This window comes from Kitasatospora sp. NPDC001261, assembly GCF_042896795.1.
GTDB lineage: Bacteria > Actinomycetota > Actinomycetes > Streptomycetales > Streptomycetaceae > Kitasatospora.
Genome location: NZ_JBIAXP010000016.1, coordinates 1 through 56,347, shown reverse-complemented (window position 1 = coordinate 56,347; position 56,347 = coordinate 1). Strand labels below are relative to the sequence as shown.

The 56,347-nt window shown below is 73.9% G+C and carries 49 protein-coding genes (1 of these 49 cut by a window edge); 23 read left to right on the top strand and 26 right to left on the bottom strand.

All coding sequences use genetic code 11. The features are described 5' to 3' along the window. The 5 genes in view from ACFY4B_RS22145 to ACFY4B_RS22125 are tightly spaced (at most 35 nt apart) and all read left to right on the top strand, a layout consistent with a single transcriptional unit that may run on beyond the window. Nucleotides 1–876, top strand: the 3' portion of a protein-coding gene (locus tag ACFY4B_RS22145) for an ABC transporter substrate-binding protein (protein WP_387970084.1). The gene continues 708 nt to the left of window position 1, outside the view; only the last 876 of its 1,584 coding nucleotides appear in the window; the start codon falls outside the window, past its left edge; the stop codon is at nucleotides 874–876. 11 nt (nucleotides 877–887) lie between these two features. Then, nucleotides 888–1,856 (top strand): ABC transporter permease, encoded by a 969-nt coding sequence (locus ACFY4B_RS22140; protein WP_380775360.1) that lies wholly within the window; start codon nucleotides 888–890, stop codon nucleotides 1,854–1,856. 35 nt (nucleotides 1,857–1,891) lie between these two features. Continuing rightward, nucleotides 1,892–3,724 (top strand): dipeptide/oligopeptide/nickel ABC transporter permease/ATP-binding protein, encoded by a 1,833-nt coding sequence (locus ACFY4B_RS22135; RefSeq protein ID WP_387970341.1) that lies wholly within the window; start codon nucleotides 1,892–1,894, stop codon nucleotides 3,722–3,724. Continuing rightward, nucleotides 3,721–4,512: an ABC transporter ATP-binding protein gene (locus tag ACFY4B_RS22130; RefSeq protein WP_049651163.1), complete on the top strand. Its 792-nt coding sequence runs from the start codon at nucleotides 3,721–3,723 to the stop codon at nucleotides 4,510–4,512. Before ACFY4B_RS22135 ends, ACFY4B_RS22130 begins: the two co-directional genes overlap by 4 nt. Beyond that, nucleotides 4,509–5,813, top strand: a complete 1,305-nt coding sequence (locus ACFY4B_RS22125) for an NAD(P)/FAD-dependent oxidoreductase (RefSeq protein ID WP_387970080.1) — start codon at nucleotides 4,509–4,511, stop codon at nucleotides 5,811–5,813. Before ACFY4B_RS22130 ends, ACFY4B_RS22125 begins: the two co-directional genes overlap by 4 nt. Here ACFY4B_RS22125 and ACFY4B_RS22120 read toward each other — a convergent pair. Then, entirely contained in the window at nucleotides 5,803–6,867 is a 1,065-nt protein-coding gene (locus ACFY4B_RS22120) for an alpha/beta fold hydrolase (RefSeq protein WP_387970077.1), read from the bottom strand. The genes ACFY4B_RS22125 and ACFY4B_RS22120 overlap by 11 nt on opposite strands. A gap of 236 nt (nucleotides 6,868–7,103) precedes the next feature. Here ACFY4B_RS22120 and ACFY4B_RS22115 point away from each other — a divergent pair, with 236 nt between their 5' ends. Then, nucleotides 7,104–8,387 (top strand): amidohydrolase family protein, encoded by a 1,284-nt coding sequence (locus ACFY4B_RS22115; RefSeq protein WP_387970074.1) that lies wholly within the window; start codon nucleotides 7,104–7,106, stop codon nucleotides 8,385–8,387. 18 nt (nucleotides 8,388–8,405) lie between these two features. Here ACFY4B_RS22115 and ACFY4B_RS22110 read toward each other — a convergent pair whose 3' ends face one another. Next, the gene (locus ACFY4B_RS22110; protein ID WP_387970071.1) at nucleotides 8,406–9,440 is read right to left on the bottom strand and encodes a 3-oxoacyl-ACP synthase III family protein; all 1,035 of its coding nucleotides are present in this window, start codon (nucleotides 9,438–9,440) and stop codon (nucleotides 8,406–8,408) included. 405 nt (nucleotides 9,441–9,845) lie between these two features. Here ACFY4B_RS22110 and ACFY4B_RS22105 point away from each other — a divergent pair, with 405 nt between their 5' ends. Further along, complete coding sequence (locus ACFY4B_RS22105) at nucleotides 9,846–11,066, top strand: macrolide family glycosyltransferase (RefSeq protein ID WP_387970068.1); 1,221 nt, start codon at nucleotides 9,846–9,848, stop codon at nucleotides 11,064–11,066. 168 nt (nucleotides 11,067–11,234) lie between these two features. Here ACFY4B_RS22105 and ACFY4B_RS22100 read toward each other — a convergent pair whose 3' ends face one another. From ACFY4B_RS22100 to ACFY4B_RS22080, 5 genes are all read right to left on the bottom strand, one after another. After that, nucleotides 11,235–12,386, bottom strand: coding sequence for a cytochrome P450 (locus ACFY4B_RS22100; RefSeq protein ID WP_387970065.1), 1,152 nt, complete (start codon nucleotides 12,384–12,386; stop codon nucleotides 11,235–11,237). Nucleotides 12,387–12,681: 295 nt separating this feature from the next. Next, nucleotides 12,682–15,282: an ABC transporter permease gene (locus ACFY4B_RS22095; RefSeq protein WP_387970062.1), complete on the bottom strand. Its 2,601-nt coding sequence runs from the start codon at nucleotides 15,280–15,282 to the stop codon at nucleotides 12,682–12,684. Further along, complete coding sequence (locus ACFY4B_RS22090; protein WP_387970059.1) at nucleotides 15,279–15,467, bottom strand: hypothetical protein; 189 nt, start codon at nucleotides 15,465–15,467, stop codon at nucleotides 15,279–15,281. The genes ACFY4B_RS22095 and ACFY4B_RS22090 overlap by 4 nt, the downstream gene beginning before the upstream one ends. A gap of 178 nt (nucleotides 15,468–15,645) precedes the next feature. Next, nucleotides 15,646–16,101, bottom strand: coding sequence for a hypothetical protein (locus ACFY4B_RS22085; protein WP_380775341.1), 456 nt, complete (start codon nucleotides 16,099–16,101; stop codon nucleotides 15,646–15,648). 241 nt (nucleotides 16,102–16,342) lie between these two features. Continuing rightward, a complete protein-coding gene (locus ACFY4B_RS22080; RefSeq protein WP_387970056.1) occupies nucleotides 16,343–16,798 on the bottom strand; it encodes a hypothetical protein in 456 nt (151 codons plus the stop codon). Nucleotides 16,799–17,059: 261 nt separating this feature from the next. Between ACFY4B_RS22080 and ACFY4B_RS22075 the strand changes: the two genes are divergently transcribed. Then, entirely contained in the window at nucleotides 17,060–18,928 is a 1,869-nt protein-coding gene (locus tag ACFY4B_RS22075) for an RICIN domain-containing protein (protein WP_387970053.1), read from the top strand. 331 nt (nucleotides 18,929–19,259) lie between these two features. On the opposite strand, the gene ACFY4B_RS22070 is transcribed toward ACFY4B_RS22075, so the two are convergent. The 3 genes from ACFY4B_RS22070 to ACFY4B_RS22060 all read right to left on the bottom strand — a co-directional run bounded on the left by ACFY4B_RS22070 (nucleotide 19,260) and on the right by ACFY4B_RS22060 (nucleotide 22,423). Beyond that, nucleotides 19,260–20,414 carry a pyridoxal phosphate-dependent aminotransferase gene (locus ACFY4B_RS22070; protein ID WP_074005840.1) on the bottom strand — a complete coding sequence of 385 codons (1,155 nt, stop codon included), beginning with the start codon at nucleotides 20,412–20,414 and terminating at the stop codon, nucleotides 19,260–19,262. A gap of 91 nt (nucleotides 20,415–20,505) precedes the next feature. Then, nucleotides 20,506–21,282: an SDR family NAD(P)-dependent oxidoreductase gene (locus ACFY4B_RS22065; RefSeq protein WP_049659034.1), complete on the bottom strand. Its 777-nt coding sequence runs from the start codon at nucleotides 21,280–21,282 to the stop codon at nucleotides 20,506–20,508. Nucleotides 21,283–21,322: 40 nt separating this feature from the next. After that, nucleotides 21,323–22,423: an SIS domain-containing protein gene (locus tag ACFY4B_RS22060; RefSeq protein ID WP_049659031.1), complete on the bottom strand. Its 1,101-nt coding sequence runs from the start codon at nucleotides 22,421–22,423 to the stop codon at nucleotides 21,323–21,325. A gap of 342 nt (nucleotides 22,424–22,765) precedes the next feature. On the opposite strand from ACFY4B_RS22060, the gene ACFY4B_RS22055 reads away from it, so the two are divergent. Further along, a complete protein-coding gene (locus ACFY4B_RS22055) occupies nucleotides 22,766–23,422 on the top strand; it encodes a LysE family translocator (RefSeq protein ID WP_387970049.1) in 657 nt (218 codons plus the stop codon). Here the strand turns inward: ACFY4B_RS22055 and ACFY4B_RS22050 are convergent. From ACFY4B_RS22050 to ACFY4B_RS21995, 12 genes are all read right to left on the bottom strand, one after another. Then, nucleotides 23,416–24,174, bottom strand: coding sequence for an alpha-ketoglutarate-dependent dioxygenase AlkB family protein (locus ACFY4B_RS22050; RefSeq protein WP_387970046.1), 759 nt, complete (start codon nucleotides 24,172–24,174; stop codon nucleotides 23,416–23,418). The two genes, ACFY4B_RS22055 and ACFY4B_RS22050, sit on opposite strands and share 7 nt — an antisense overlap. Continuing rightward, nucleotides 24,171–24,734, bottom strand: coding sequence for a hypothetical protein (locus ACFY4B_RS22045; RefSeq protein ID WP_387970043.1), 564 nt, complete (start codon nucleotides 24,732–24,734; stop codon nucleotides 24,171–24,173). The genes ACFY4B_RS22050 and ACFY4B_RS22045 overlap by 4 nt, the downstream gene beginning before the upstream one ends. Next, complete coding sequence (locus ACFY4B_RS22040) at nucleotides 24,731–25,072, bottom strand: metal-binding protein (RefSeq protein WP_387970041.1); 342 nt, start codon at nucleotides 25,070–25,072, stop codon at nucleotides 24,731–24,733. The genes ACFY4B_RS22045 and ACFY4B_RS22040 overlap by 4 nt, the downstream gene beginning before the upstream one ends. 12 nt (nucleotides 25,073–25,084) lie before the next feature. Continuing rightward, entirely contained in the window at nucleotides 25,085–25,747 is a 663-nt protein-coding gene (locus ACFY4B_RS22035; protein ID WP_380741071.1) for a 2OG-Fe(II) oxygenase, read from the bottom strand. 127 nt (nucleotides 25,748–25,874) lie between these two features. Further along, nucleotides 25,875–26,687 (bottom strand): 2OG-Fe(II) oxygenase, encoded by an 813-nt coding sequence (locus ACFY4B_RS22030; protein ID WP_387970038.1) that lies wholly within the window; start codon nucleotides 26,685–26,687, stop codon nucleotides 25,875–25,877. Nucleotides 26,688–26,858: 171 nt separating this feature from the next. After that, on the bottom strand, nucleotides 26,859–27,617 hold the full coding sequence (locus tag ACFY4B_RS22025) for a thioesterase II family protein (RefSeq protein ID WP_259316379.1): 759 nt from the start codon (nucleotides 27,615–27,617) through the stop codon (nucleotides 26,859–26,861). Nucleotides 27,618–27,675: 58 nt separating this feature from the next. Then, entirely contained in the window at nucleotides 27,676–28,911 is a 1,236-nt protein-coding gene (locus tag ACFY4B_RS22020; protein WP_387970035.1) for a cytochrome P450, read from the bottom strand. After that, complete coding sequence (locus ACFY4B_RS22015) at nucleotides 28,908–30,824, bottom strand: amino acid adenylation domain-containing protein (RefSeq protein ID WP_387970032.1); 1,917 nt, start codon at nucleotides 30,822–30,824, stop codon at nucleotides 28,908–28,910. The genes ACFY4B_RS22020 and ACFY4B_RS22015 overlap by 4 nt, the downstream gene beginning before the upstream one ends. Before the next feature lie 104 nt (nucleotides 30,825–30,928). Beyond that, nucleotides 30,929–31,354 (bottom strand): nuclear transport factor 2 family protein, encoded by a 426-nt coding sequence (locus tag ACFY4B_RS22010; protein WP_387970029.1) that lies wholly within the window; start codon nucleotides 31,352–31,354, stop codon nucleotides 30,929–30,931. 34 nt (nucleotides 31,355–31,388) lie between these two features. Beyond that, nucleotides 31,389–34,547 (bottom strand): amino acid adenylation domain-containing protein, encoded by a 3,159-nt coding sequence (locus tag ACFY4B_RS22005; protein WP_387970026.1) that lies wholly within the window; start codon nucleotides 34,545–34,547, stop codon nucleotides 31,389–31,391. Next, nucleotides 34,544–38,647: an amino acid adenylation domain-containing protein gene (locus tag ACFY4B_RS22000; RefSeq protein WP_387970023.1), complete on the bottom strand. Its 4,104-nt coding sequence runs from the start codon at nucleotides 38,645–38,647 to the stop codon at nucleotides 34,544–34,546. The genes ACFY4B_RS22005 and ACFY4B_RS22000 overlap by 4 nt, the downstream gene beginning before the upstream one ends. Next, on the bottom strand, nucleotides 38,644–40,347 hold the full coding sequence (locus ACFY4B_RS21995; RefSeq protein WP_387970020.1) for a condensation domain-containing protein: 1,704 nt from the start codon (nucleotides 40,345–40,347) through the stop codon (nucleotides 38,644–38,646). The genes ACFY4B_RS22000 and ACFY4B_RS21995 overlap by 4 nt, the downstream gene beginning before the upstream one ends. Nucleotides 40,348–40,783: 436 nt before the next feature. Here ACFY4B_RS21995 and ACFY4B_RS21990 point away from each other — a divergent pair, with 436 nt between their 5' ends. From ACFY4B_RS21990 to ACFY4B_RS21945, 10 genes are read left to right on the top strand one after another with little or no spacing between them, the layout of a single operon-like run. Beyond that, complete coding sequence (locus ACFY4B_RS21990) at nucleotides 40,784–42,289, top strand: AMP-binding protein (RefSeq protein WP_387970017.1); 1,506 nt, start codon at nucleotides 40,784–40,786, stop codon at nucleotides 42,287–42,289. Then, entirely contained in the window at nucleotides 42,286–42,549 is a 264-nt protein-coding gene (locus ACFY4B_RS21985) for a phosphopantetheine-binding protein (protein WP_074005830.1), read from the top strand. Before ACFY4B_RS21990 ends, ACFY4B_RS21985 begins: the two co-directional genes overlap by 4 nt. 2 nt (nucleotides 42,550–42,551) lie before the next feature. Continuing rightward, a complete protein-coding gene (locus tag ACFY4B_RS21980) occupies nucleotides 42,552–43,574 on the top strand; it encodes an anthranilate phosphoribosyltransferase (RefSeq protein ID WP_387970014.1) in 1,023 nt (340 codons plus the stop codon). After that, nucleotides 43,571–44,389, top strand: coding sequence for a tryptophan synthase subunit alpha (gene trpA / locus ACFY4B_RS21975; RefSeq protein WP_387970012.1), 819 nt, complete (start codon nucleotides 43,571–43,573; stop codon nucleotides 44,387–44,389). The genes ACFY4B_RS21980 and trpA overlap by 4 nt, the downstream gene beginning before the upstream one ends. After that, nucleotides 44,386–44,760, top strand: coding sequence for an ectoine synthase (locus ACFY4B_RS21970; protein WP_049650325.1), 375 nt, complete (start codon nucleotides 44,386–44,388; stop codon nucleotides 44,758–44,760). The genes trpA and ACFY4B_RS21970 overlap by 4 nt, the downstream gene beginning before the upstream one ends. A 13-nt stretch (nucleotides 44,761–44,773) precedes the next feature. Then, nucleotides 44,774–45,913 carry an acyl-CoA dehydrogenase family protein gene (locus ACFY4B_RS21965; RefSeq protein WP_049650324.1) on the top strand — a complete coding sequence of 380 codons (1,140 nt, stop codon included), beginning with the start codon at nucleotides 44,774–44,776 and terminating at the stop codon, nucleotides 45,911–45,913. 6 nt (nucleotides 45,914–45,919) lie between these two features. Next, on the top strand, nucleotides 45,920–46,612 hold the full coding sequence (locus ACFY4B_RS21960; protein WP_387970010.1) for an N-(5'-phosphoribosyl)anthranilate isomerase: 693 nt from the start codon (nucleotides 45,920–45,922) through the stop codon (nucleotides 46,610–46,612). Then, on the top strand, nucleotides 46,609–47,355 hold the full coding sequence (locus ACFY4B_RS21955) for an indole-3-glycerol-phosphate synthase (RefSeq protein ID WP_387970008.1): 747 nt from the start codon (nucleotides 46,609–46,611) through the stop codon (nucleotides 47,353–47,355). The genes ACFY4B_RS21960 and ACFY4B_RS21955 overlap by 4 nt, the downstream gene beginning before the upstream one ends. Before the next feature lie 4 nt (nucleotides 47,356–47,359). Then, nucleotides 47,360–47,578, top strand: coding sequence for an MbtH family NRPS accessory protein (locus ACFY4B_RS21950; RefSeq protein WP_049650321.1), 219 nt, complete (start codon nucleotides 47,360–47,362; stop codon nucleotides 47,576–47,578). Beyond that, nucleotides 47,575–48,753, top strand: a complete 1,179-nt coding sequence (locus ACFY4B_RS21945; protein ID WP_387970005.1) for a Glu/Leu/Phe/Val dehydrogenase dimerization domain-containing protein — start codon at nucleotides 47,575–47,577, stop codon at nucleotides 48,751–48,753. The genes ACFY4B_RS21950 and ACFY4B_RS21945 overlap by 4 nt, the downstream gene beginning before the upstream one ends. Before the next feature lie 64 nt (nucleotides 48,754–48,817). On the opposite strand, the gene ACFY4B_RS21940 is transcribed toward ACFY4B_RS21945, so the two are convergent. From ACFY4B_RS21940 to ACFY4B_RS21930, 3 genes are read right to left on the bottom strand one after another with little or no spacing between them, the layout of a single operon-like run. Further along, nucleotides 48,818–49,666, bottom strand: a complete 849-nt coding sequence (locus tag ACFY4B_RS21940) for a carbohydrate ABC transporter permease (RefSeq protein ID WP_387970003.1) — start codon at nucleotides 49,664–49,666, stop codon at nucleotides 48,818–48,820. After that, the gene (locus ACFY4B_RS21935; RefSeq protein ID WP_375874685.1) at nucleotides 49,663–50,643 is read right to left on the bottom strand and encodes a carbohydrate ABC transporter permease; all 981 of its coding nucleotides are present in this window, start codon (nucleotides 50,641–50,643) and stop codon (nucleotides 49,663–49,665) included. The genes ACFY4B_RS21940 and ACFY4B_RS21935 overlap by 4 nt, the downstream gene beginning before the upstream one ends. Nucleotides 50,644–50,674: 31 nt before the next feature. Further along, on the bottom strand, nucleotides 50,675–51,934 hold the full coding sequence (locus tag ACFY4B_RS21930; protein WP_380741048.1) for an extracellular solute-binding protein: 1,260 nt from the start codon (nucleotides 51,932–51,934) through the stop codon (nucleotides 50,675–50,677). 298 nt (nucleotides 51,935–52,232) lie between these two features. On the opposite strand from ACFY4B_RS21930, the gene ACFY4B_RS21925 reads away from it, so the two are divergent. Genes ACFY4B_RS21925 through ACFY4B_RS21910 form a run of 4 tightly spaced genes read left to right on the top strand, consistent with a single transcriptional unit; the run spans nucleotide 52,233 to nucleotide 55,793 of the window. After that, on the top strand, nucleotides 52,233–53,105 hold the full coding sequence (locus ACFY4B_RS21925) for an SIS domain-containing protein (protein WP_387969999.1): 873 nt from the start codon (nucleotides 52,233–52,235) through the stop codon (nucleotides 53,103–53,105). Then, a complete protein-coding gene (locus tag ACFY4B_RS21920; protein ID WP_387969996.1) occupies nucleotides 53,102–54,016 on the top strand; it encodes an ROK family protein in 915 nt (304 codons plus the stop codon). The genes ACFY4B_RS21925 and ACFY4B_RS21920 overlap by 4 nt, the downstream gene beginning before the upstream one ends. Continuing rightward, on the top strand, nucleotides 54,013–54,954 hold the full coding sequence (locus tag ACFY4B_RS21915) for a 1-phosphofructokinase family hexose kinase (protein WP_387969993.1): 942 nt from the start codon (nucleotides 54,013–54,015) through the stop codon (nucleotides 54,952–54,954). The genes ACFY4B_RS21920 and ACFY4B_RS21915 overlap by 4 nt, the downstream gene beginning before the upstream one ends. Continuing rightward, nucleotides 54,945–55,793: a ketose-bisphosphate aldolase gene (locus tag ACFY4B_RS21910; RefSeq protein WP_387969989.1), complete on the top strand. Its 849-nt coding sequence runs from the start codon at nucleotides 54,945–54,947 to the stop codon at nucleotides 55,791–55,793. The genes ACFY4B_RS21915 and ACFY4B_RS21910 overlap by 10 nt, the downstream gene beginning before the upstream one ends. Before the next feature lie 62 nt (nucleotides 55,794–55,855). Here ACFY4B_RS21910 and ACFY4B_RS21905 read toward each other — a convergent pair. Then, nucleotides 55,856–56,347, bottom strand: a 492-nt coding sequence (locus ACFY4B_RS21905) for an amidohydrolase family protein (protein ID WP_387969986.1), incomplete at its 5' end; no start/stop codon positions are given.

Here is a 56,347-nt window from a genome sequence, read left to right as displayed (position 1 = left end):
GTCCCCCAGGCCTCCACCGCGGCGAACCTGCTGCTCACCGGGGGCGTCGACATCGCGAACGTGAACGGTCCCGACCGCGCCCGGCTCACCGGCCACGGCCTGGCCGTCACCGACGTGGCCACCGTGGTCGGGCTGACCTTCTTCAACCAGCGCCCCGGCCGGGCCCTCGCCGACCCGGCGCTGCGCCGCGCCCTGGTCTCCGCCCTCGACCGCCAGGGGCTCGCCAACGTCGCGGTCGGCGGCACCGGCCGCCCCGCCACCGACTTCGGCGCCGAGGGCGCCCTCTGCCACGCCGACCTCGCCGACGCCAACCTGCCCGCCCAGGACGGCGCCGAGGCCCTGCGCGCGGCCGGCTGGACCCGCTCCCCCGGCGGCCCGCTGACCAAGGACGGCCGGGCGCTGCGGCTCCGCCTGATCACCAGCCCCGACCTCGGCCCGACCCTCACCTCCGTCGCCGAGCTGATGGCCCGGCAGTGGACGGCGCTCGGCGCGCGGGTCGACCTGGTCAGCGAGAGCCTGCCCGCCCTCGTCAACGCCATGTACCAGAGCGCCGACTTCGACGTGGTGGTCGGCACCTCGCCGGGCTTCGCCCTGCCGGTCGGCTTCATCCCCTTCTTCTCCGGCCCCACCCCCGCCCAGGGCCTCAACTTCGCGGGCGTGCGCAACCCCGAGTACGACGCCCTGGTCGCCCAGGCCCTCCGGGAGACCGACACGGCGGGCTGCGGCACCTGGAACCGGGCCGCCGCCGCGCTCTTCCGCGCGGCCGACGCCCTGCCGATCGCCGACGGCCGCAGCGGCGTGTACGGCCACCGCACCACCTTCACCACCACCTTCGGCGGCCAGCTCGTCCCCACCAGCATCCGCCTCCACCAGTGACCGGGGCCACCATGTCCGTACCCCGACTGCTGCGGCACCCCTGGACCGTGTTCCTCGGCCGCCGCACCGTCCGGCTGCTCCTCTCCCTCGCGGTCGTCCTCACCGCCTCGTTCGCGATGATCCGCCTCGTCCCCGGCGACCCGGTCCGCGCCGCGCTCGGCGTCGACGCCGCCCCCGCCCTGGTCGCCGCCCGCAGGCACAGCCTCGGGCTCGACGCGCCGTTCCTGTCCCAGTACCGGCACTACCTCGGCGGCCTCCTGCACGGCGACCTCGGCACCTCGCTGACCACCGGGACACCGGTCGCGGAGCTGGTCCGCACCCGGCTGCCGGCCACCCTGGAGATCGCCGGGCTGGCCTTCCTGGCCACCCTCGCCGTCGCCCTGCCCGGCGGCCTGCTCGCCGCCGTCCGCACCCGCGACGGCCGCCGCCCGCGCACCGAGCTGGCGTTCACCGCCGTCACCGCCGGCCTGACCGGGGTCCCGGACTTCGTCCTGGCCGCCGGACTCACCGCGCTGCTGGCCGTCGGCCTCCAACTCCTCCCGGTGGCCGGTGCGGCGGGCGTCGAGTCCTTCGTCCTGCCCGTCCTCGCCCTCTCCCTCGCGCCCACCGCCGTCCTGCTGCGCATCGTCCGGGTGGAGGCGCTGAAGGTGCTGGACGAGGACTACCTGCGCACCGCCCGGAGCAAACGGCTGTCCCCCGCGCGGTACTACCTGCGGCACGCGGCACCGAACACGGCCACCGCCGCGCTCACCGTCGCCGGGAGCCTGCTGCCCGGCCTGATCGCCGGCACCGTGCTGGTCGAGAAGGTCTTCGCCTGGCCCGGCATCGGCTCGGCCATGGCGCAGTCCGTGGTCGCCCAGGACTACCCGGTGGTCCAGGCGATGGTGCTGGTGCTGGGCACCACCGTGCTGCTCGCCGGCCTCCTGGTCGACGTGCTGCTCGCCGTGCTCGACCCCCGCTCGGCGATCAGGGAGATGTGACCATGAGCCTTCCGTCCGGCCTCCGGCGCTCGCCCATGGCCTGGGTCACCGCCGTCATGCTGGCCTCGCTCGTCCTGCTCGCGCTGGTCGGACCGCTGGTCTGGGGCGCGGCGGCCGACCGCCCGGACCCCTCGGCGGTGCTCCAGGGGCCGTCCGCGGGGCACCCGTTCGGCACCGACAACCTCGGCCGGGACCTGCTCGCCCGGGTCCTGGCGGCCACCCGGCCCTCCCTGCTGCTCGCGCTGGCGGCCGTCCTGCTCGGCGCGAGCGCGGGGGTCCTGCTCGGGGCCGCCACCGCCGTGCTCGGCCGGCGCGCCCGCCGGCTGACCGCCGGACTGGTCAACCTCCTGCTCGCCTTCCCGGCGCTCCTGGTCGCGATGTTCCTCGCGGTCGTGTTCGGCGCGGGCGCCGCCGGGGCGGTGCTGGCCCTCGCGGCCGCGGGCGTCCCCGGCTTCGCCCGGCTCGCCCAGACCCTCGCCGCCGGGGTGGCGGGCACCGACCACCTGGCCGCGGCCCGGGTCCTCGGCCTGCGCCGCCTGCGGCTGCTGTGGCGGCACGTCCTGCCCAACATCGCCGAGCCGCTGCTCCTGGCCACCACCACGGCGGCGGGGACCTCCCTGGTCGCCCTCTCCGGGCTGAGCTTCCTCGGCCTGGGCGTCCAACCACCCGGCTACGACTGGGGACAGCTCCTCAACCAGGGGCTCGACCGCGTCTACGCCGAGCCGCTGCCCGCCCTCGCACCCGGTCTGGCCATCCTCTACGCGGCCCTGACCTTCCAACTGTTCGGCGAGGTCCTGGCCGGGAGCGTCGCCCGGCGCGGCCCGGCGCCGCGCACGCCCGTACCGACGCCCGCCGCGAGCGGCCCCGCCGAGGACGGCCTGGTGCTCCAGGTCGAGGACCTCCACGTCGAACTCCCCACCCCTGACGGCGTGATCCGGCCGGTGCGCGGCGTCAGCCTCGCCCTGCGGCCGGGCGAGACCGTCGGGCTCGTCGGCGAGTCGGGGTCCGGCAAGTCGCTCACCGCGCTCGCCGTCGCCGACCTGCTGCCGTACGGTGCCCGGGCGCCCCGGCGCACCCTGCGGCTGCTCGGGGCCGACCTCGCCGCCCTGCCCCCGAAGGAACGGGACCGGCACCTCGCGACGGGCCTGGCGGTGATCTTCCAGAACCCGGCCTCGGCGCTCAACCCGTCCCTGCGGATCGCCACCCAGCTCACCGAGACCGTCCGGGCCCACCGGGGCGCGAGCCGTGCCCGGGCCGCCGCGGAGGCCGCCGACGCGCTGCGCCGGGTCGCCCTCCCCCCGGCGCTGCTGCGCTCCCGCCCCCACCAGCTCTCCGGCGGCCAGCGCCAGCGCGTGATGATCGCCTCCGGGCTGATGGTGCGGCCCGGCCTGATCATCGCCGACGAGCCGACCACCGCGCTCGACGTCACCGTGCAGCGGCAGATCACCGGGCTGCTGTCCGAGATCCGGCGGGACACCGGCGCCGCGATCCTGTTCATCAGCCACGACGTCGCGCTCGTCGGGGAGTTCTGCGAACGCGTCCTGGTGATGTACGCGGGCACCATCGTCGAGGCCCTGCCCGCCGACCGCCTCGCCGACGGCGCCCGGCACCCCTACACCCGGGCCCTGGTCGCCTCGGTCCCGGAGCTCACCGCCGACCGCGACCGGCCGCTGCGGACCGTCGACGGCGCACCGCCCGACCCGCTGCTGCCCGCCCCGGGGTGCGCGTTCGAGCCCCGCTGCCCGCGCCGCCGGGACCACTGCGCCGAGCAGGCCCCGCCGCTGGAGGACCTCGACGCCGGCCACCGGGTCGCGTGCTGGTCCCCGGTACCGGTGGCGGCGGACCCGGAGGCGGTGGCCGCGTCATGACCGAACTCCAGGTGACCGGCCTCACCGTCCGCCACCCCGGCCCGCGCGGCCCGGTCACCGCCGTGGACGGCGTCTCGCTGGCGGTCCCGTCCGGTACGACGCTCGGGCTCGTGGGCGAGTCCGGCTCCGGCAAGTCGAGCCTGGCCCGCGCGATCGTCGGCCTCACCCCCGTGCACGCCGGCCGGGTCCTGCTCGACGGCCGGGAGGCCCGCACCCGCACCGTCCGCGACCGCCGCCGGCTCGGCCGCCTGGTCCAGGTCGTCCTCCAGGACCCGGACACCGCGCTCGACCCGCGGATGACGGTCCGCCAGACGCTCGTCGAAGCGGCCACCGTCTTCCGCCGACTCGACCGGCCCGCCCGCGCCGAGCGCGTCACCGAACTGCTCGGCCTCGTCGGCCTGGACCCGCGGCTCGCCGACCGGCTGCCACGCCGGCTCTCCGGCGGGCAGCGCCAACGGGTCGCCATCGCCCGCGCCCTGGCCGTCGAACCCGGCCTGCTGATCGCCGACGAGATCACCTCGTCGCTCGACGTCTCGGTGCAGGCCTCCGTGCTCAACACGATCCGGGAACTCCAGCGGCGGCTCGGGCTGTCCATGCTGTTCATCGGCCACAACCTGCCGGCGGTCTGCCACGTCTCCGACGCGGTGGCGGTCATGCGGCACGGCCGGATCGTCGAGACCGCCCCCACCGGAACCCTCCTGCGCGCCCCGAGGCACCCGTACACTCGGACGCTACTCGCCGCCGTGCCGAGCCTGCGCACGCCGCCGCCCGGGGAGGGGCCGCCATGACCGACGTTCGACCGGACGCCGTGGTCGTCGGAGCCGGGGTGATCGGCGCCGCCGTCGCCCTCGAACTCGCGCGCGCCGGGCGGCAGGTGGTCGTCGTGGACAAGGCGGGCGCCGTCGGCCACGGGTCCACCAGCGCCTCCAGCGCGATCATCCGCTTCAACTACTCCACCTTCGCGAGCGTCGCCACCGCCTGGGAGGCGCAGCACCTCTGGACGTCCTGGCCCGACCACCTGCGGCTCACCGGCCCCCGCCCGCTCGCCGCCTTCCACCGCACCGGCGCCGTGCTGCTCGACTCCCCCGAGGTCGACCCCTCCGAGACCGCCGCCCTGTTCGAGCGCGCCGGCGTCCCGTACGAGCGGTGGGACGCCCCGACGCTGCGCAAGCGCCTTCCCGGGATCGACCCCGGACGGTACTGGCCGCCGAAGCCGGTGGACGACGACGCCTTCTTCGCCGACCCGTCCGGCGAACTCGGCGCCCTGTTCACCCCGGACGCCGGGTACGTCGACGACCCCCAGCTCGCCGCCCTGAACCTCGCCGACGCCGCGATCGGGCTGGGCGCCCGACTCCTCCTCCACCACACCGTGGTGGCCGTCGACCGGCAAGCGGACCGGGTCACGGGCGTCCGCCTGGCCGACGGCTCGCGGATCGCCGCACCGGTCGTGGTCAACGCCGCCGGCCCGTGGTCGGGCGGCCTCAACCGGCTGGCGGGCGTCGGCGCCGACTTCACGATCGGTGTGCGTCCGCTGCGCGAGGAGGTCCACCAGGTCCCCGCACCGGACGTCCGGACCGCCGACCCCTTCCCCCTGGTCGCCGACCTCGACGTCGGCACCTACGTCCGCACGGCCCCCGGCGGGCAGCTCCTGGTCGGCGGGACCGAGCCGGACTGCGACCCGCACGAATGGATCGACGATCCGGACGAGGCCGATCCCCGCCCCACCGCCCGGCGCTTCCGCACCCAGGTGACCCGGGCAGCGCGCCGGTTCCCGGCGCTCCGGGTCCCCAACCGGCCCCTCGGCGCGGCGGGCGTGTACGACGTCGCCGACGACTGGACCCCGATCTACGACCGCACCGCCCTCGACGGCTACTACGTCGCGATGGGCACCAGCGGCAACCAGTTCAAGAACGCCCCGCTGGTGGGCCGCTACCTCGCCACCCTGATCGACCGCGTCGAGGCCGGGCACGACCACGACGGCGACCCGGTGCACTTCCGCTGCGACCACACCGGCACCGTGGTCGACCTGGGCGCCTTCTCCCGTCGCCGCCCGGTCCGGACGGACTCCGCGCGGACGGTCATGGGCTGATCACGGGCAGCTCGCGCACCAGGTCCCCGACCACGCCGACCACGAACTCGGGCGCCTCGTGCGGGAAGTCGTGACCCGTCCCCGCCGGTGTGTACACCAGCCTCGACGCCGTCGACGCCGCCAGGTAGCGGACCCTGCTGCGGAGGTAGAAGCGGCTGATCCGCTCGGCCTCGACCGCGTCCCGGGCACCGGCCAGCACCGCCTCGCCGCCGATCAGGTCCCGCGGTACCACCAGCACCAGCGGCAGGTCCCCGAGATCCCCGTCGTACACCACGGTGTCCCAGCCCACCTGTGCCAGCCCGGACGGCGACAGCTCGGCGAAGATCGACGCGGCGGCGCAGCACGGCCCGGTCCGGCCGCCGGGGCCCCGGTGCGCGCCGAACAGCTGCCGCACCGCCATCAGCAGGACGCCCCGGCGCAGCGCCGCGAGCTGCCCGTTGGGCGGCGCGAAGGCGATGACCTCCAGGGGGGTCGGGTCCAGCAGGACGAGCCCCGCCACCAGGTCCGGCCGGCGCCTGGCCACGTTCGCGACCAGCAGCCCGCCGAAGGAGTGGCCGACGAACACGAAGGGTGCCCGCTCCCCCGCCGCCTCCAGCGCCGCCGGAAGCTCCGCCGCCTCGGCGGCCGTCGTCCGGGGGAACGGCCCGACGTCGCTCCAGCCCGTCCCCGGGCGGTCGACCAGCACCGACCGGGCCTGGGCCGACAGCATCGTGTGCAGTTCCCGGAGGTCCTCGCCGGGGGCGTGCCCGCCGGGCATCCAGACCACCGTCGGCCCCGCCCCGGCCCGGCCCTCGGCGAGGACGTGCATCCGGTGACCGCCCACGTCCACCAACCGCCCCGGCGGCGGATGCGCCCGCGCCTCCCGGGCCACCAGCACCAGGTGCCGAACGGCCCCGGCCGCCAGCAGCACCCCGACAGCCAGCGCCAGGCCAGCGAGCGCCACCGACCAGGCCGCCCCCACCGCGAGGAGGCCACCGCCCGCTGCCGCCACCGCCAGCGCGACCGGCGCCCCGATCCAGTCCCGGCTCACCACCGCGAGCAGGGAGTTCGCCATTCGTCCGTCCCGTCGCATCGGCCCTCCGCGACAGCAGCGCGTCCGACAACTGCCCCCTGGCCTTCTCTTTCCCGCCCGCTCGTGCCCTCACCCTGATCAACTCCCCCACAGTCCGGCATTCCGGGCCCCGGACGCACCCGGGGCCGGGCCGGTCGGCTGCCGGCCGGGCACCACCGGACCGACCCGATCCGTCCGGCCCTCTGGTCCCGGCTCCGTGACCGGTCGAAGATGGCGGCATGGGTGTCGACGAAGCGGGTGCCGGGCTACTGGTGACGAACGTGCGCGTCTTCGACGGGACCGGAGCCGAGGCGGCGCCGGGGTACGTCCGGGTGGAGCGGGACAGGATCGCGGAGGTGGTGCTGGGCCGTCCCTTCCCGTCCGGTCCCCCGGGTGGCGCGACGGTGCTCGACGGCGGCGGCCGCACCCTCATCCCCGGGCTCACCGACGCCCACGTCCACCTGTTCGCGGCCGGCGGCACCATGGCCGAGCTCCAGCTCGCGCCGACCGGCACCGTCTACTACCAGGCCCTGGCCGCGGCCCGCTCCATGCTGATGCGCGGCTTCACCACGGTGCGGGACATGGCCGGCGACACCGAACCGCTGCGGCGGGTGCTGGACCGCGGGCTGTTCCCCGGCCCGCGGATCTACCCGAGCCAGGCGGCCGTCTCCCAGACCTCCGGCCACGGGGACTTCGGGACGGTCCACGACGCCCCCACCGCCCTGGGCGGGCCGCCGGCCCGGAGCGAGCAGCTCGGGTTCACCCGAGTGGCCGACGGGCCGGAACGGGTGCTCGCCGCGGTGCGCGAACAGCTCAGGAAGGGCGCCACCCAGATCAAGCTGATGGCCGGCGGCGGCGTCAGCTCCGAGTTCGACCCGCTGGACGTCCTGCAGTTCACCCCGGCCGAACTGGAGGCCGCCGTCGCCGCGGCCTCCGACTGGGGCACCTATGTGACTGTGCACGTCTACACCTCCGAAGGCGTCCGCCGCGCGGTACGGGCCGGGGTGCGCTGCGTCGAACACGGGCACCTCCTCGACGAGGACACCGTCCGCCACCTCGCGGAGCAGGGCGTCTGGCTCAGCACCCAGCCGTTCGAGGTCGACGACCACCACTACGCCTCCCCGGACAGCGCCCGCAAGAACCGCGAGGTCTGCGAAGGCGTCGCCCGCACCATCGGCTGGGCGGTGCGGCACGGCGTGCGGCTGGCCTTCGGCACCGACCTGGTCTTCGATCCCGGGAAGGCCCACCGGCAGAACGAGATGCTCGTCCGGCTCGGCGGCCACCTCGGCCCGGTCGAGGCCCTGCGGACGGCCACCTCCGGCAACGCCGAGCTGTTCCGCCTGTCCGGCCGCCGGGACCCCTACCGTGCCGCACCGCTCGGCGTCATCGCGCCGGGCGCCTGGGCCGACCTCCTGGTCGTCGACGGCGACCCGACCTCCGACCTGTCCGTGCTCGCCGACCCCGACCGCAACCTGCGACTGATCGTCAAGGACGGCGTCGTCCACAGGAACGAACTCGGCTGACCCCCTCGCTGTGGCCGGTCAGGCGTGCCGGAGACAGAGGGTTCCCCACTGGAATCCCGCACCGATCCCGGACAGCACATAGGTGTCCCCCGGGAGCAGGGCGCCTTCGGCCATCGTGGCGTGGAGCGCGGTGAACAGCCCGGCCGACCCGGTGTTGCCCAGCCGCTCGACCGTGACGGGGACGCGCTCGCGGGGAACGCCCAGGGCGGTCATGGTCTCGTGGAGGATGTTCAGGTTGGCCTGGTGCAGGAAGAAGTACCGGATCCGGTCGACCGGCACCCCGGCCCGGTGCGCGGCGCTCGCGATGCTCTCGGGCAGGCGGGCGGTGGCGGTGTTCCAGACGGCACGGCCGTCCATCCGCAGGTAGTGCTCCCCGGCGGCGACGGTGGCCGCCGTGGTGGGCAGCCGGGATCCCCCGGCGGGGATCTGGACGCCGTAGGAGAGCTGGGAGCCCAGGTCGTAGGAGAGCAGGCCCGCTCCGGCCTCGTCGGTGCGGGTGAGCACCACGGCCGCCGCGGCGTCTCCGAAGAACACCCCGGCGGTGCGGTCGGTCGGATCGGTGATCCTGGAGGCGCAGTCGGCCGCGAGCAGCAGAACGGTGCTGATGGACGGGTTCTGCAGGAGGTGGGCGGCGATCAGCACGGCCTGGACGCCGGACGCACAGGCCGCCTGGGTGACGTCCAGCGACAGGGCGCGGTGGGCGCCGAGGGCGTCCTTGACCATCAACGCGGTCGACAGGAGCGGCTGGTCCCCGGTGTAGGAAGCGACGACGACCGCGTCCAGCTGGGCAGGCCCGACCCCGGCGGCCTCCAGGGCCGGGTGGGCCGCGGCGACACACATGTCGGAGGTCGCCAGGTCCGGGGCCAGCCGCCGGCGCTCACGGATCCCGGTGCGGCTGGTGATCCACTCGTCACTGGTGTCCAGGGTGCGGGTGAGCTCCTCGTTGGTGACAACGGTCGGCGGCAGGTGCACCCCCGTCCCGGCGACGGCGAACGGCACCGGCAGGCCGGCGCCGGTCTGGTGGTGCAGCGTCTGCTCCACGGTGACGGTCACAGCAGGGTGCTCCGCCCGGATTCGATCGGTCCGCCGCGAGAGGCTCCCATGGTTCTTTTCCTTCCCCTGCCGGTCCGTCATTTTTCAGTACCGTCGCATCGTTCCATGAAACATCGGGGCCAGATGTCTCGTGGTAATCCGTAAGCGTGACGAAGCCGCCGACGAATTGACATCCAGCCGCCGTGATGTGCTATCGACCGGATTCCTGAAATGGATCCGCGCAGGAAAGATGAATACGCCGCTCTCACAATTGACCGTCCACTCCGAAAAGTCGTACGAAAAGAGCGCGGATGACCGATCCAACGGTGTACCAGGGGTCGCCGATGGCGAGGGCGTCGAACTGCGGGGCTCGACGGCGGCCCGGGCATCATCGCCGCCGGTGGCTGCGGCGAGTCGCGAATCTCGATGGCGTTGCGGCGCTGGTGCTGCCAGGGTGTCCCTGTGCTGAAGAAGTTACTCTTCATGACCCTAGCCGGACATGGACACATCAATCCAATGGTGCCGTTGGTCGAGGAACTCGTACGGCGCGGGCACCAGGTGGACTACGCCACCGGAGCAGGCCACGCCGCCACGGTCACCAGTGCCGGCGCACGCTGGTTGGAACTGCCGCCGCTGGAGCCGTTCACACCACCATCGAAGATCGGCCCAGAGGCCGTGGCCGGCTGGTTACGCCACTACTTCGCGGCAATGCGCGCGACCTACCCGGTGTTGCAGAAGTACTGTGCCTCGGAGCCTGTGGACGCAATCTGTTACGACACGACGAACTGGCCTGCCCGGACCATCGCCAGGAGGCTGGGGATCCCCGCCGTGCAGTGCTTCCCTCACCTCGCCTCGAACGAGGCGTATTCACTGGACCGGCAGTTGACCGCAGGGCTCGACACCGGCGATCCGGCGATGGCCTTGCTCGCCGCTGACTGTGAGGCCTTCTCCACCGAGTACGGCGTCCCGCTCGGTGTCGCCGACACCATGACGATGGCGGACGGGCTCAACCTCGTGTTCGTCCCGCGAGAGTTCCAGCCGGCCGCTGACAGCTTCGACGAACGTTTTCACTTCGTCGGCCCCTCGATGGGCAGTCGCGAGCAGACCGAGCACTGGTCGCCGCCCGACCCCGACGCGCCACTGCTGTATGTCTCACTGGGCACCGTCTTCAACGGTCGCCCGGAGTTCTACCGCGCCTGCATCGACGCCATCGCCGACGGGCCCTGGCAGCTGGCGATGACCGTGGGCGATACGGATGCCGCCGTACTCGGCGCCATCCCGAGCCGGGTGGACGTCCGGTCGCGGTTCCCGCAACTGGCGGTACTCCGCCATGCCACCGCCTTCGTATCGCACGCCGGAATGAACTCCGTTATGGAGGCGCTGCATTACGAGGTCGGCCTCGTCGCCGTCCCGCGGACACCCGAGCAGGCTGCCAACGCCGGGCGCCTGGGGGAACTCGGGCTCGGCGAATGCCTGGACGCCGACATGGTGAGCGCCGAGGCACTGCGGGCGGCGATCGACAGGGTCGCCTCAGACCCGGCAGTACGCGTCAGCCTTGCGGGAATGCGCCAAGCCATCCTGCGAAGCGGTGGAGTCACACGCGGCGCCGATGTGATCGAGCAGTACCTCCGTCAGCACTCCGTGTGACTCTGCGCTCCTGCGTCGCCCTCACCGGAAGCGGGTGCGGCCACCACGTGATCGTCAAGAGCTGTGTGGACCGGTCGTCGCCGTCTCCGTCGACGGCGACCGCCTGGACTCCGGGACACCGGTGTTCACGAGGACGGCTGTCCCGGAGCATCGGTGCCGTCCGGCTCGTCACCAGGTGGCGGGCAGGTGCAGGGGGCTGCGGGTGGAGGTGCCCAGCCGCCATTCGATCCCGGTGGTCGGCAGGGTGAGGCGCAGGCCGGGCAGGCGGGCGGCGAGACGGTGGAGGGCGATCCGCATCTGGAGGCGGGCCAGCCACGCGCCGGGGCAGAAGTGGGGACCGGCGCCGAAGGCCAGGGTGCCGGCTTCCAGCGGGTCGAACAGCCGGCTGAGGGAATCGGGTGGGAAAACGCCGGGGTCCCGGCTGGCGGTGGTGCGGTCGGCCGCGACGATGTCGCCGGCGCCGATGGTCACGCCGCCCAGCTCGACCTCCTCGGCGGTACGAAGGAGGCTTCCGGGGCGTTCCCTGTTGGCGCCCAGGGGGATGGTGTGCAGCAGCCGCTCCGCCGCCAGGGCGGCCGCCGCCTCGTCCGAGCCGATGCGCCTCCAGGCGTCGGGGCGTTCGGCGAGCAGGTAGAGCACCGCGTTGGCCAGCGTGGTCATGCTGGTCTCGTGTCCGGCGACGAGCAGTCCGCACACCAGGTTGACCAGTTGGCGCTCGGACACCTCACCCTCCCGGTCCGCGGCCCGGACGATGGCGCTGACCAGGTCGTCGCCGGGTGCGCGCCGACGGCCGGCGAGCAGCCCGGCCACGTACGCGGTGAACTCCCGCATCGCGCGGCTGACTTCGGCGGGGTCGCGGTCGGCGGTGGCGAAGGCGAGTTCGGTCCAGTCCCGGACGCGTCCGAGGTCCTCGCCGGGGAGGTTCATCATCCTGGCGATCACCTCGCTCGGCAGCGGCCTGGTGTACCCGGTGACCAGATCGGCCGGGGCGCCGAGCCGCACGAGGTCGTCCAGCAGCCGGTCGACCACGGAGGTCACCCACGGACGCGACCGCTCGATCGCGCCGGGGGTGAACGCCCGTTGGAAGACGCGGCGCATCCGGTGGTGCTCGATCCCGTCCTTGTGGAACATCGAGTCCCGGTCGCTGCCCAGGTTGGGCGTGTCACTCAGCGGCGGCGCGTCCGGGGCGAACAGCAGCGACCGCTTGAACCGGGCGTCCACGAGAGCCCGGCGGACGTCGTCGTAGCGCGTGACCAGCCAGATCGGAGTGCCGTTCGGCAGCTGCTCACGGCGCGGCGGCCCCACGGACGGCAGCTCCATGCGGTGCATCGGGACCAGCCGTGCTCCGGGGACAGTGGTTGTGAGGTTCTCGGTTTGGGGCAACGGTTCCCCCTGGGATCGTCGGATGGCTGCGGTGCGGTCGGCAGGCACCGGCGGCTCTCGGGCGGGTCACCGCCCGCCGTCGGCGTCGGACGGACGGGCACGGTGGTTCGCGGACGTCATGGTGGCGAAGCGGCAGCCGGGGCGCCATCCGGCCCGCTCAGGGTTCACCCGTCCGGCGGCAGGCGGCCGGGCGTCCCGCCCCCGGTCCGGCGGTTCCCCTACCGCGGTCCGTCTACCGCCGGCCGCTCGCCGCGAGCGGGCGGGAGCGCAGCAGGGCGCGGGTCGGCAGGGCCGTCGCGGCGAGGCAGAGGGCCACGGCCGCGGCGGCCAGCGGCAGGGCGGTGCCGGGCGGGACGTACGGCGGGGCGTCGGCGAGGCCCCGGGCGATCGGGACCAGGGTGATCCAGGCGATCAGGCTTCCGAGCAGCAGCCCGGTCGCGGCCACCAGCAGGGCCTCCCAGCGCATCATGCCGCGTATCTGGCGGCGGGTGGCGCCGGTGAGGCGGAGCAGGGCCACCTCGCGGCCGCGGTCCAGGACGGTCATCACCAGGGTGTTGGCGGCGGTGATCGCGGCGAAGCCGCCGAGGACGGCCGCCATCACGGAGTTCGCCCAGTCGCCGGCCTCGCGCCTGCGGTCGGTCTGCGCGACGTACCCGGCGCGGTCGGCCACCGTGAGCCCGACGACCGTGGCGGCCCCGGTGGTGGGGGCCTCGGCGGGGAGCTTCGCCAGCCGGGCGGCGACGTCCGCGCGGTCGGCTCCGGGTGCGTCCGCGACGAGCACCTGGCTGTCGTAGGCGACGGCGGCGTGTGCGGCGACGGCGGCCCGGGGCAGGATCAACTGCCCGAAGCCGAGGCCGCGTTCGTAGGTGGCGACAACCGTCAGCTGTGTCTGGGTGCCGTCGCCGAGCCAGAAGGAGGCGCGGTCGCCGACGCTGTGGCCGAGCCTGTCGGCGAGGGCCGCGTCGAGGGCGACGGTGTCCGTGCCCCGGGCGAGGTCGGCGAGCGAGCCGCTGCGCACGCCCAGGTCGAGGACCCGGGGCAGCCTCGCCGGATCGCCGGACACGCCGAGGGCGTTGGCGGAGCGGAGCTTCCCGTCGGAGCGGTAGACGGCTCCGGTGCGCAGCACGCCCACGGCGGCTTCGACGCCGAGCACTTCGGCGGCCCGTTCGGCGGTGGCGGCGGGCAGGCCGCGACCGGTGGAGCCGAGCACGTGGTCGGCGACGACCCCGGCACGCAGCTGTTCGCCGGTGGCGTGCCCGACGCTGCTCTGGATGAACAGCATGGTGCCGCAGAAGGCGCTGACCATCACGATGGGTGTGATCGCGGAGGTCAGCCGGCGGGCGTCGGCCCGGGCGTTGTCGGCGGCCAGCGATCCGGCGGTGCCGCCCGCGCCCGCCCGCAGCGGCAGGCCGAGCACTCCGGCGGCGACCCGGGCCACCCAGGGGCCGAGCAGGGCGGTGGCCACCAGGAAGCACATGACCACGCCGAGCGCGGTGTTGGCGGCGTTCTCACCACTCAGGCCGGCGGCGACGGCGGCCAGCACGACGCCGCCCACGACGGCCGCCAGACCGAGGAGGGCCCGCACCACGCCTGCCCGTCCGGCCGGCACCGAGGCCTCTCCGAGCGCCTGGCCGGGGCGCAGGCGGGAGGGACGGTGCGCGGCGAGGTAGCCGGCGGCCAGCGCGGCCAGCGAGCAGGTGGCGACGGCGACGAGCGCGGGGACCGCTCCGACGTCCAGTTCGACGCCCTCGGGGACGGCGCCGCGCGAGACCAGTCCGTCGAACCACCAGCGGGCCAGCGCCACGCCCGGGACGAGGCCGAGCAGGCCGGCGAGGGGTGCCACCAGCATCGCCTCGGTGGCGACCGTGCGGCGGATCTGGCGGGGGGTCGCGCCGACGGCGCGCAGCAGGGCGAACTCGCGGGCCCGCTGACCGACGGCCAGGGCGACGGTGGACACCACCACGAAGACGGCCGTCATGGTGGCGGTGCCGCCGAAGGATCCGCCGATCGCGACCAGCAGCGTCCGGCTCTGCCCGAGCCCAGGCTGCTCGACGGAGCCGCGGTCCTCGCCGGTGACCACCCTGATCCCGGTGGGCGACGCTCCGGAGGCCTGCGGGCCGGCGGTGTCGCGCAGGGCCTCGCGGAGCCGGCGGGCGAGGTCCTTGGCGCCGACGCCCTCGCTCGGCTGGACGGCGATGGCGTCCACCCGGCCGGCGTGACCGGAGAGCTGCCCGGCCACCGCGTCGGCGAACCAGGCCGTCGGGCCGGCGTTCTGCGGCGCGGCCAGGCCGGAGATCCGGTAGGTGCCGCTGCCGCCGGGCGCGACCAGGGTGAGGCTCGCGCCGGGTGCCAGCCGGGCGTCCCGTGCGGTGGCGGCGTCCAGGACCACCTCGTCCGGGCCGGGGGCGCGGCCCTCGACCAGGGTGTCCGCGCCGCCGGCGATGCCGAGCGCCGCGTACCCGCGCCCGGTCAGGCCGGGTGCGGCCGGACCCGGCTGGATCGGGAAGGCGGTGTCGGGACGGGCCTCCGCGACACCGGGCAGGGCGGCGATGCGCTGGGCCAGGGCCGCGTCCACCCGGGGCCGGTCGGGCACCGGCCGGTCGACGGCCTTCTCCTTCTTGTTGACCTTGCGGACGATCCCGATGTCCGGACCGGCCGCGACGACGACCGGCGCCTGCGCGTAGCGCACCGGGGGCACGCTCGCGGTGATGCCGGTCTGCAACAGGGTGCCGCAGCCCATGATGACCGCCGCGCCGAACAGCAGGGCGACGAAGGTCCCCGCGAAGGAAGGCGGCCGGAAGCGCACCGAGGCGCGCGCGAGTCCGTTGCTCATGCCGCCGCCCCCGACGCGGCGGTGGAGCTGCCGCGGCCCGGCGCGAGGTCGACCCCGCGCACCACGTGCACCTCCTCGCCGCCGCGCCCGTGGCCGCGCCGCACCGCGCGCGGTCCGATCGCGGGGCGGGCGGGGGCGTGAGGCTCGGGCGGTTCGTACTCCGGGCGGTGGTGGCGGGCTGCCATGGTGCTGCCATCCCTCGTGGATCGTGTCCGTCAGCGACGGGGTCCAGGCTAGGAACGGCGGGTGGGCACGAACCATGGTGGCGACCGGCGGACGTGGGGTGGGGATAGCCCCACCCCACGCGCGCAGGCCTCGGGCGGGCCGGACCGGCTCCAACGGGCCTTGCCGCCCGGCCACGGCTCAGCCGCAGTGCTCGAAGCTGTAGCCGGTGTCACCGGTGCCGGAGAACTCGTTGTACTTCAGCCCCCCGATGAAGTCGATGCAGGCCCCCTTGGCGTACGCGTAGACCGGGCCCGCGTACTGGGTGTAGTTGCTGCCGACACCGTCCTTGATCCAGGTGCTGTCGCGGGAGCGCCGTATCTCGACGAAGATCTCGTGCTGGCCGCTGACGACCGCGTCGTTCCCGCGGGCGATCGCGCAGTTGTACCCGTTCCCGCTGTTGTAGTAGATGTCGATGAAGCCGACCACCGCGGCCACGTTGTGGATGTCGTTGATCTCCCAGCTCCGCTTGAAGTCGTACGCGCTCCCGCACTTGTTGACCCGGGCGGAGGCGTGGGCCGCGCCGGCGGAGAGGCCGACGAAACCTCCGGCGAGGACGGTGGCCGCGAGGACCGTCGCGAGACGCTTCCTGATCATCGAGAACTCCTTCGAGTGCCGGGGTTCGCGGACCGCTGCCGCGATCCGCACGGAACTGCCGGCGGCGGGTGGTGCGTTGCTGGATCGCGTCGCCGCCGGGTGGTACGTCGGGCGACCGACCGCCCCCGTTGTCGTCGGTCGGCCGCCCGGTCGCGGCGCTCGGGGTCCGTGGTACCGACTCCCCGGCGCCCCGTCAGGGGGCGGCCGGCCCGCTCGAACGGGCCCTGCCGCCCGGAGGGGTTCAGCCGCAGTGCTGGGCTTTGTAGCTGGAGGCCCCTTGCCCCGTGAACTCGTTGTACTTCAGCCCACCGACGAAGTCGATGCAGGACCCCTTGGCGTACACGTAGACCGGGCCCGCGTACTGGGTGTAGTTGCTGCCGGCGCCGTCGTCGATCCAGCCGTCCGTTCCGGAGCGCCGTATCGCGACGTAGATCTCGTGCTGGCCGGTGACCGCCGCGTCGCGCCCGCGGGCGATCGCACAGTTGTACCCGTTCCCGCTGTTGTAGTAGATGTCGATGAAGCCGACCACCGGAGCCGCGCTGGAGTTGTCGGTGATGTCCCAGCTCCACTTGAAGTCGTACGCACTCCCGCACTTGTTGACCCGGGCGGAGGCGTGGGCCGCGCCGGCGGAGAGGCCGACGAAGCCTCCGGCGAGGACGGTGGCCGCGAGGACCGTCGCGAGCTGCTTCCTGATCATCGAGAACTCCTTCGAGTGCGGTGGTTGCCGAGGTCCGGGGCCGTCGGGTGACCGCCGCCGCGGGACGGCGCAGCCCCGGCTCCGGCACCGGAGGTTCCGGCCGGCGTGTCCCGTCGCAGGCAGGCTGCGACAAGTTGTCCGAAGACCCGGTGGAGTTCCCACAGTGCGGGCGTATTTGATTGTCCATCTACAAGACTCGGCCGCGGCCCAGGTGAACAGCGGACAACCCGGATTGACCACGGACACGGCAGGGGGCAGGGAATGGGGAGCGCCGGACGCCCACAGGGGCGGTTCAAGGGCGAGACCGAGCAGGCGAACGACCTGGCCGGGCTGGTGCGGGAGGTGACCTCCGGGCTCACCGTCCGCGAACTCGCGCGCCGGTACCCGGCCGGCAGGACCAGCTGGAGCGAGTACCGCTCCGCGGAGAAGGACATCCCGTGGCACCTGCTCCGGCAGCTGATCCACGACCGCGTGACGGACCCCCGGGCCCAGGCGGTGCTCCTGGCCCGGGCCGGTCAGCTGCACGAACGGGCCGGGCTGGCGGCCAGGGGACTCCCGTCGCCCGCGGCGGGGCGGTCGGACGCGCGGCAGGCACTGGATCTGGCCAGGCAGGCGCAACGGCAGGCCGAGGCCGGCGTGGCGGAGGCGGAGGAACTGATCCGCGTGCTGATCGCCATCGTGGCCGAGCTACGGGGTGAACTGGGCGCCGCCGGAGCGGACGGGCCGGCCCCCCTCGCGCCGCTGCCGCCCGGCGGGGGCGATGCGGAGCAGCGGCGGGCCCGGTTGCTGGAGGCGACGCGCTGCCTGGACGAGGTGCGCCGCATCCGGGAGAGCGCGTACGACGCACGGCGGACCGCGGAGCAGGAGCAACGCGCCTTGGGGCTCCTGGTCGACCAGGAGCAGTCGCCGGCCGGGGCCGACGGTGGCCGACAGCCGGGTACGGAGCCCGCGGTGGCCGACGGGGTGCCGGCGCACCTGCCCGTGCTCCGGCGCCTGCACACGGACCTCCTCGCGGTACGCACGGCCCTGGCCGGCCGGTACCTGGAGGTGGCCCGGATGGCCCCGGCGACGACCGCCGCCGTGGTTGTCCGCGGTGAGCTGGTCCCGGTCACGGACAATCGCCCGACCGGCTTCTTCCCGCCGGGCCCGGCGTTCGACGGCCCTCCGCCCGACGATCCGCTCTATCCCACCGAGCCCGTCGGGGCACCGGGGCGTCGGGCCGTCAGGACGGGCGCGGCCGTCGGCGCGGCGGCGGTCCTGGCCGGAGCCCTGGTGCTGGCGGGCGTGCTGGTGGGCGTACAGCTGCGCCCGGTGCCCACCTCCTCCGGAGCGCTCCCCCTGGCGGTCGGTTCCGACGCCGCGCCGACGCCCGGCACGAGCGCCGAACCGTCCGCGCCACCGGCGGGCAGCCCGTCGGCGCGGCCCCCCGGCGACGGTCCGGCCACCGCGTCGACCGCACCCCCACCGGACGGCGGGCCGGCTCCGGCGGCGGGGGTTCGGAGCGCAGCGGCACAGCCCGGTCCGGCGGTTCCCGGCGAGCCGCCCCGTGCGCTGTCGGAAGCCACCGGCCCTCCGGCCTCGACCGGGGGCGACCGACCCGCGCCGCCCCCGGTGCCCACCGCCGCCGCGTCCGCCTCCGCGTCCGCGTTCCCGGCACCGGGGCGCCTCGGCGGCACCCCGCTCGTCCCGCCGACGGGATCGGTGGCGATCAGGAACAACAACAGCCTGCAGTGCATCGCCACGCCCGGCGGGAGCCGGGAGGAGGGCGCACAGGTCCAGCAGTATCCCTGCGGGGACTTCCCCGACCACTTCTGGCAGACCCAGCAGGCCTACACGGACGCCGACGGCGACACCTACTACCGGATCGTCAGCTACAACAGCGCCCTCTGTCTCTCCGTCCAGGACTCCAGCACCGAGGCCACCGCCCAGGTCGTCCAGTCGGCGTGCCGGAACAACCCCGGGCAGGCCTGGAAGATCGAGAAGTGGCCGCACGGCATCCGCTTCGTCAACGGCAACAGCCGCCAGTGCCTCGCCGTCTCCCACGGCAGCAACGCCCCGCAGGCCCCGCTGATGCAGTACCCGTGCGGCGACTACCCGGACCACCACTGGGGCTACGGCTCACGCCGCTGAAGCTCGTTCCAGAGGCCGGGAACGGGACTTCCCGGCACGAGCAGGGTGTCGCGGGCTGAGCCGGACGCCGTGGCGCGACGGGCGCACGCCATGCGCCGGCGTGGAGGCAGGCCGCCCACAGGGAGGGGGTCACCGGATGGCGGTCGCGTACCGCCCGGACGCCGGGGTCCGCGGTACTGCGGGCGGAGAGGTACGCCAATCCCGGCCAGGGGCGGGCCGGTTGGGCCGTGCTGCTCGCGGCTGTCGGCCGGCCGCCGGCGAGGCGGGCGGGCGGGCGGGCGCCGGTGCCTCACCGCGGTGGGGCGGCGGCCGGCCGGCATGACCGCGGCGGTCAGGGCCACTTCACCTCGGAGAGGTGTTCCTCCACGCGGAGGATGTCGGCGTCGGTCAGGGCGAAGCACGCGCGGACGTAGGGATAAGGGGCCGGCCCGAGATGGAACGCGTCGGCCGGGATGGTGGCGATGCCGGCGGCACTCAGGATCGTCTCCGCGACCTCGCCGCTGTCGCCGCCCAGCGGAGTCCCGTCCACCAGGAGGTAGTAGGCGCCTTCCGGGTCGTTGGTCGCGAGGCCCGCGTCACGGAACGCCGCGGCGATCCGGTCGCGCTTGCGGCGGTAGTCCTGGCGCGTCCGCGCGTAGAAGGAGTCCGGCAGGGTGAACGCCCGTGCCGCGATCTGCTGCAGCGGGGTGGGGGCGCACACCGAGAGCGCGTCGGCGGCGATGCGCAACGGCGCGATCAGCTCCGGGGGTCCGGCGGCGTAGCCGAGCCGCCATCCGGGGATGCTGTAGGTCTTGGAGAGGCCGGAGACCGTGATCGTGCGGTCGCGCAGCAGGTCGAACGACGCCGGCGAGCGGTGCGGTTCGTCCCCGTAGTAGAGGTGCTCGTAGATCTCGTCGGTGATCACCAGCAGGTCCCGGTCCGCTGCGAAGCGCGCCACCTCCTCGATCTCGTCCGGTGGCATCCGGTGGCCCGACGGATTGCCGGGTGTGCACAGCACGATCGCCCTGGTGCGGTCCGTCGTGGCCGCCTCCAGGGCCGCCCTGTCGATCCGGAACCCGGGGGCGTCCGTCCTGACCGCCTGGGGAACGACCCCGTGGATCTCCGCCACGGTGCGGTGGTAGCCGTAGAAGGGTTCGGGCAGGAGCAGGCCGTCTCCCGGGTCGAGGTGGGCCAGTACCGCCGCGTTGTACGCGCCGGTGGCGCCGATGGTGGCCACCACCCCGTGCTCCGGGTCGACGTGGACTCCGTTGTACTCCGCCAGCTTCCGCGCGACGGCCTGCCGGAGGACGGCGTCTCCGTGGGCGGGGCTGTAGGAGTGGTCGGCGGACGCGAAGTGTGCGGTCGCGTGGTCGAGCAGGTCGTCCGGGGGCGGCGTGCGGGACAGGCCCTGGCCGAGGTTGATGCCGCCGACGGCGACGCACCGCTCGGTCATGGCCCTGATGGTCGACTGCCGGAACCCGTCGAGCCTCCGCGCGTGCGGCTTCATCGGTGCCTCCTCCCGTGTTCGGGCCGGTCGTGGGGTCGGTGGGTGTTCACCCGGTGGGTGTTCATGCGCTGACTGTTCATGCGGTGGCTGTTCATGCGGCGGTCCATCCACCGTCCGCCTCGATGACGGCTCCGTGGACGTAGCTGGACGCCTCCGAGGCCAGGTACAGCACGGTCCCGACGAGCTCCTCGGGCCTGCCCCAACGGCCGGCGGGTACCCGGGTGAGCAGGCCCGCACTGCGCTGCGCGTCCGTGCGCAGACCGGCGGTCAGGTCCGTCTCGAAGTAGCCGGCGGCGATCGCGTTCACGTGGACGCCCCGCCCGGCCCACTCCGCCGCACAGGACCGGGTGAGCTGTACCAGCGCGCCCTTGCTCGCCGCGTAGGCGACGACGTTGCGGCCACCGCTGTGGGCCAGGACCGATGCGATGTTGACGATCTTTCCGCTGCCCTGCCGGAGCATGGCCCTCCCGGCGGCGCGTGACACGAGGAACGCGCCGGTCAGGTTGGTGTCGATGACGCGCTGCCAGGTCTCGGCCGGGTAGTCCTCGGCCGGGAACCTGTCGATGATGCCGGCGTTGTTGACGACGATGTCGAGTCCGCCGTGTTCGCGCACCGCACGGGAGAGGACGTCCTCGACCTCTGCCTCCCGCGTCACGTCCAGCCCGACACCGACGGCGGATCCTCCGTCGACGGCCAGTTTGCCGGCGACCGCGTCTGCTGCTTCGCTGCTGCGCCCGGCGACGATCACTCTGGCACCGGCGCGGGCCAGGCCGGCCGCGATGGCCTGGCCCAGCCCGCGGGTGGCCCCAGTGATCAGGGCCACCTTGCCTGTGACGTCGAACAGGTGCAGCGGACTGGTGTCATCCATGTCCGCCACCACAGTCCTCTCCGTTCTCTCCGTCCGGGTGTTACGCCGTCAGCTCGGACTCGATGGTGGTGCTGTGGTACCAGGGGTTTCCGGCGGATTCGGAGATGAGGTCGCGCGACCGCGTCTCGTGGTGCCGGCCGAGGCGGAGTGCCGCGTGCTGCACCACGTTGAGGGCGGTGAAGTACTTCCGGAGGAAGTCCCCCTCCGAAAGGTGCACCCGGGAGAACCGGATGTTCCGGTTCTCCGGTCGGTCGTCGGTCAGCAGACGCTGCAGGTTCTCACCCTTGGCGAGGGTGTACTCGTCGTCGTCCGCGTCGGAGAACCAGACCGTGCTGTGCTTCCGCACCGGGTCGGAAAGCGTGGCCACCTCGCTGTGGCAGAATTCGTGGAAGTAGTTCCGGGCGGTCGGAACCATGGCCATCTCGTTGAAGTGCATCTTGGCCAGCTTGAGCAGGCTCTCGTGCCATTTCGGGGACGCGATCATGATGATGTTCGCGTCCTCGCTCGCGTCGGCGATCCGACGGGCGGCCTCGCGGCCGTTCTCCTCGAAATCCGCCTCGAGCAGGCCCGCCAATTCGCCCAGCCGGGCGTGGTGGTCGTCGCTCAGCACCCCGAATTCGTGGAACATGTCCATCAGGATGGCGAAGTACTGCGAGACGTGGAAGAGCGGGTACTCGCGGTCCGGTTCGCGCAGCCGCCAGTAGGCGATGGAGGCGCCGTCCGCCCGCCCGAGCTCGGCCAGTTTGCCGCCGGAGGTGAGCAGGAGCACCTGGTCCCGGACGGCGCGAAGCCGCTGGTAGGCGAGGACCGGCTCCTGCGAGTGCCCGCTGTAGGAGCTGATGATGTACAGGGTCGCCTCGTCCTCGAGGACCGAGGGAGCGGCCAGGAAGCGGAAGTCGTAGTCGTTCACGACGTGCACTTCGAGGGGCAGGCCGATCTCCGTGAAGTAGCCGCGGACGATATCCGAGACGATGGCCGAGCAGCCCATTCCGGTGAAGACGATGCGCTTGAACCTCCCTTCGGAGAGACGCTTTCGAAGGTCCGGGGTGACGTCGTCGAGCGAGTACTCGTCGGGCTTCGTCAGGCCGGCCCGGTACTCCTTCTCGATGAATTCCTCGTAGCGGTCGAGTCGGGACTTCATGCGATCTCACTCCATCACGGTCGCGTGCGGGTCGAAGAAGTCGTGCGACTCCGGATACCGAACTCCGGAGACCCGGGTTGCTTCGGGTGATTCGACTCTAACAAGCGCGGAAGGCCTCGTGGCATTCACATCGGTAAGTCTGCGAATCGACCAGGGACCGCATGGTCCGATTTCGCCGGTCTCACATGCTGAGAGGGATTCTGACGGAATATGAGAACGGCGGCGGCAGCCGAACGGACAAGTCCCCTGAATGCAGACGACCGCCACGCTTCGGGACACGGAGGAACCGGCCGTTCTCACCAACTTGCCCAAAACCCTTCTCAACCGCGCCATGATTGGTGTATGACTGCGCAGCTACTGACGTTCGTACTCGCTTCTCTTCTGATCATCGTTGTTCCGGGCCCCGACCTGGTGCTCTTGCTGCGGAACGCGGCACGGGGCGGCCGCCGGGGCGCGGCCGCGACCGCGATGGGCATCATGCTCGGCAACGCGGTCCTCGCCGGCGCGGCCGTCGCGGGCCTGACCGCGCTGCTCACGGGCTCCGAAGTGCTCTACACCGCCGTGCGGATCGCCGGCGCCCTATACCTCGCCTACCTGGGCATCCGGTCCCTGATCGACTTCATCCGTCTCGGCCGACGCGAGGACGGAGCTGACGACGCGACGGCCGCGCAGCCCGCCGGTCACGGCCGTGGCGGGGCGCCGGACAGCGCGGCGGACTTCCGCCAGGGCCTGCTGAGCAATCTGCTCAACCCGAAGGTCGCCGCCTTCTACCTCTCCCTCTTCCCGCAGTTCCAGCTGCCCGGCATGTCCGAGCTCTCCCAGCACGTGCTCCTGGCCGGGCTGTTCTGGCTGCTGGCCCTGGCCTGGTACGTCGTGGTGGTCGCGGTCCTGGGCGCGATCCAGCGCGTCCTGCTGCGGCGCAAGGTGCAACGGGGGCTGTCGGGGGTGGCCGGGGTGGCGCTGCTCGGGCTCGGGGCGGCGGTGGGGGCCCGTCAGTAGCGCGTTCCCGACTCCGGCGAGGCGACGGGGGCGGCCCCGGCGGGGGCCGCTCCGGTCGCCTCGGGGGCGCGGTCGGTGAGTCCGGTGACGCGCAGGGTGATGTTGAGGCGGCCCCGGACGGGGCCGACGGCGGGGTCGCCGGTGCCGGGGAGGATCTTCGGCACGGCGTGGTACGCGAGGCGGGAGGGGCCGCCGAAGACGAGTAGGTCGCCGGAGGCGAGGGTCAGGTCGGTCCAGGGCCGGTTGCGGGTACGGGTGTTGCCGAAGCGGAAGAGGCAGGTGTCGCCGATGCTGAGGGAGACCACCGGGGCGAGCGAGCGCTCGTCCTTGTCCTGGTGCATGCCGAGCCGGGCGTCGGCGTCGTAGAAGTTGACCAGCGCGGCGTCGGGTTCGTAGCCGGCGCCCTGGCCGGGGTCCTGGTAGGCGTCGGCCACCGCCCGGCGGCCGAGGTCGGCGAGCCAGTCGGGGAGGCGGGCGACCCGTCGGCCGTTCACGTCGTCGGCGGTGCGGGTGTAGGCGTACGGCTGCCAGTGCCAGCCCAGGCACACGGTCTGTACGGACATGACGCCGCCGCGCGGCAGCCGGGTGTGCCGGATCGGGACGGGCCCGGTGGCCCAGGCGCGGCAGGCGGCGACGAGGTCGCGCTGCCGGTCGGGGGTGAGCCAGCCGGGCAGGTGGACGGCGCCCGGCGCGATCTCGCGGCGCTCGTAGCCGGCGGGCGGCGGGCCGAACAGGGCGGGGGTGGTGGTCACGTGGCGGCGCCCGGGGTGGCAGGCGGGAAGGAGTCGGTCCAGCCGGAGGCGATGCGCCAGGTGCCGCCGTCCGCGCTCGCGCCGCGTACGCCGTCCAGGACGCCGGGCCCGGCGAGCGCGGCGGCGACCGGCTCGGCGAGGGACGCGAAGCCGAAGGTGCGGTCCGGGCGCCAGGGGGTGCTGTGGCGCAGGCGTCGGGCGAGTTGGGCCCAGCCGAGCGGGGCGGCGGCGATGACGAGGGCGTCGGGTTCGGGGGCGGTGAGGCGGTGGGCGGGCCGCAGCCAGGAGGCGGCCTGTTCGGGCCAGTCGACGACGGCCAGGACGGCGTGGCCTGCGGCCTGCCAGGCGTCGGCGAAGGCGGCGGCCGCGCGGGAGGCGTCGTCGCGGCTGTGGCCGATCGCGACGCCGTGCGGGGGCGGGCGGCGGTGGTCGGCGAGCAGGCGCAGCAGGGCCGCGAGTTCGGGGGCGGTGTGGGGGGCGGGTGCGGGGAGGTCGCCGTAGGCGGTCGGCCCGGGTTCGGGGAGGAGCGGGGAGCGGTCGGGTGCGGGGCGGGGGTTCACGGGGTGCGGTCCTTCCGGCGGGTCTTCCACTGCCGGTACCTCTCGGGCAGGCACACCGAGCAGGGCCGGTAGGCGGCGGCGATCGCGGTGGCCTCGTCGGCGAAGAAGACGCGGTGGCGCACGTAGCCGCCGGCGGCGATGGTGCGCAGGGCGGAGGGGCAGTCGAGGCGGCCGTAGAGGCGGCCCCGGCGGTGGCCGCCGAGGGTGCCGGGCGTGGTGCTGGAGTAGGGGCGGTTGTCGGGTCCGGTCAGGGTGTAGCGGCGGGACGGGACCGGGGCGGCGCCGACGGTGGGCGCAGCGGTGTCGGCGGCGGGCCCGGGTGTGCCGGTGGCGGCCATGGCGGCGGGGCCTCAGGCGTCGTGGAAGACGAGGCCGAGGGTGTGGCGGCGGCCGCTGCGCACGGTGCTGACGCCGTGGCGGACGGGGCCGGCGCGGTGGCCGCGGGCCGAGGGGACGGGGCGGTCGCGGGTGGTGAAGACCAGGCCGTGGCCCTGGGGGACGACGGTGGCGGTGCCGCGGGACTGGGCGCGGGGGCGCTGTTCGACGAGGAGGAACTCGCCGCCGGTGTAGTCGGTGCCGTGGGCGTCGAGGCCGATGACCACCTGGAGGGGGAAGACGAGGTCGCCGAAGACGTCGCGGTGCAGGGCGTTCCAGTCGCCGGGGCCGTAGCGCAGCAGGATCTGGGAGCTCTTGTCCTGGCCGGCGGCGTGGCACATGGCGGTCCACTCGGCGAGGGTGTCGGGCCAAGGGGCGGGGCGGCGGAGCTTGTCGGCCCAGGTGCGGGCGACGGTGAGCAGGTGGGGGTAGAGGGCCTCGCGCAGGGCGGCGACGGGTTCGGGCAGGTCGTGGGTGAAGTAGCGGTACTGGCCGGAGCCGAAGCGGTGGCGGGCCATGTCGACGGTGGTGCGGAACAGTTCGGGCCGGTCGTAGAGCGCGGCGAGCTCCCGGCACTGGGCGGGGTCGAGCAGGCGGGGCGTCGGGGCGCAGCCGTGGGTGTCGAGTTCGGCGGTCAGGGCGGTCCAGTCGGCGGTGTCGAGGGCGCGGACGGCGGCCTGGACGCTGCCGGCGGCGGTGTCGGGGACGGTCTCGGGGGCGAGGGTGTTCACGGGGTGTCCTGGTGGTGAGCGGGCGGGCGCGCGGTCAGCGGGCGTTGTGGAAGATCACGCCGAGCGTGGTGCGGCGCCCGGACTCGACGGCGTTGGTGCCGTGGCGCATCGGGTGGCGCCGGTAGCCGCGGCTGCCCTGGACGGGGCGGTGCTGGACGGGGAAGACCAGGGCCTGACCGAGCCGCGGCCGCACCACGATCGCGCGGGACTGCGAGCGGGGCCGCTGTTCGACGAAGACGTTCTCCCCGCCGGTGAAGTCCTCGCCGGGCCGTTCCAGCATGATCGTGGCCTGCAGCGGGAAGACGAGGTCGCCGTACACGTCCTGGTGCAGGCAGGCGTGGTCGCCCGGACCGTACCGCAGGACCAGCGGGGTGGGACGGTGCTGGCCCGCGGCGGCGCACTCGGCGTGCAGCTCGGCGAGGGTGAGGGGGAAGGTCCGCTCGCTCAGCCGCGCCGCCCACTGGTTGGCGATCCGCGCCAGCGGCGGGTACAGCCGCTCCCGCAGCGTGTCCAGGACCGGGACGGCGGCCGGGTCGGCGTAGTACCGGTAGGTGCCGCGGCCGAAGCCGTAGCGCTGCATCACCACGGTGGAGCGGAACAGGCCGTCGTCGTCGAAGGTGTCGGCGAGCTCCCGGCACTGGGCGGGCGACAGCAGGGGCCCGGTGAGCGCCACCCCGTCCCGGTCCAGCTGCTCCCACACGTCCTGCCAGTCGACCGGGACGAGCGCGGGCAGCAGGGCGGCCGGGCCCGGGGAGGCCGGGCCCGGCGCGGGTGCCGCGGTGGCCTGCGCGGCGGTGTCGGGTTCGGTGGTGGCAGCTTCGGCAACGGCGAAGAGGGCGTCGTTCACGGGGAGGTCCTTCGACGGGCGGGGGCGAGCAGGCGCACGGGCCCGCGGGAAGGCGGGCCGTGGCCGGCGTGCGGTCGGGCTGTCCCGATCGTCACCCGTGGAAGGGTCCGTGTGCTGGCGGCATTCGGACGTCGCGTCGGGCGCCGCGTCCGAGGTCGGACGGGTCCGGTGTCAGGACGTGCGGGAGCGGGTGGGCGCCAGGTCCGCGACCAGCAGCGCCAGCAGGTCCGCCGGCGCCTCGATGAAGCGGTAGTGGCCTCCTTCCAGGAGTTCGAAGGTGGTGTCGCCGCAGGCCGGCCAGCCGGTCATCAGGGACGGCTCGATGCCCGTGTCCTCGGTCCAGCCGATGGCGGTGACCGGGCACGGCAGCCGGACCGGCTCGGCCACGTGGTAGCGCTTGTTCATGTCGACGTCGTTGCGCAGCACGCCGAGGTAGAGCGCGAGCAGGCTCGGTTCCAGCGTGCCACCCAACTCCGCGACGAGCCCGCGCAGTTCGTCGGCCAGCTCGTCGTCGTTCATGCCGAGGAAGCGGCCGTAGGGGCCGTCCTGCGGCGCGACCTCGGAGGAGACGAACAGCCGGGTCGGGGCGGGGCAGCCCCGCTGGACCAGCCGTACGGCGGTCTCGTACGCCGCCAGCGCGGAGCCGCAGTGGCCGAACAGGGCGTAGGGCCGGTCCAGGTAGGGGCGCAGCGCTTCGCAGAGGTCGTCGGCCAGCGCCTGGTAGGTGGTGTGGGCGGGCTCGCGCATCCGGTTCTCCCGGCCGGGCAGCTGCACAGGGCAGACCTCGACGCCGTCGACCGAGGACGGCCACTGGCGGTACATGCTGGCACCGCAGCCGGAGTAGGGCAGGCAGAACAGCCGCGCCGGCGCCACCGGCGACGGCTCGCGCAGGAACCACTTGTTGCGGGTACGGGCCGTCGGAGCGTCCACTGATGACCTTCCGTGTGGGGTTTCTTCTCTGGTTCGGCTGCGGTGGAGGTGTCGGGCCCTACCGGGTCCGCGCGGTGACCGGCAGGTGGGTGAAGCCCGCGATGACGTTCGAGCGCATCCGCCGCGGCGCCCCGGCGAGCTCGAAGTCGGTGAACCGGCCGAGCAGTTCGGCGAACAGGATCCGCAGCGCGACCCGTGCGACGGTGTGGCCGATGCAGTAGTGCGCGCCGACGCCGAAGGCGATGTGCTTGTTGGGCCGCCGTCGGATGTCGAAGGTGTACGGGTCGGCGAACACGGTCTCGTCGCGGTTGGCCGAGGCCAGCCAGACGACGACCGCGTCCCCCGCGGGGATCGGCACGCCCCGGATCTCGACGTCGCGGGTGGTGTGGCGCATGAAGTGCTGGGTGGGCGAGGCCCAGCGCAGCGCCTCCTCCACGCCGCTGCCGAGCAGCTCCGGGTGGGCCGCCCAGTCGTCCAGGACCGGGGTGCCGGCCAGTTCGACCATCGCCGCGATCGGCGGCTGGGCGGTGGTGACGGTCGCACCGAGCAGCAGGCTGTAGCAGTTGGAGACGATCTCGCCCGGCGACAGCCGGCGTCCGTCCAGTTCCATCGTGAGCAGCACGCTGACCAGGTCGTCGCCCGGTGCGCGCCGGCGCTCGGTGACGAGGTCCTGGAAGTAGGCGAACAGTTCGCGGTGGGCGGTCACCAGGGTGGCCTGGGGCCCGTCGGCGAGCTGGAACTCGGGGTCGTCCGCGGCGATGCAGGCGTGGGCGAGCCGGACCAGCCGCGGCCAGTCCTGTTGCGGCAGCGCCATCATGGTGCCGATGACCGCCATCGGCAGGGTGGCCATGGCGGCGGCGAAGTCGTACGGGCCGCCGTCGGCCAGCGGCCGGAGCAGGTCGACGACGACCCGGCGAATGGCCTCCCGGTCGTTCTCCACCGTCTTGATCGACAGGGCCTGCTGGAGCGGGCCGCGCAGGTGGGCGTGCCGGGGCGGGTCGGTCGCGGCCATCTGGCGGCCGCCGGCGGGGTCGCCCTTGCCGAGGAGGTTGAGCAGGGTGCCCTGTTCGGAGGTGAACGTGGCGTGGTCGCGCAGGACCCGGTTGGCCTCGGCGTGGCCGACGATCGACCAGTAGCCGATGTCGCCGACCGGCTGCCAGCTCACCGGTGCCTCGCGGCGCAGCCGTCGCCAAGCCTCGTGCGCCCCGCCCGCGTGGTAGAGGTCGGGGTCGATCAGGTCGACCGACTGGAGGGCGAGGACCGGGCAGCGCGCGGTCGGGGGGACCGTCGTCATCGGGGCCGCTCCTCCCCCGCCGCGTCGGCCGGGCCGCCTGGCGCATCGGCCCGGCCGTCCGGGCCCGCCGTCCCCAGCCGCTCGCTGAGGGCCGTCGCCAGCTCGGCGACGGTCGGCGACATGTAGAGGGTCTGCGCGGGGAGGTCCACGTCGAACTCGCGCTGGGTGGCGACCAGGAGGTCCGTGGCCAGCAGGGAGTGCCCGCCGAGGTCGAAGAAGTCGTCGTCGACGCCGACCGGTTCGATGCCGAGGACGTCGCCCCACAGGTCGGCCAGTCGGGTCTGCACCTCGGTGACGGGCGGGACGAACTCGTTGGGCACGTTGCGCGGGACCCGGGTGGCGGTGGGCAGGGCCCGGCGGTCGATCTTGCCGTTGCGGTTCACCGGCAGCTCGGGACGGACCAGGATCGCCCAGGGGATCAGGTAGTCCGGCAGGCTCTCCCGCAGGTCGTGGCGCAGCCGCCGCCCGAGGTCGGCGTTGCCCTCCGGGCCGGGTTCCGCGGGCACGACGTAGGCCAGCAGCCGGGTGCCGCCCGCCGGGTCGGGCTGCGGCAGCACGACCGCGTGCCGCACCCCGGGGAGCCGTTCCAACTCGACCTCGACGGCGCGCGGTTCGGCGCGGTAGCCCTGGACCTTGACCTGGTCGTCCGCGCGTCCGACGAACTCCAGCGTGCCGTCCGGCAGCCAGCGCACGAGGTCGCCGGTCCGGTACATCCGGGCGCCGGGCTCGGTGCCGAACGGGTCGGGCAGGAACCGTTCGGCGGTCGCGGCCGGGCGGCCCAGGTAGCCGCGGGCCAGGCCCGCCCCGGCGACGTACAGCTCCCCGCACTCGCCGACGGGCACCGGCCTGAGCTCGTCGTCGAGCACGGCGACCCTGGTGCCGCTGATCGGGCGGCCGATCGGCACGCTCCGCAGCTCGGGGAGGGTGCTGCTGGTCCAGCAGGTCGTGTACGTGGTGTTCTCGGTCGGTCCGTAGCCGTTGGTGAAGAGCAGCTCCGGGTAGCGGGCCAGCAGGTGCTGGACGTGGCCCGGCGAGGCCACGTCGCCCCCGGTGAGGACGTGCCGGACGTCGGCGAACGCCTCCGGGTGGGAGCTCACCATCTGGTGGAGGAGCCCGGTGGTCAGCAGCAGGACCGTCACGCGCTCGGCGCGGACGACGCGCGCCACATGCTCCAGGGTGATGGCGACCGGGGGGAAGAGGACGAGCCGGCAGCCGTTGACGAGCGGGGTCCAGATCTCGAAGGTGGAGGCGTCGAACGCGACCGGCGCGAGGTGGAAGAAGACGTCCTCGGCGTGGACGTCCACCCAGTCCGCGCCCCGGACGAGCCGGTCGACCGCCCGGTGGGGCACGCCGACGCCCTTGGGCTCGCCGGTGGAGCCGGAGGTGTAGCTGACGTAGGCGAGGCGGTCCGGGTCGCCGGGGCGGGCCGGGGCCGCCGGGCCGGTGGCCGGCTCCTGCGCCGGGTCGCCCTCCGTCACCGTGACGACGGCGTGGGGCAGCCGCTCCCGCAGCTCGGGCCCCGCGGCCTCCTCGGTGATCACCATGGCCGCGCCGGCGTCCTCGAGCAGCAGCGCGTGGCGGGCGGCCGGGTCGTCCGGTTCGAGTCCGAGGTACGCCCCGCCCGCGATGAGGACGGCGAGCAGCGCCACGATCAGCTCCGGCGACCGCGGCACCAGCACGCCGACGACGCCCTCCGGCGCCAGTCCGGCGGCCCGCAGCCGCTCGGCGAGCCGGTTGGCGCGGTCGTCGAGCTGCCGGTAGGTCAGGGTCCGTCCGTCGCAGGTGACGGCGGGCGCGTGCGGGGCCCGCTCGGCCTGCTCGGCGACCAGCTCGTGGATCGCCCGGGCGTCGAACGGTGGCCGTCCGCTGCCGACGAACGCCGGGATGTCGGAGGTGAGGACCGTCTGGGTCAACTGCTTCCCGCTTTCCTGTGCTGAAGTGTCCCCGTCGGGGGTGAACGCGCGACCGCGAGGGCGGTCGCCGCCGGTGGCGCTGTGGCTGCGGTTGTGGCTGTGCCTCAGACCGCCGGCACGTGGAAGAAGGTGTCGCGCGCGGCGATGCGGCCCTGCGGCGTCATCCGGAAGAAGTCCGCGAACCGCAGCTCGACCTCGCCGCCGTCGTGCAGCACGCCGCGGAACAGGCCGTGCACCGCCACCTCGTCGCCGGTGGTGACCACGGTGGCCAGGGTGTGGGTGCCGGCGCGGATCACCCGCTGGTCGCGGTAGAAGCGCTCCAGTGCGGCGTGCCCGACCATGGGCGGGTACCCGGGGCGGTGGTAGCGGGCGTCGGGGGTGAACAGGGCGACCAGCGCGGGCACGTCGCCGGCGTCGACCAGCTCGTAGTACCGGCGGACCTGGGACTCCCCCGGCGCTACGGCGGTCGGTGCTTCCGGTGTCGCGGGCGGTGCCGGGGTGTCGTCGGGCTGGGAGGGGGTGTGGACCATGCCGAAGGTGCTTCCTGTGATCGCCCTCAGGGGCTCAGGGTCGGGTACGGGGTGAGAGGACCGGTACGGACGCGGCGTCCGGGGCCTCCTCCAGGGCTTCGACCAGGCGCGCCGGGGTGGGCGCCTGGAACAGGGCGCCGAGGGTGAGGTCCCGGCCGAACCGCACCCGCACCCGGTTGACCAGCCGGGTCGCGAGCAGGGAGTTGCCGCCGAGCGCGAAGAAGCCGTCGTCGACGCCCACCTCGGGCCGGCCGAGCACCTCGGCGAACAGCGCGCACATCGTCCGCTCCGCCGGGGTGCGCGGCCCGGGCCCGGACGGTGCCGGCTCGGCGTCGGGGACGGGCAGCGCGGCCCGGTCGATCTTCCCCCTGGGCGTCAGGGGGAAGGCGTCGAGCACGACGATCGCCGAGGGCACCATGTAGTCCGGCAGGGCCGCGGCGGCGTGCTCCCGCACCGAGGCCGGGTCGAGCGCCGGGTCGGGCCCCGGGGCCCCGGCCGGGACGACGTAGCCGATCAGACGCCGGCCGGAGGAGGCGCCCGGGCCGGCGGCCACGGTCGCCTGGGCGACGGCGGGGTGCCCGGCCAGGACCGCCTCGATCTCGCCCAGTTCGATGCGGAAGCCGTGGAGCTTGACCTGTTCGTCCGCGCGGCCGAGGAACTCCAGCTCCCCCTCGGCGTTCCAGCGGACCACGTCGCCCGTGCGGTACATCCGCTCGCCCGGTTCGCCGAACGGGCACGGCACGAACTGGGCGGCCGTCCGGCGGGGGTCGTTCAGGTACCCGCGCGCCACGCCCGCACCGGCGACGTACAGCACGCCGGCCACCCCCGGCGGCACCGGGGACAGCGCCTCGTCCAGGACGTACACCCGCCGGTTGTCCACCGGCCGACCGAGGGGGACGACGTCGGGCACGGCCTGGCCGGGGCGGAGCACCCGGCGGGTGGTGAACGTGGTGGCCTCGGTCGGGCCGTACCCGGCGACCACCACGGAGTCCGGGCAGCGGTCCAGGACGCGCCGCACCGCGTCGGCCGGCACGATGTCGCCGCCGGTCCACACCTGGCCGACCCCGGCCAGCGTGCCCGGGGACTCCTCGGCGAACACCCGGAACAGCCCGGCCGTCAGCCAGAGCGCGCCGACCCGGTGGTCGACGATCTGCCGGTGGAGGTCCGCGAGCGCCAGCTCCCCGGGCGGGGCCACGACCACCCGGCCGCCGTTGAGCAGCGGCACCCACCACTCGTAGGTCGAGGCGTCGAAGGCGTGCGGGGAGTGCGCGAGCACGCGCGGGCCGTCCTCCTCGCGCCAACAGCCTTGCGCGGTCAGGCTGATGACGTTGCGGTGGCTCAGGGCCACGCCCTTCGGCGTGCCCGTGGAGCCCGAGGTGTACAGGACGCAGGCCAGGTGGTCCGGGCGCAGCGGCACGACGGGGTCGGTGGCCGGCTGGTCGGCGAGGCCGGGGTCGGCGTCGACGACGACACCGGGGGTGCCGAGGGACGGCGCGTGGTCCCGGGTGGCCCGGTGGGTGAGCAGCACCGCCGCCCCGGTGTCGTCCAGGACGCGGCGCAGGCGGGCCGCCGGGGCCCGGGTGTCCAGGGGTACGTAGGCGCCGCCGGCCTTGGTGGCCGCCAGGACCGCCACCACCACGTCGACGGAGCGTTCCATGAGCACGGCCACGGTGCTGTCGCAGCGGACGCCGAGGGCGATGAGCCGGTGGGCCAGCCGGTTGGCCCGGGCGTTCAACTCCGCGTAGGACAGGGTGGTTTCGCCGCACACCACGGCGGGCGCCTCGGGCCTGCGCGCGACCTCGGCCGCGAAGGCCGCGGGCACCGTCGGGTGCGGCAGCGGCCGCGTGGTGCGGTTGGCGGCCACGACGGTCCGGTGCCGTTCCTCGGGGGTGAGGAGGTCGGGCCGGCCGATCGGCCGGTCCGGGTCGGCGGCCACCGCGTCCAGGAAGCGGAGGAACCGCTGCTGGTGGGCGGTGAGTTCGGCCTCGGTGTAGAGCGCGGGGTTGGCGTCGAGGTCGAGCCGGGGCTCGGTGCCGTCGGAGCGGTCGTAGACGGAGAAGGAGATGTCCTCGACCGGCCCGTTGGACAGGTTGTGCACGGTGGCCCGGACGCCCGCGAAGTCCAGGTGGTAGTAGAAGGACATGATGTTGACGACGGGCCCGAACAGGACCCGCTCCGACCGGGCCGGGTCCAGTTCCCTGCGCAGGTCCTCGCTGCGGTGGCGCTGGTGCCCGCGCTGGGCGGCGACCTCCTCGGCCACCTGTCGCGCGAGCGCGGACAGGCTCTGCTCGGGGTGGACGCGCAGCCGCAGCGGCACCACGTTCGCCACCATGCCGGGGACGGCCGGTGCGGCGGAGCCGGTGCGCCCGGTCACCGGCATGCTGAGCACGACGTCCCGTTCGCCGCTGAGGCGGTAGAGGTACGCGGCGACCGCGGCGGTGAAGGCGGTGGGCCAGCTCGCCCCGGCGGGTCGCGCGGCCCGCCGCAGCGCGGCCAGGGTGGGCGCGTCGAGGCTGCCGGTGCGGCGCAGGAAGCCGTCCGAGGCGGGCGCCGAGCGGCTGGCGAGGCTGACCGGGTCCGGTCGTCCGGCCAGCCGGGCCGCCCAGAACTCCCGGTCCCGCTCGGGCTGTTCGGAGGCGTGGTAGGCGGCGTCGTGCGCCAGCAGGGCGCTCAGCGGCCCGAAGGCCGGCCCCGCCCCGGCCCGGCCCCCGACCAGTCCGGTGTAGGTCTTGGCGACGCGGCGCGCGATGAGCGACATGCTGAAGCCGTCGACCACGATGTGGTGGACGCGCTGGTACCAGAGGAAGCGGTCCGGCGCGACGGCGAACAGGGCCTGGCGGAACAGCGGGTCCCGGGTGAGCCCGAGCGGGGTGGACAGGTCGGCGCGCATCCAGCGCTCGGCCTCCCCCAGCGGGTCCGGCGTCGAGGTGAGGTCGACGTGGTGCATCGTCCAGTCGGGCGACGCGGTGACGACCTGCCGGGGGCCGTCGGCGCCGTCGGTGAGGCGGACGCGCAGGGACTCGGTCTCGTCCACCACGCGCCGTACGGCCGTCTCGAACAGCTCCGGGTCGATCGGCCCGGGGATGTCCACGTACTCACCGGTGTTGTAGGCGGGGCTGCCGGGGCGCAGGTGGTGGGCGAACCAGATGCCGGACTGCGCCGACGACAGCGGCAGCTCCTTCTCGTCGCTCATCCGAGCTCCTCCAGGACGGCCGACAGCGCGTCGGCGAAGCGGGCGACGTGCGGCGGCGACAGCATGTCGTGGTGGTTGCCGGGGACCTCGACCACGCTCAACGCCCCCCGGGTACGGTCCCGCCACCGGGCGGGGAGCACGACCGGGCCGCCGAGTTCGGGGTGGGTCTCGGCGCTGGTGAACAGGTGGATCGGTGTCCGCAGCCGTGCCGTCGACCGGTAGCGCCGGGCGGCGGCGCCGTTGGCGGTGAACACCCTTGCCATGCGCCGCAGTTGTTCGGTGCGCACCCCCTCGGGAAGGTGCTCGCGGCCCTCCGCGTCGTGGAGCAGCAGGGCGAGGGCGGCCTCCTCGTCGAGCTCCTGGAGGTCCCCGTCCGCCCCGGTGGCGGCTCCACCGGTGGACGCGGGCGCTCCGACGTCGATGATCCCGAGGAACCCCGGGGGGTTCCCCTGCTCCTCCAGCAGGCGGGCCAGCTCGAAGGCGACCAGCCCGCCGAAGGACCAGCCCGCCAGCAGGTACGGGCCGTCGGGCAGGACGGACCGCAGCTCCCGCAGGTAGCGCCGCGCCTGCTCCTCGACGGTGGCCAGGGCCGGCTCGTCGGTGTTGTAGCCGACGGCCTCCAGGCCGTAGACGGGCCGGCCGCCCAGAGGGGATTCGGCGAGCCGCTCGGTGAGCTGTCCGGCCAGGTGGAGGAAGGAGCACACGTCGCCGCTCTGCGGGTGCACCAGGATCAGCGGCGCCCGGCGGCGGTCCCCCTCGGCCAGCGGAACCACCAGTCGGCGCAGGGCCCGGGCCGCGTTGGGCAGTTCCGCGCACAGCCCCTCGACGGTGGGGTGGCGGAACACCGTGTTCAGCGGCACGGTCACCCCCCACTCCCGCCGGACGGCCTCCACCAGCTCGACCGCCCTCAGGGAGTGCCCGCCCAGCGCGAAGAAGTCGTCCCGGACGCCGACCCGCGGGGTGCCCAGCACGCGCTCCCAGATCCTGGTCATCAGGAGTTCCGGCAGGTCCCGTGGCGGGAGCGCACCGGCCTCGTGGTCGTGGCGGGCGGGCTCGGGCAGGGCCCCGCGGTCCACCTTGCCGTTGGTGGTCAGGGGGATCCGGTCGAGCGCGGTCAGCGTCGCGGGCACCATGAACTCGGGCAGGGTCTGGCGCAGGGAGCGCCGCACGGCCGCCACGTCACCCGGCCCGTCCTGCCACACCAGGTAACCGGCCAGTTCGGCGTCCGTCCCGCCGCCGCGCACCGTCACCGCGGCCCTGGCGACACCGGGCTGCGCGCACAGCGCGGCCTCGATCTCGCCCAGCTCGATGCGGTACCCGCGGATCTTCACCTGCTCGTCGGTGCGGCCGAGGAAGACCAGGCTGCCGTCCGGCAGGTACCGCGCCAGGTCGCCGGTCCGGTACAGCCGGCCGCCGTCCGCGCCGAACGGGTCGGGCACGAAGCGCTCGGCGGTCAGCCCCGGCCGGTTGGCGTACCCGCGGGTGACGCCGACCCCGCCGATGTGGATCTCCCCGGGGACGCCGACGGGCACCGGGGCGCCGGCCGGGTCCAGCAGGTAGATCCGGAGGTTGCCGAGCGGCCGGCCGATCGGCACGGACCCGCCCGGCCGGGCCAGGTCCCGGTCGGCGTCCACCCGCCGGGTGACGCAGCCGACGGACGCCTCGGTGGGACCGTAGCCGTTCCAGAGCGTGGAGACCCGGTCGAGGAGCCGCCGGGCCAGGGCGGGCTGGAGCGGTTCGCCCACGCAGATCGCCTGGAACCGGCCGCCCTGCCAGCCGCCGTCCAGCAGCAGGAGCCAGGTGGCCGGGGTGGCCATGAGCGTGGTGACGCCGAACTCGCGCATCATCTCCGTCAGGCGCGGGCCGTCGACCGCGACCTCCGACGGGGCGATCACCACGCTCGCGCCCCAGGCCAGCGGCATGAGCACCTGGGGGACGATGACGTCGAAGGAGATCGAGGCCACCGAGGCGACGACGTCGGACCCGTCGAGGTCCAGCTGTCGACCGCGGACCACCAGGTAGTTGACCACGCCCTCGTGCGGGACCAGCACGGCCTTGGGGCGGCCGGTCGAACCGGAGGTGTAGATCGAGTACGCCAGGTCGGCGGGCGTCGCGAGCGGCGGCAGCCGGTCCTCGGACAGGGCCGCGACGAGCGGGGCCTCGGCGTCCAGCCACACCGTCTCGGCGCCGTGCTCCGGCAGCCGGTCGGCCAGGGAGCGCCGGGTGAGCAGCAGCGGCACGTCGGCGTCGGCGAGCATGAACGACATCCGCTGGGCCGGGAGGTCCGGGTCCAGCGGCAGGTAGGCGGCGCCCGACTTGAGGACGGCCAGCAGGGCCACGACCAGCTCCGCCGAGCGCGGCAGGCAGACACCGACCAGGCGTTCCGGCCGGGCTCCCCGGGCTCGCAGGTGCCGGGCCAACCGGTTGGCCCGGCCGTCGAGTTCCCGGTAGGTCAGTCGCTCGCTTCCGCAGCGGACCGCCACCGCCTCGGGGGTCAGCCGGGCCCGCTCCTCCACCAGCTCGTGCACGCAGAGGTCGGCGGGGAAGGGTTCGTCGGTGGCGTTGGCGGCCACCAGCAGCGCCTCGCGCTCGGCCTCGGTGAGCAGGTCCAGGCGGGAGACCGGACGGTCGGGGTCGTCGGCCGCGGCGTCCAGCAGCCGGAGGTAATGGCCGACCAGGCGCTCCACGCTCGCGCGGTCGAACAGCGCGGTGTCGAAGGCCACGGTGCCGGTCGTGCCGGTCGTCCCGCTCGTGCCGGCCGTGCCGTCCGGGCCGCCCGGCCGGTCGGCGATCACCAGGCTGAGGTCGACCTTGGCCGTGCCGTTGTCGACCTCCAGCTGTTCGACCTCCGTCCCGGCCAGCCGGAGGGAGGCGGTCGGGTCGGACAGGCCGGCGACCATCACCTGGAACAGCGGGTTGCGGTCGAGGCCGCGGGCCGGCCGCAGCTCCTGCACCAGCCGCTCGAACGGTACGTCCTGGTGCGCGTAGGCGTCCAGGGCGGTCCGGCGGACCCGGTCGAGCAGCTCGGCGAAGCCCGGGTCGTCCGCGAGGTCGGTGCGCAGGACCACGGTGTTGATGAACGAGCCCACCAGCGGGTCGAGTTCCGGCCGGGTGCGGCCCGCGACCGGCGTGCCGACCGCCACGTCGGACTGCCCGCTGTAGCGGGCCAGCAGGGCCTGGAACCCGGCCAGCAGCGTCATGAACATCGTCGCGCCGTGCCGCCGGCCCAGCAGCCGCAGCCGCTCGGCCAGTTCCTCGGGCACCGTGAAGGTGATCCGCTCGCCCCGGCCCGCGCGGACCGGTCCGCGCGGACGGTCGGTGGGCAGGTCCAGCGGCGACAGCCCGGACAACTGTGCGCTCCAGTAGTCCAGTTGGCTCTGCAGGCGGTCGCCGGAGAGCCGGGCCCGCTGCCAGTGGGCGAAGTCCGCGTACTGGATCCGCAAGGGCGGCAGCTCGTGCTCGCGGCCTTCCAGCCGGCTCCGGTACATCGCCGACAGGTCGTCCCACAGCAGCGGCATCGACCAGCCGTCGACCGCGATGTGGTGGACGACCACCACCAGGAGGTGCTCGTCCTCGTCGACCCGCAGCAGCGACGCGCGCAGCAGCGGGGCGGCGGCCAGGTCGAAGGGGCGCAGGATCTCGGAGTGGACGAGGTCGAGGGCGAGTTCCGTCCGGCGTTCCGCGGGCTCGGTCCGCAGGTCCGTGACGGGCAGGTCGACCGGCCGGGCCGGCTCCACCGAGGGGACGGGGCGGCCGTCCTCCTCGGGGAAGGCGGTGCGCAGGACTTCGTGGCGCCGCACCAGGTCGGTGAGGCCGTGGCCGAGGGCGGCCACGTCCAGCGGGCCGCGCAGCCGGAAGACCTCGTGGACGTTGTACAGCGCGGGGCCGTCGGACAGCCGCTCGATCAGCCACATGCGCTCCTGGGTGAACGACGGCACCCGCGCACCCTCCGGGCGGGGCGGGACCGCGGCCTCCGGCTCGCCCTCGGCGGCCCTGCTCCGGGCCGCGCGGACGCGTTGGTCGAGCAGGGCGCGTAGGCCGGCCCGCGTGGAAGCGGTCGGCTGGCCGGGCTTTTCGGGGCGACTGTGCTGTGCCTTCACGGGTGACGGGCCTTTCCGGCGGGGAGCGGTTCCGCCTCGGCTTCGCCGAGGTCCGCTAGCAGCGCCGCGTCGATGCCGTCGGCGAGTTCGGCGACGGTCGGGTGGTAGAAGAGCAGGACGACCGGCAGTTCGAGGTCGAGCGCCCGGCCGAGCCGGGACATGACCTTCGAGGCGAGCAGCGAATGGCCGCCCAGTTCGAAGAAGTCGCTGTGCACGCCGTCCGGGGTGACTCCGAGCACCTCGGCCCAGGTCTCCAGCACGAGGAGTTCGGTCTCGGTCTCGGCGGCGCCGGCCTGGGAGGCATCGGGCCGCGGGGCCACGGGGTGCACGGTGGGAGCAGAGGAGCCGACGCGGAGGCCGGGCGGGGTCTGCCAGGCGGAGATCGGCCGCTCGGGAGCGCCGACGAGGTGGTCGAGCAGCGCTGTGAAGCCCTCGGCGAGCTGCCTCACCGTGTCGCGCTCGAAGAGGTCGGCGGCGTAGCGGATGACGCCGGTGAGGCGGTCGCCGAGGTCCGTCAGGGAGACCTCGATGTCGAACTTGGCGATGTCATTGGGTATCTGATGGCTGCTCACTTCCAGCCCAGGGAGGCCGGACGGGAGCGCGGGCGGATCCTCCAGCTGGAACATGACGGTGACCAGCGGGTGCTGGCCGAGGTCGCGCTCGGGCCGCAGCTCCTGCACCAGCCGCTCGAACGGCACGTCCTGGTGGGCGTAGGCCTCCACCGCGCACCGCCGCACCCGGGCGAGCACGTCGGTGAAGCCGGGGTCGCCGGACAGGTCGGTGCGCAGGACGAGGGTGTTGACGAAGAAGCCGACCAGCGGCTCCACCTCGATCCGGGTCCGCCCGGAGATCGGGGTGCCCACCGTCACGTCGTCCTGTCCCGTGCAGCGCGCGAGCAGGACCTGGAAGGCGGCCAGCAGCGTCATGAACGGCGTCACCTCGTGGGTGCGCCCCAGTGCGCGGATCCGGTCGGCGAGTTCCGCCGGGATCTCGATCTCGACCTGGTCGCCCCGACCGGACCACGCCGCGGGGCGCTCCCGGTCCGTCGGGAGCACCGACGGGACCAGGTCGGCCAAGTGCTGGCTCCAGTAGTCGAGTTGGCCTTGCAGCGCGGCTCCGGCCAGGTGGTTCCGCTGCCAGTGCGCGAAGTCGGCGTACTGGACGGGCAGGTCCGGCAGGGCGATCGGCCGGCCGTCGACGGCGGCGCCGTACCCGGCGGAGAACTCCTGCCACAGCACCGGCAGCGACCAGCCGTCGCAGGCGATGTGATGGATCACCAGGACCAGCAGGTGGTCGTCGGGGGCGACGCGGATCAGTCGGGCCCGCAGCATCGGGGCGGCGCCGAGGTCGAAGGGGGCCGCCAGGTCGGCGGCCACCAGCTCCCGGGCCCGCTGCCAGGCCTGCTCCGCCGGGGTGTGCGCCAGGTCGGTGATCGTCGGCACGAAGGTCTCGACCGGCTCCGTGACGTGGCACGGGCCGTCCTCGGAGTCGGCGATCCTGCCGCGCAACACCTCGTGGCGCCGCACGACGTCGGTCAGCGCCCGGACGAGCGCCTCCTGGTCCAGCCGGCCACGCAGGCGGACCGCGGTCGGGACGTTGTGGTCCGGCAGACCCGGCCGCAACCGGTCGAGGAACCACAGCCGTTGCTGGGCGAAGGACAACTGGGTCGGAGCGTGCGCGCTCCGATCGGAGCCAGGCATGACGGATCCACCTTTCACGGCGATCGGGAGCGCTAAAGCACCCCGGAAATCCCCTCGCCGATTCGCTTCTTCGCGAACAGTACGGCGGATACTAGGCAGCTCCCGTCTCACTCCGCAAGACAGAGAAGGGGGTCGAAGGCATCAGGACAATCTTTACGCCAGACCCCGCTAATCCTTATGTAGATTGAACACGCTCGACGGCTAGCATCCGCGCGCCCGACCGCCACACCCTCCCTGACGTGCCGTCATCGTGTAGATCGAGCACACCACTTCCGTGGACGAGCACCACGTGATAATTCTTCTTTCGCCGGGAAGGCGGTCGGACGGGCCCCTTTCGTGTCGGCCCTTCATTGTTCCGAAAAAGATCGGTGAACCCGTTGCATGAACTCATCCGTTGTCTATAGAGCCCACCCCGTTGCATGAACTCGGAGAAGTCATGATGCAGCAGCCAAGCCTGGTGGGTTCATTCGTCTCGCACGCCACCGACCACCCCGGTGATCCGGCCCTGGTGTGGCACGGGGAGGAGACGACCTACCGCGAACTCCACCGGGCGGCGGAGCGGGAGCGCCTGCGGATCGCCCGGCTCGCCCCGGACGGCGACGAGCCGATCGGCATCCCGGCCGCCAAGTCGCCCTCGACGATCGCCCTGGTGCTCGCCTGCCTGCTGGAAGGGCGGCGCTTCCTGCTGCTACCGGCGCCCGTACCGGAGGGCGGGACCGCCCACGCGCCGGCCGAGCGGGCCGGCATCCGGCACGTCCTCTCACCGGAGGACCCCGGTCCGGACGCCCGGGAGCGGCCGGCGGAACCGAAGCCGCCGCGCGCCACGGAACCCGCCGACGTCTCCTTCATGTTCACCACCTCCGGTTCCACCGGGCGGCCGAAGATCGTGCCGCTGAGCACGGGCGCGGTGGACCGCTTCACCACCTGGGCCGGCGAGCGGTTCGGCATCCGTCGGGGAACGACGGTCCTCAACTACGCGCCGCTCACCTTCGACCTGTGCCTGCTGGACATCTGGGCCACGCTCAAGCACGGCGGCCGCGTCGTCCTGGTCGATCCGGCCCGGGCCACCCAGCCGGGCCACCTGCTGGACCTGCTCTCCCGCCACGAGGTCCAACTCGTCCAGGCGGTACCGATGTTCTACCAACTGCTGGTCGACGCGACCGCGCAGAGCGGCCGCCGGCTCGACACCGTCGAGCACGTCGTCTTCACCGGCGACAGCCTGCCCGCCCGCTGCCTGGCCGAGCTGCCGCGCCTGTTCCCCGGCGCGCGGCTCCACAACGTCTACGGCTGCACCGAGACCAACGACAGCTTCCTGCACGAGGTCGACGGCACCGAGCCGCCGGACGGCCCGGTGCCGATCGGGCGCCCGCTGCCCGGAGTCCACGCGGTGATCGTCGGCGCCGACGGCGCGATCGTCACCGGGCCGGGCACCGGCGAACTCCACGTCGCGACGCCCTTCCAGACCGACGGCTACCTGGACCGGGCCCAGGACGCCGACAGGTTCGCGACCCACCACCACGACGGGGAGACCCGGCGCTACTTCCGCAGCGGCGACCTCGTCCGGCGCGACGAGGACGGCCGCGTCACCCTGGAAGGCCGCAACGACCACCAGGTCAAGGTCCGCGGCACCCGGGTCAACACCCACGAGGTCGAACAGGTGCTGCTCGACCACCCCGAGGTCGTCGAGGCGGCCGTGGTGGCCGTACCCGACCCGGTGGCCGGCCGCCTGCTGCGCGGCCTGGTCCGCCGCGCCCCGGACAGCCGGCTGAACTCGCTGGCGCTGCGCCGGCACTGCGCCCAGCGCCTCCCGCTCACCGCCGTCCCCTCGACCCTGCGGATCGTGGACGACCCGCTGCCCAGGACGTCCACCGGAAAGATCGACCGCGCGCCCGTCGAGCGCGCCTGCTCCCCCTCCCAGCCCACCGAAGGAACGGCCACGTGAACCACGCCGCGGTAGTCACCCAGTTCATCATCGAGGAGTTCCTGCCCGACGTCGGCCCGAACGAGCTGGACGCCGACTACGACCTCGTGGACGGCGGGGTCATCGACAGCCTCGGCCTGCTCAAGACGATCGCCTGGCTGGAGGACCGCTTCGACGTGCGCGTCGAGGAGTTCGACCTCGACCCGGACAGCTTCCGCTCCGTCGGCTCGATCAGCAGGTTCATCGACCAGGCCCAGCCGCAGCGGACGGACGCCCTCTAGTCATGCACGAGGTGCTGCGAGCGCTGATCCGCCGGGACCGCGCCGTCGACCAGGAGCTGTGGGGGTCCTTCTGGGACCAGCTGCGGGACGGCGCCCTGCGGCCCGGCGAAACGGTGGCGCTGCTGTCCTCGCTGTCCACCCGGATGCCCGACCGGGACACGCTGGTCGCGATGCTCCGCTCGCTGGACGAGCGGCGGCCGACCGTCGCCGCGCGGCTGGACGGCACGGCCAACATCGTCGGCACCGGAGGCGGGCCGGCCACGTTCAACATCTCCACCGCCGCGGCCTTCCTCGCCTCGGCCCTGGGCGTCCGCGTCGTCAAGACGGGCTCCCGCGCCTACACGAGCGCCTGCGGCTCCCACGACCTGCTCGACCGCCTCGGTATCGCACGGACCACCTCGTACGAGCGGACCGAGGAGCGGCTGGAACGCTTCGGCATCGCCTTCCCGGGGAACTTCGTCTACCCGCGGGAGGTTGCGCTGCTGGCCCGGAGCATCGTGCCGATGGACCTGCGGATGATCGGCGGGTTCATCAACTCCGTCGGGCCCTTCCTGGCCGCGGTGCCGGTCTCCGCCCAGCTCGTCGGCGTCTCGGACCGTTCGCTGCTGCCGGCGCTGGGCCAGGTCGCCGCCACCGTCACCGACCGGAGGATCTGGCTCTGCTCCAACGAGCTGGGCATCGACGAGCTCGTCGGCTCCGTCGACAACCTCCTCCTCCCCAATGACGGCACCGACCCGATCCACCTGCCGGCCGAGGCTCCCGCGAGCGCGACCGACACGATCGCCGAACTGCGGCCCGCCGCCGGAGGAGAGGACGTGGTCGAGCACTTCCTCGGCGTGCTCTCCGGAGCGGGGACGGCGCTCGCCACCCGGACCGTCTGCCTGAACGCCGCCGCACTGGCCGTCGCGAGCGGGCTGATCGACGGGTGGCCGGAGGCGATCCGGGCGGCCGAGGACGCCCTGCGCGGCGGCGCCGCCCGCGACCTCGTCGACCGCCTCCGCACCCGACCGGCGCGTGCGCGGTGAGCGGGTTCTTCGCCCGCCGGCCACCGGACCGGCCCGGCCTGGCCGTGTTCCTCAACGCCGGAGACCCCCCGCTGCCCGTCCTGGCCGACGTGATGCGGATGCTCGACGACTGCCGGGTGGACTGCCTGGAGCTGGCGGTGCCCTTTCCGAACTCGGTCACCGACGGGCCCGTCATCCGCCGCTCGGCGCAGCGGGCCCTGGCCGACGGCGTCGGACTCGACGAGGTGCTCGACTTCCTCGCCGGGGTCCTGCCCGGGCTGCGCCACCTGCGGGTGGCCCTGCTGGCCGACTGGAGCCACACGGTCAGGGCCCCGACCGTGCCCGGCTTCGTCCGGCGGGTCGCCGACGCGGGCGTCCACGGGCTGCTGGTCCACGGCCTGCCGCCGCGGCTGCGGGCCGACTGCCTCGACGCGGTGCGGGCGGCCGGGCTGCCCCTGGTCGCCACCTGCTACGCCGCGTCGTCGCCCGAGGTACAGGCCGCGGCCGCCGACTGCGCCACCGCGTACCTGTACCTGGTGGCCCACTACGGCCGCAGCGGCGGCGGGCTCACCGCCGACCACCGGGAGCTGGCCGCCGCGCTGGCCGCGCTGCGGACGAGGACCACCGCACCGATCGCCGTCGGGTTCGGCGTCCGCTCCCGGGCGGACATCGACCTGCTGCACGGCCTCGGCGCCGACGCCGCGGTCGTGGGCAGCGCCGGGGTCGCCCGGATCGAGCACGCCCTCGCCGAAGGGGCCGACGTGGTCGAGGAGTTCCACACCTTCATCCAGACCGTTTCGCCGTACTCACCAAGCCGCCAGGAGGCACACCGATGATCGTCCGACACCTTGCCGACGTGAAGACCGTGGACTGGGGCAACGGGCTCAGCCGCCGGTTCCTGCTCGAGTCCGACGGCCTGGGCTACACGATGACGGACACCACCGTCCGGGCCGGCACCAAGTCGCGGCTGGAGTACCGCCGCCACCTGGAGGCCTGCTACTGCATCGAGGGGAAGGGCGAGGTCGTGGACACCGACGGCACCTCCCACCCGCTGGAGCCGGGCACGCTGTACGCGCTCGACCGCAACGACGCCCACTTCCTGATCGCGAGCCCGGAGGAGGACCTCCGCCTGGTGTGCGTGTTCTCGCCCGCGCTGCGCGGCGACGAGCGCCACAACCTGGACTCGGCCGACTTCTCCGAGTACTGACAGGGACGGACAGATGATCAGGTGGAACGCCGACCAGCTCGCCCTGGGCGAGGGGATCGCCCAGTGGTGCGAGGAGCTCAGCTCCGGCCATCTCGAAGGGGACGCCGAAGGCGCCTTCCCGTGGGACAAGTGGAAGCTGATCCAGAGGTCCGGGATCCTCGGCCTGCCGTTCGACGAGCAGTGGGGCGGGCTGGGCCAGGACCTGCTCACCACCATGCACGTGCTCGAACGGCTCGGCACCGGGTGCCGTGACGGCGGACTGAACTTCTCGGTCGCCACCCACCTGGTCGGCGTCGGGGTCCCGCTGCAACGGTTCGGCTCGCCGGAGCTCAAGGCGCGCCACCTGCCGGGGATCTGCTCGGGAGAGACGATCGGCGCGCACGCGATCAGCGAGACCGAGAGCGGCTCCGACGCGCTGGCGATGAGGACCACGGCCACCCGCGAGGGCGACGACTTCGTCCTGCGGGGCGGCAAGTCCTTCATCACCAACGGCCCGGTGGCCGACGTGTTCGTGGTGTACGCGCGCACCCACCCGAGCAGCGGCCCGCTCAGCATCACCGCCTTCGTCGTGGAGCGGGACACCCCGGGGCTCGTCATCGGGCCGCCCGTCGCCACCATGGGGCTGCGGACCGCGCCGCTGAGCGAACTGCACTTCGACGACTGCCGGATCCCCGCGTCCGCCGTGATCGGCCGGGTCGGCTCCGGGTTCCTGGTCCTGGACCACGTGATGAAGTGGGAGATCCTCTGCTCCTTCGTCATCAGCACCGGGCAGATGCGCCACCGGCTCGACCGCTGCGTCGAGTACGCCAAGGAACGCGTCCAGTTCGGCAGTCCGATCGGCTCGTACCAGTCGATCTCCCACAAGCTCGTGGAGATGAGCATCGGCCTGGACACCGCGCGGAAGTGGCTCTACGACACGGCCGTCCGGCTGACGCAGGGCGAGAACGTCACGAGGGACATCGCCGTCAGCAAGCTCCTCGCCAGCGAGAGCAACCTCTCCTCCGCCCTGGCCGCCGTGCAGATCTTCGGCGGCAGCGGGTACCTGGCCGAGTACGGGCTGGAGAAGGACCTGCGCGACGCGGTCGCCGGCCCGATCTACTCGGGCACGTCGGAGATCCAGCGCAACCGCGTCGCCGCCATGTTGGGGCTGTGACGCCCGATGCTGCTCAAGATCTGCGGAGCCGCCTCGGCCGAGGACGTGGCCTCGCTCGACCGGGCCGGCGCCGACCTCGTCGGCCTGTGGCACGGCGTCCCGAGGGGTCACGCCGACCTGACGCTCGATCAACTCACTGTGGTGGCAGGCGCTGTCCATCGAACCGCGCGACTGCGACCGGTCCTCGTGACCTTCCTCAACGACGCCGAGGCGCTGCGCGCGGCGACGGCCGCGGCCCGGATGCCGTGGGTCCAACTGCACGGCTACCAGCCGCCGGGACTGGTCCGCACCCTCAAGGGCAGCACGGACCTCATCGTGGTCAAGGTGCTGCACCTCGGTGCGGACACCCGCGCGGAGCGGTCCCTGATCGCGGCGTACGAACGGGCGGGAACGGACCTCTTCCTGCTGGACGCGGTGGCCGGGGACGGCCGGATCGGCAGCACCGGGCAACCGGCCGACTGCGCGGCCGTCCTCGGGATCGCGGACCGCCTCTCGCGCCCCTTCCTGCTGGCCGGCGGCCTCTCGGCCGACAACCGGGAGGCCTACCGGGCGGTGCTGGACCACCCCCTGTTCCTGGGCATCGACGTGGACACCGCGGCCAGGGACCCCGACGGACGGCTGAGCACCGAGCGGGTCACGGCCGTACGGCGCGGCTGGCGGGTGCCGGACGGCGCCGGGGCGGCCGGGAGGCCCGGATGACGGCCGCGTTCATCGAGGCGCTGCTGGACGCCCGCCGACCGGTGATCATGGAGCTCAAGCGCCAGGACGCTGCCGGGCAGGACCTGTTCGGCGACAGGTCGGCCGCCCGGCTGGTCGCCGACTACCAGGAGGTCGGCGCCCCCTGCCTGTCCGTGGTGACCGGGCGGTGGTTCGGCGGCACCCCGGAGCTGCTGCGCGAGGTCGTGGCGGCGACGGACTTGCCCGTGCTGCAGAAGGACTTCATCACCCGCCGGAGCCAGCTGCACCAGGCCCGCGAGAGCGGCGCGTCCGCGGTCCTGCTCACCGCCGCGCTGCTGCCGCGCGCCACCCTGGGCCACCTGGTCGAACTCGGCCTGAGCCTGGGCCTGACGCCGTTCGTCGAGGTCGTCACCGAGGAGGAGATCAGCCGTGTGCCACGCGCCGAGGAGTGCGTGATCGCGGTGAACAACAAGGACATCGGCGACCGCGAACGCGGCGCCGGCGACCTCGGGCGGAGCTCGGCGCTCCTGCCCGCGGTGCTGGGCAGCGGCACCCGGTGCCCGGTGAGCGCCGGGGCCGTCCGCTCCCCCGAGGACGCGGCCCGCCTGCTCCAGGAGGGCTTCGCCGGTGTGCTCATCGGGACGGGCCTCCTGCGCGCCCCCAGCCTGCCGGCCTGGCTGGACGGCCTCGACGCCCGCCGTGGCACCCGCGCCGACCCTCGCCACGAACCGGCTCCACCCCCAACCATCGACATCCGGAGGTAACGGCATGACCAGCGAAGCACCCGAGCAGTGGAAGGTCGTCGTCAACGACGAGGAGCAGTACTCGATCTGGTCCGCCGACCGCGAGACCCCGGCGGGCTGGCACGAGGACGGCGTACGGGGCGCGAAGGACGACTGCCTCGCGCACATCGAACGCGTCTGGACCGACATGCGCCCCCGCAGCCTGCGCCTGCGCTCCGTCCCGGAGGAGGGTGGTGCGCAGTGAGCCGGACGCTCGCGCCGCACGGTGCGCGCCCCGCGACCGGGCCCGTGCTCTCCACCACCCTGAACCTCCCGGAGTGCCGGGCCCGGGGCTGGGTCGTCGTCGACTCCATGGTCGACGGCCTGGCCATGGGCGGCACCAGGATGACCCCGACGGTGACCGAGCGGGAGCTGGCCGGGCTCGCCCGGGCGATGACCCACAAGCTGGCGCTGGTCGGCCTGCCCATCGGCGGTGCCAAGGCCGGCATCGCCCCCGATCCCGGCGCCGCTGTCGAACGGCGGGCGGTGATGCGGGAGTTCGGCCGCGCCGCGGCCCCGCTGCTGCACGGCGGGGTGTACCTGGGCTGCGACCAGGGCACCACCTACGCCGACCGGCGGCAGGCCTTCGAGGCCGCCGGGTACGACGTCACCCGCCGCCCCGGCACCACCCGCCTCACCGTCGGCTGGGCCGAACTGTGGGACCACATGGCCGACATCACCGGGTTCGGCGTGGCCGTGGCGGTGCTCGGCGCCCTGCGCGCCTCCGGTGCGCGGACCCCGCAGCGCGTCGCGATCCAGGGCTTCGGCACCGTCGGGCGCGCGGTGGCCGACCACCTGGCCGCCCACGGCCACCTGGTGGTGGCGGTGGCCGACGTCCTGGGCACCGTCGAGGACCAGCGCGGACTGCCCGTCGCCGAACTCACCGCGCTCACCAGCAGCGACGGCACGATCGACCGGAGCCGGCTGCCCGCCCGGGTCACCGTCCACGGGCCCGGGCAGGCCTGGCTGCACGTCGACGCCGACGTGCTGGTGCTGGCGGCCTCCCCCGCCGCGGTCGACGAGGAGGCGGTGCCGGCGGTCCGGGCCCGCCTGGTGGTCGAGGGCGGAAACCTGAGCTGCACCGAACCGGCCCGCCGGCTGCTGCGCGAGGCCGGCCACACCGTCCTGCCGGACGTGGTGGTCAACGTCGGCGGGGCGGCGGCGACCGGGTGCGTGCTCACCGGGCTGGCCCCGTCCGACCTGCCGCTCCCCAAACTGTCCGGGTGGCTGCGCGACTGGGTCGCCGGCCGGGTCGCCAGGAACTGCGAGCTGGTGCAGGAGCTGAGCGCCTCGGGCAGCGCCGACCCGGTCGCCCAGCTCCTCGGCTCGCGCGCGACCCCGCCCGGCGCCACCGGATCGGAGGCCTCGGCCGAGCGGTGACCGGGCCGGCGGACGCGCCGCCCCGCGGAACGCGGCCTCGCGGCGGGGCGGCGCGGCGCGCCGGCTACTTGACCGAGCCTGCGGTGAGCCCGGAGACGACGTGGCGCTCGATCACCGCGAACAGCACGACGACCGGCACGATGGCCACCAGCGAGGCGGCGAACACGTAGTTCCACTGCACGCTGTAGGCGCCGATCATGTTGTTGATGCCGACCGTGAGCGGCTGCCGGTCGGGCGAGTTGGTGAGGGTCAGGCCCATGATGAACTCGTTCCAGGCCGAGATGAACGTGAAGATCACGGCGGTGACCACGCCGGGCAGCGCCAGCGGCAGGGTGACGCGGAACAGCGCGCCCATGCGACCGTTGCCGTCGATCATCGCGGCCTCCTCCAACTCCCTGGGTATGGAGCCGATGTAGGCGCTCAGGATCCAGATCGCGAAGGCCAGGTTGAAGGCGGCGTTGGCGAGCACCAGGACGATCGGGGTGTCCAGCAGGTCCAGCGCGAAGAACTCCCGGTAGAGGCCGACCTGAAGGGCGGTGGGCTGGAACATCTGGGTGACCAGCACCAGCAGCAGGAAGGCCTTGCGGCCGCGGAAGCGCACCCGGGCGGTGTAGTACGCGGCGGGCAGGGCGACCAGCAGCACCAGCAGCGTCGAGCCTCCGGCCACCAGCAGGGTGGTCCGCAGGTTCTGGCCGAGCGTGGTGTCCGTCCAGACCCTGGTGAAGGCGGAGAAGTCGAAGTGCGTCGGCAGGTAGGAGTTGTCCCGCAGCTGGCCGGCCGGGCGTCCGCCGGTGATCAGCATCTCGACGTACGGGAGCACGAAGAGCGCGGCGAGCGCCCAGGCCAGCGCGGTGAGCAGGACGGTCCGTGCGCGCGGGCGGTGCTTCGCCGGCGGCGACTGCGGGGTGGTCACCGGCCCTCCTCCTCGTTCCAGCGGCTGACCTTGAGGAAGACGGCCACCATGAGGACCACGACGACGAAGTTGACCACGGACATCGCGGCGGACTCGGCGACGTCGTAGCCGCGCAACATGTACATGAACACGGTGGTGGTGGCGGTGTCGGCGTTCGGGCCGCCCTGGGTCATGCCCCAGATGACCGGGAAGGAGTTGAAGACGTTGATCAGGTTGATCACCAGACCGACCAGGAAGGCCGGGCGCAGCAGCGGCAGGGTGACCTTGCGGTAGGTCTGCCAGGGCGTGGCGCCGTCGACCCTGGCGGCCTCGTGGACCTCCTCGGGGATGGTCTGCAGGCCGGCCAGCAGGGTGTAGGTGGTGAACGGCAGTGAGACGAAGACGGCGACGAGCACCAGCCAGGGCTTCGCGTGGGCGGCGTCGCCGAGCCAGGCCTGGGAGCGGTCGATCAGGCCGAGGTCGAGCAGCAGCCGGTTGAACACGCCGGCGACCTGGTCGAGCATCCAGCGGAAGCCGATCGCGGTCATCAGTACGGAGGCGGCCCAGGGCGCGACGAGCGCCCAGCGGGTGACGCGACGGCCGGGGAAGTTCCGGTTGAACAACTGCGCCAGCGCGAGCGAGATCAGCATGGTCAGGCCGACGACGACGACCGTCCAGACGACGGTCCAGGTCAGCACTCCGGCCAGGCGGGGGTCCCCGAAGAGCTTGCGGTACTTGACCAGGCCGGCCGGGCCGTGGTCGGTGCCGGTGGTGTCGATCTTCCGCAGTGAGGTGGCGACCATCTCGACGACCGGCCACACGACCACGCCGAGGATGAGCACGATGGCCGGGGCCAGCCACGGCAGTGGCCCGAGCCGTTCGAACAGGGCACGGCGCCCGGGTGCGGGGCCCGGGCCCGGGGCCGACGGACGCTTCGGCGGCGCGGCCGGCCGGGCGGGTTCGCCGGGCCGGGCGTCTGTGCTGCTGGGGGATGACACGGTGTCGGGATTCCTTGTTCGCTCGTCCGGGTCACTCACCGGCCTGCTGCGCGGCCTTCTGGAGCGCGTCGAGGGTCTTCTTCGGGTCGCTGACCGCGCTGCCGATCTGCGTCTTGATCTGCGCGGAGACCGCCGGCCAGGTCGGGTCGCTGAGGGGGTAGAACGTGGCGGTGGGCAGGATCTGCAGGAACGGTGCCAGGGCCTGCTCGTCCGGATCGGCCTGGAGCGCGGTGAGCGCGGACCGGGTTACCGGCAGCAGGCTGTACTCCTTGTCGAACCTCACCGCGTTGTCCCGGCCGTAGGCGAAGTCGAGGAAGGCCTTGACCTGTTCCTTGTGGCCGCCCTTCCTGAAGGCCATCATCCAGTCGGCGACGCCGAGGGTGGCCTTTCCGGTGCCGTCCTTGCTGGGCATCGCGGTCCAGGTGACGTCCATGCCCTTGAGGTCGTTCAGCTGGGTGGGGATGCCGTTGAGCATGCCGACCTTGCCGGAGGCGAAGTCCTTGGCCAGGTCGGTGCGGTTGACGGAGGCCGGGCTCTGCTCGGTCAGGCCGGCGTCCACCCAGCTCTTGAGCTGCCCGAAGGTGTCGACGTTGGCCTGCGAGTTGATGCTGTACCGGCCCTTGGCGTCCTGGTAGCCGCCGTGGTTCTCCAGCATCCAGATGAACGACTCGCCCTGCGCCTCCTCCTTGCCCAGCGGCACGCCGAGCGGGATCTCCACGCCGGCGTTCTTCAGCGCGGTGGCGGCGGTGGTGAGGTCGGCCCAGGTCCTGGGCGGGGCGGCCGGGTCGAGGCCGGCCTTCCTGAAGAGCTCGTTGTTGAACAGGAACATCCGGGCGCTGGAGATGAACGGGATGCCGTACCGGGTGCCGTCCTGCTCGCCGGCCTGCGCCATCGCGGGGAGCAAGTCCGCCGCGGTGCTGCCGGAGAGGACCTCCTGGGCCGGGTAGAGCTGGCCGTTCTTGGCGAAGTCCGCGTAGCCGCCGGTCTGCAGGACGTCCGGCTGGTTGCCGTTCTGCACCATCGTCTTGACCTGGGTGTCGATGTCGTTCCAGTTGATGACCTGGAGGTCGACCTTGATCTCGGGGTTCTGCTGCTCGAAGGCCGAGATCACGCCCTGCCAGTACGCCTGACTCGGGTTCTGGCCGTTGGAACCGTAGTCGGCGGCGACGAACCTGATCGTCGTCACCCCGTCGGCGGAGGTCGAACCGGAGGCCGAGCCCTTGCCGCATCCGGACAGTGCGAGCGTTCCGGCCAGGGTGGCCGCGGACAGGGCGAAAAGGCGCCGCTTCATCTCTGGTACCGCCTTTGCGAGTGGGGGCCGACCCCGCGGTGGCCCGGGTGAGGGATGGTGCGACCTGCACGAAGCTGCGCTGCATGACCACTGTTTGATCAACATCGAGCAGATGCGCCGAACTGAGTTTGCCTCGCCGGCCGGGTGCCGCAAGGCACTCGGTGGATCAGTATTGCTCACAGATGACGCGTTGGGCTATGAATAGAGCAGTTTCAAGCAGATGCTTGCAGCAGAAAGCGGCGCTCGGTGCGGACCTGTCCCCGAGCGCGCCGCCCGTGCCCCCAGCGAGGAGAGCCAGATGAGTCACGTCGAACGGGAGATCGCCAGCCAGCCGGAGTGCTGGCGCAGGGCACTGGAACTGGAGCCCGCAGGACTGCCCGAGCACGGCGAACGGGTGGCCGTGATCGGCTGCGGCACCTCGCTCTACATCGCGCAGGCGTACGCGGGCCTCCGCGAGGGTGCCGGCCTCGGTGAGACCGACGCCTTCGCGGCCTCCGAGTTCCCGGCGGCCCGGGCCTACGACCGTGTCGTCGCCATCACCCGCTCGGGAACCACGACCGAGGTGCTCGCCGCGCTGCAGCGCTGCGGCGGGACGCCGACCGTCGCGCTCACCGGCGACCTCGCCACCCCGGTCGGCACGGCCGCCGGGACCGTGGTCGACCTGGAGTTCGCCGACGAGAAGTCGGTGGTGCAGACCCGCTTCGCCACCACCGCGCTGGCGCTGCTGCGCGGCCGCCTCGGGCTCGCCCCCGCCGACCTGGCCGCCCACGCCGAGCGGGCGCTGGCCGCCCCGTTGCCCGAACGGTCCACCGGGGCTGGCCAGTTCACCTTCCTCGGGACCGGCTGGACGGTCGGCCTGGCCCACGAGGCGGCCCTCAAGCTGCGCGAGGCCTCCGGGTCGTGGACCGAGTCCTACCCGGCCATGGAGTACCGGCACGGCCCGATCAGCGTCACCGGCCGCGGCAGCGTGGTGTGGTTCTTCGGCGAGCCGCCGACCGGGCTGGTCGACCAGGTCGAGCCGACCGGCGCCGTGCTGTCGGTGAGCGCGCTGGACCCGATGGCCGACCTGATCCGCGCCCAGCGGCTCGCCGTCGAACTGGCCAAGGGCCGCGGCCTGGACCCCGACCAGCCGCGCAACCTCACCCGCTCCATCGTGCTCACCCGGCCGTGACCGCGACGGCGATCGCCCTCGACGTCGGCGGAACCCACATCAAGGGCGCGGCGGTGGCCGCGGACGGCCGCCTCCGCCACACCGAGCGCTGGTTCACCCGCGCCGAACGCGGGCCGGAGGCCGTCCTCCAGACCGTCCTCGACCGCGCCGCCGAACTCGCCGGGCGCTTCCGCCCGGCCGCCGCGGGGATCGCCGTGCCCGGCATCGTCGACGAGGCGGCCGGCACCGCGGTGCTGGCCGCCAACCTCGGCTGGCGGGACCTGCCCGTCCGGCAGCTGCTGTCCGAACACCTGGGCATCCCGGTCGCGTTCGGGCACGACGTGCGGGCCGGGGGCATCGCCGAGGCCAGGGCCGGCGCCGGCCGCGGCAGCCGCGACTTCCTCTTCGTACCCGTCGGCACCGGGATCGCCGCCGCGCTGATGGTCGACGGGCGGCCGCTCACCGGCAGCCACACCCGGGCCGGCGAGCTGGGCCACCTGGTGGTGCGTCCCGGCGGCGAGCCGTGCGCCTGCGGCCGTCGCGGTTGCGTGGAGACCCTCGCCTCGGCGGCCGCCGTCGCCCGCCGCTACACCGCCGCCACCGGGGAGGCGGGCGTCACCGCCGAGCAGGTCGGCAGGCGCGCCGCGACCGGGGACCGCACGGCCGCCACCGTCTGGCGGGAGGCCGTCGACGCACTCGCCGACGGCCTGGCGAGCGCGATCACGCTGCTCGACCCCGAGCGGATCGTGATCGGCGGCGGCCTCGCCCGGGCGGGCGAGCCGTACTTCGCGCCACTGCGGGCGGCTCTGACGGCGCGGCTCTCCTTCCAGACGATGCCCGAGCTCCTGCCCGCCGAACTCGGCCACGAGGCGGGCTGTTTCGGTGCCGGACTGCTCGCGCGGGACCTTCTGGGCGAGGGAGCGGCGGCGTGATCCTCACCGTCACCCTGAACGCCGCCCTGGACATCACCCACCACCTGGACCGGATGCGCCCGCACGGCAGCAACCGGGTCCGGGCGGTGGCCCAGCGCGCGGGCGGCAAGGGCGTCAACGTCGCCCGGATCCTGCACGCCCTCGGCCACCCGACCGTGGTCACCGGCCTGACCGGCGGCCTCACCGGCCGGGCGATCCGCGCCGAACTGGCGTCCGCCGGCCTGGCCGACCGCATGCTGGCGATCGCGGGCGAGTCACGGCGGACGGTGGCCGTGGTCGAGGAGGACGCCGGGGACACCACGATCCTGCTCGAACCCGGCCCGGTGGTGGGCGTCGGGGAATGGGCGCGGTTCCTCGACCACCTCGACACCCTGCTGCCGCACGCCGCGGCGGCGGTCCTCTCCGGCAGCCTGCCGCGCGGCGTGCCCGAGGACGCCTACGCCCACCTGCTCCGGCTCGCGCACGCGCACGGCGTCCCGGCGGTGCTCGACGCCGACGGGACGGCGCTGAGCACCGCGTTGGCGGCCGGACCGGCCCTGGTCAAGCCGAACGCGGAGGAACTCACCGCCGCCACCGGCCTCACCGGTCCGGTGGCCGCCGCCCGCAGGCTGCGGGCCGCGGGCGCCGGTGCGGTGGTCGCCTCGCTCGGCGCCGACGGCCTGGTCGCCGTCACCCCGCACGGCGGTTGGCGCGCCCGCTCGCCCGAGCGCCTGGCCGGCAACCCCACCGGCGCGGGCGACGCCGCGGTCGCCGCGCTCACCCTCGGCCTGGTCCGCGGTGAGCCCTGGCCCGACCGGCTGGCCGAGGCCGTGGCACTGTCCGCGGCCGCCGTCGCCGCACCGCTGGCCGGCGACTTCGACCCCGCCCTCCACCACGCCCTGCGGTCCCGCGTGGACGTCCACCCCTTCGCCACCGAGGAGTCAGACCCATGCCCCTGAGCGGAACCGGCCCGATCGCCGCCGCCGCGGCCGAAGCCGCGTGCGGTGTCGGCGCCTTCAACGTCATCCAGCTGGAGCACGCCCAGGCGATCGTCGCCGGGGCCGAGGCCGCCGGTGCGCCGGTGATCCTGCAGATCAGCGAGAACGCCGTGCGCTACCACGGCGCCCTCGGGCCGATCGGCGCCGCCACGCTGGCCGTCGCCCGGGCCGCGCGGGTGCCGGTCGCGGTCCACCTGGACCACGCCACCTCCGTGGAACTCGTGGACCGGGCCGTGGAGTTGGGCTTCACCTCGGTGATGTTCGACGCTTCGGCGCTGTCGTACGCGGAGAACGTGCGGGCCACCGCCGAGGTGGTGCGCCGGTGCCACGCCGCGGGCGTCTGGGTGGAGGCCGAACTGGGCGAGGTCGGCGGCAAGGACGGCGTCCACGCCCCGGGGGTGCGCACCGATCCGGCCGAGGCCGCGGCGTTCGTCGCCGCCGCCGGCGTGGACGCGCTCGCGGTGGCCGTCGGCACCTCGCACGCGATGCCCACCCGCGACGCGGCGCTCGACTTCGAGCTCATCGGACGGTTGCGCCGGGCGGTGCCGGTCCCGCTCGTACTGCACGGCTCCTCGGGTGTGGCGGACGGGGACCTCACCGCGGCCGTGGAAGCCGGCATGACCAAGGTCAACATCGCCACCCACCTCAACCGGGTGTTCAGCACCGCCGTCCGCCGGGCCCTGGCCGACGACGCGCGGCTGGTCGACACCCGCCGCTACCTCGGGCCGGCCCGCGCGGCCGTCGCCGCCGAGGTCACCCGGCTGCTCGGCGTCCTCAAGGCCACAGCACCGGCGCCCTGAGCCACCACGACACGGCAACGGCCGCCCGTCCCCGCGTGGGGGAGGGCGGCCGTCGGCGTCGCTCAGGCGGGCTCGACGGTGGAGAACCTCTCGCCGCCGACGATCCACCGGCCGCGGCGCATGACGGCGACCAGGTCGTAGCCCTCCGAGTCGACCACGACCAGGTCGGCGAGCTTGCCGGTCTCCAGCGAGCCGATCGAGTCGCCCAGGCCGAGCAGCCGGGCCGGGGTGGCGGACAGCGACTCGACGGCCTGGCCGAGCGTCAGCCTCCCGACGGTGAGGGCTCTTCGGAACACCCGGTCGAGGGTCGCCGTGGACCCGGCGATGGAGCTGCCGTCCGGGAGCATGGCCACGCCGTCCTTGACCTCGACCTGGAGCGGGCCGAGCGGGTAGAGGCCGTCGCCCATGCCGGCCGCGCCCATCGCGTCGGTGATCAGGGCGACCCGGTTCGCGCCGGCCGTGCCGTAGGCGAGGTCCAGGACGGAGGGGTGCAGGTGCACGCCGTCGTTGATCAGCTCGACGGTGACCCGCTCGTCCTCCAGCAGCGCCACGAT

What these genes read in the sequence shown, in the direction of transcription:
- ACFY4B_RS22140 (WP_380775360.1), top strand. Translation starts at nt 888, where the DNA reads ATGTCCGTACCCCGACTGCTGCGGCACCCCTGGACCGTGTTCCTCGGC.
- ACFY4B_RS22135 (WP_387970341.1), top strand. Translation starts at nt 1,892, where the DNA reads ATGGCCTGGGTCACCGCCGTCATGCTGGCCTCGCTCGTCCTGCTCGCG.
- ACFY4B_RS22130 (WP_049651163.1), top strand. Translation starts at nt 3,721, where the DNA reads ATGACCGAACTCCAGGTGACCGGCCTCACCGTCCGCCACCCCGGCCCG.
- ACFY4B_RS22125 (WP_387970080.1), top strand. Translation starts at nt 4,509, where the DNA reads ATGACCGACGTTCGACCGGACGCCGTGGTCGTCGGAGCCGGGGTGATC.
- ACFY4B_RS22120 (WP_387970077.1), bottom strand. Translation starts at nt 6,867, where the DNA reads ATGGCGAACTCCCTGCTCGCGGTGGTGAGCCGGGACTGGATCGGGGCG.
- ACFY4B_RS22115 (WP_387970074.1), top strand. Translation starts at nt 7,104, where the DNA reads ATGGGTGTCGACGAAGCGGGTGCCGGGCTACTGGTGACGAACGTGCGC.
- ACFY4B_RS22105 (WP_387970068.1), top strand. Translation starts at nt 9,846, where the DNA reads ATGGCGTTGCGGCGCTGGTGCTGCCAGGGTGTCCCTGTGCTGAAGAAG.
- ACFY4B_RS22100 (WP_387970065.1), bottom strand. Translation starts at nt 12,386, where the DNA reads ATGGAGCTGCCGTCCGTGGGGCCGCCGCGCCGTGAGCAGCTGCCGAAC.
- ACFY4B_RS22095 (WP_387970062.1), bottom strand. Translation starts at nt 15,282, where the DNA reads ATGAGCAACGGACTCGCGCGCGCCTCGGTGCGCTTCCGGCCGCCTTCC.
- ACFY4B_RS22090 (WP_387970059.1), bottom strand. Translation starts at nt 15,467, where the DNA reads ATGGCAGCCCGCCACCACCGCCCGGAGTACGAACCGCCCGAGCCTCAC.
- ACFY4B_RS22085 (WP_380775341.1), bottom strand. Translation starts at nt 16,101, where the DNA reads ATGATCAGGAAGCGTCTCGCGACGGTCCTCGCGGCCACCGTCCTCGCC.
- ACFY4B_RS22080 (WP_387970056.1), bottom strand. Translation starts at nt 16,798, where the DNA reads ATGATCAGGAAGCAGCTCGCGACGGTCCTCGCGGCCACCGTCCTCGCC.
- ACFY4B_RS22075 (WP_387970053.1), top strand. Translation starts at nt 17,060, where the DNA reads ATGGGGAGCGCCGGACGCCCACAGGGGCGGTTCAAGGGCGAGACCGAG.
- ACFY4B_RS22070 (WP_074005840.1), bottom strand. Translation starts at nt 20,414, where the DNA reads ATGAAGCCGCACGCGCGGAGGCTCGACGGGTTCCGGCAGTCGACCATC.
- ACFY4B_RS22065 (WP_049659034.1), bottom strand. Translation starts at nt 21,282, where the DNA reads ATGGATGACACCAGTCCGCTGCACCTGTTCGACGTCACAGGCAAGGTG.
- ACFY4B_RS22060 (WP_049659031.1), bottom strand. Translation starts at nt 22,423, where the DNA reads ATGAAGTCCCGACTCGACCGCTACGAGGAATTCATCGAGAAGGAGTAC.
- ACFY4B_RS22055 (WP_387970049.1), top strand. Translation starts at nt 22,766, where the DNA reads ATGACTGCGCAGCTACTGACGTTCGTACTCGCTTCTCTTCTGATCATC.
- ACFY4B_RS22040 (WP_387970041.1), bottom strand. Translation starts at nt 25,072, where the DNA reads ATGGCCGCCACCGGCACACCCGGGCCCGCCGCCGACACCGCTGCGCCC.
- ACFY4B_RS22020 (WP_387970035.1), bottom strand. Translation starts at nt 28,911, where the DNA reads ATGACGACGGTCCCCCCGACCGCGCGCTGCCCGGTCCTCGCCCTCCAG.
- ACFY4B_RS22010 (WP_387970029.1), bottom strand. Translation starts at nt 31,354, where the DNA reads ATGGTCCACACCCCCTCCCAGCCCGACGACACCCCGGCACCGCCCGCG.
- ACFY4B_RS22005 (WP_387970026.1), bottom strand. Translation starts at nt 34,547, where the DNA reads ATGAGCGACGAGAAGGAGCTGCCGCTGTCGTCGGCGCAGTCCGGCATC.
- ACFY4B_RS21995 (WP_387970020.1), bottom strand. Translation starts at nt 40,347, where the DNA reads ATGCCTGGCTCCGATCGGAGCGCGCACGCTCCGACCCAGTTGTCCTTC.
- ACFY4B_RS21990 (WP_387970017.1), top strand. Translation starts at nt 40,784, where the DNA reads ATGATGCAGCAGCCAAGCCTGGTGGGTTCATTCGTCTCGCACGCCACC.
- ACFY4B_RS21980 (WP_387970014.1), top strand. Translation starts at nt 42,552, where the DNA reads ATGCACGAGGTGCTGCGAGCGCTGATCCGCCGGGACCGCGCCGTCGAC.
- ACFY4B_RS21970 (WP_049650325.1), top strand. Translation starts at nt 44,386, where the DNA reads ATGATCGTCCGACACCTTGCCGACGTGAAGACCGTGGACTGGGGCAAC.
- ACFY4B_RS21965 (WP_049650324.1), top strand. Translation starts at nt 44,774, where the DNA reads ATGATCAGGTGGAACGCCGACCAGCTCGCCCTGGGCGAGGGGATCGCC.
- ACFY4B_RS21960 (WP_387970010.1), top strand. Translation starts at nt 45,920, where the DNA reads ATGCTGCTCAAGATCTGCGGAGCCGCCTCGGCCGAGGACGTGGCCTCG.
- ACFY4B_RS21955 (WP_387970008.1), top strand. Translation starts at nt 46,609, where the DNA reads ATGACGGCCGCGTTCATCGAGGCGCTGCTGGACGCCCGCCGACCGGTG.
- ACFY4B_RS21950 (WP_049650321.1), top strand. Translation starts at nt 47,360, where the DNA reads ATGACCAGCGAAGCACCCGAGCAGTGGAAGGTCGTCGTCAACGACGAG.
- ACFY4B_RS21930 (WP_380741048.1), bottom strand. Translation starts at nt 51,934, where the DNA reads ATGAAGCGGCGCCTTTTCGCCCTGTCCGCGGCCACCCTGGCCGGAACG.
- ACFY4B_RS21925 (WP_387969999.1), top strand. Translation starts at nt 52,233, where the DNA reads ATGAGTCACGTCGAACGGGAGATCGCCAGCCAGCCGGAGTGCTGGCGC.
- ACFY4B_RS21910 (WP_387969989.1), top strand. Translation starts at nt 54,945, where the DNA reads ATGCCCCTGAGCGGAACCGGCCCGATCGCCGCCGCCGCGGCCGAAGCC.